This is a genomic window from Paenibacillus chondroitinus NBRC 15376, assembly GCF_004000765.1.
In the GTDB taxonomy this organism is placed as follows: Bacteria; Bacillota; Bacilli; order Paenibacillales; family NBRC-103111; genus Paenibacillus_E; species Paenibacillus_E chondroitinus.
In genome coordinates, this window is record NZ_BILW01000020.1 from 1 (window position 1) to 57,671 (window position 57,671).

Below are 57,671 nucleotides of genomic sequence, written 5' to 3' on the forward strand. Positions count from 1 at the left end.
TATTTCATCGAAATAGGCTCCTCCTCACGTGGAGAAGAACTGACGTCCTCTATTTGTCCGTTTCTTGAAAAAATCGGGATTAAGTCGTCAAATAGGGCCCTGGAGTTCCGCTTGAACGCGGAAACGGGCTTAATTTGTTAGAATAGCGCCCTGTAGCTCCTCTAGGTGGCCAACCATCTTACCTCTCTTATGAGAATGCCCCTTCCGCCAAATGTCCCAGTAACGCTGAATTTTTAGCGGCGTTGGGTGGTTTTCCACCGCCAAAATTCGCTCCCAATGTGCTCTTAACAAGCTAAACTACGGAGGGGAAGTAACTCCTCCAATGATTCCTTTCGTATCTGCCTTGACAAACGCGCTCGTCCTAAAAGGACGACGAAGTCGTTTATCCTTGTTTTATGGGGCGGGGATGCTGGAGGCGGGCGGAGTATAGGTAACTCCAGGTTAAAAAAGAGAGGCGCTGAACGCGTCCTCTCTCTGCAGTCATGTATCTTTATTTATTGTTCGGCAGCGCTTTGACAGCTGCAACAGCATTGTTTGCGATTTCCGTTGCATCAACACGGGTAATGTCAGCTTTTGGATTAAAGGTGCCATCTGGATTTAATTTAACGATTTTAAGAGCGATCGCTGTTTGAATGGAACCTGAGTGTAAAATGTCGATCTGGTCATTGTCTTTAATATCAACAGGAACGACCTTGATCATAGGCAGTTTGCCGCTTGATTGAAGCGTCTGAACGAGCAGATTTGTGAATGACTCACGAGTCATTTTGGAATTCGGGTCAATCTTGATGTTAATGTCTGCATCCACGAGTCCAAGTGTTTCCGTGATCAGTCTTACGCCTTCCGTTGCAGTAATGGCTGCACCTGGATCTGAATGCACTTGGTGAGATTTCAAATAGTCAACAACCTTAGTTGTAATTTCAGTTGCATCAGCACGAGTAATCTCAGCTTTAGGATCGAACTTGCCATCCGAATTCAACTGCACGGCACCAATGGCAATCGCTGTTTGGATAGCGCCTGAATTTAAGATGTCGATCTGGTCGTTATCTTTGATATCAACTGGAACGATCTTGATCATAGGTAGTTTGCCGCTTGATTGAAGCGTCGTAACGAGCAGATTCGTGAATGACTCACGAGTCATTTTGGAGTTCGGGTCAATCTTAATTTTAATGTCTGTATCAACAAGTCCCAATGTCTCAGTAATCAGCTTCACACCTTCTGTGGCTGTAAGGGCTTCAGTTGGAGCCGCGGGCGCTTGGTGAGCTTTCAAATATTCGATGGCGTTGAAAATTTCTTCTGCTGCATCCGCGCGAGTGATTTCGGCTTTTGGATTCATTGTTCCATCTGCACTCAATTTGATTACCCCATAGTTAATTGCGCGTTGGATGGATCCGGAATATTCAACGGTAATTTGATCGTTATCTTTAATATCTACAACAACCGGATTAATCAGCGGCAGCTTACCGTATGTTTCCATAGCGCGAATGAGCTGATGCGTGAACTGTTCGCGGGTTAAAGTTGCATTAGGATCTAAATCTTTTGGTAGCTCAACATTGTTGACGGCAGCCGTGATAAGCGCATTGGCATACCAAGAATCATTAGTAGCTTTAACAAAATAATCAGTTGCTTTTGGCTCTTTTACGAATTTCACCAAATCCAGATTGAGTTTGAATGCATTAACAAGCAATTGAACGCCTTGTGCTTCTGACATCGCGGCTTGTGGAGCAAACAACTCAGGCGTGATGCCGGATACGATACCGCTTTGTTGTAGGGACATGATTTTGTCCTTGGCTGCAACCTTATCCAAATCCGTAAAGCTTGGCGCTGCTGCGAAGCTTTGTCCTACAAGCGTTAAAGAGAAAACAGCAGTGGCTGCTGATAGAGTCATCGTTTTGAATATTTTTTTCATGAAATTCACCTCATAATAGTTTGTCTATTTCTTTCACAATCTCATAAACGGGGGGCTGAAAGAAAAGGTTGCAAACTTTTTAAAAAAAATTTACTAACTCTCAAATGATAGTATTATCACAATTTGTGTTAGTATTTTTGCACAAATGCTCCAAAAATTATAAGAAATTAAACCTATTGACTCTTCAGATTAAGCAAATATATAATAATCTCAGAATTTGGAAGGGTTGTGTCAGGTTTAATGACATATTTTCTGATTCGCTTCTCCAGTCGTTCGTGAACTGCAAGCAAGGTCGTCGGCCGCTTAGCAGACCGTTGGTGCTGTGGAAGAACACACTTAGAGGATGGGGGTGTATCAGGACCAATATCCGAATTGTTTTTTTAGGCTGCACGAGAGAAATGCGAAGTTAAGGATAGGATACTTACTTACTAGTAGATTGGTGTTATTTTAAAGCGCTTTCATTTTGGAATTTAACCAAATATGTGAAGGAAGTGACAAGACTTGACCAGGAAAAGTAAGAACATGGCATCCGCTCTTCTTTCATCGATGCTGCTATTTGGAGTTGTGACGCCATCTTTAGCTGTGCAACCCGAAAAAAACGATCCGATTAGAAAAAGTCAATGGTCGGAAGGACAAGCTTCCCTTGACTCAACGATTTCCGTTGAATCACACACGAATAGTTCGCTGCAGGAAACCGGCCAACAGCCCTCATTCGTCAACTCACTGCCTGAAAAGCAGAAGTACGCCGCCGATCATGTCATCGTCAAGTACCGCTCAGAACCTAATTCGGTATATGCAGACGCGCTGTCCAAGCAAGTAATTGGCGCAAGCCCGTTGGCCGTTCCCAATGCGAAGCTGCTGAAACTAGCGGCAGGAGCCGACGTTCCTGGCGTAATTCAAGAACTTCTCAAGGATCCGAACGTTGTCTATGCGGAACCCGATTATCAAGTGTCAAGCGCAGTAAATCCGCAAACGTTCCGTCCGGTCAATGTCCCGAGCCAATCAGCTGTCTCGGCTGCGGACTCGGGTGACGACTCACCGCCATTGCCGAATGATCCGCTGTTTCATGAGCAGTGGGCATTGAACAACACCGGTCAAGATCTCAATGGAGGCGTGGTGCCGGGAGGCACGTCCGATATAGACATGGATTTGCCGGAAGCTTGGCAGATCACCAAGGGCAGCAAAGATGTAACCGTTGCTGTCATCGGCACGGGAGTGAAACTCGATGTCCCCGATTTGGTCGGCCAAATATGGACGAACGAGAAGGAAATCCCGGACAACAACATCGATGATGATGGCAATGGACTGATCGATGATGTGAACGGATGGGACTTTGCGCACGGCGACAACACATTGTTCGATACGATTGACGGGCTCAATGATGTCTATGGCACCACGGTTGCCGGTCAAATCGCAGCTAAGATGAACAATGGAGAGGGGATTGCCGGAGTTGCGCCTAATGTGAAGGTGATGCCTATCAAGGTGACTTCTGAAGCGGGAGGTTACTTTACAGATGTAGTGAATGCCATTCAATATGCCGAAGAGAACGGTGTCAAGATCGCCACGCTTGGGATCGTGTACACCTACAGAAGCAAGTTGATTGAAGACGCGATCAATGCTTCTCCTATGTTATTCGTGGCTCCAGCCGGCGAAAGTGGCGGTGCAATTATGAATGCGGATGTCAGTCCTGTATACCCGGCCGCATATCCGAGTTCGAACGTACTGTCGGTCACAGGTGTTAACATTATTGGTACCATGTCCTTAGGCGCGGCGCGCGGACAAGCCTCCGTCGATGTGGCTGCGCCGTCCGAGCTTATAATTTCGACGTCGCCTGACGTAAATGCCGGTTACGCCGCCCAGATAGATAACGGCGTCTACAAAGCTTATTACAACGGCATCGGATTTGAAGAAATTCCGATCGATACACCTGAAACAGCGGGGCAGCGGCAAGATATGTTTAATCGCGCCATGACCTACCTCAAGCCGGTTGACGGAGTCGAACCGAAAATCTTACTCGTGAACGACAGCCGCCGCAGCGGTGGAGAAATCGGTCCGATGTACGAGAGCGATCCATTTGCCGTTTATAAAGGGTTGCTTGAGAACGCCGGCTATACCTACGAAACCTTTGAAACACCGGATGAGTCCTTCGATGGTCCGCCGCTTGAGCAGTTAAAGCAATATAACGTTGTTGTTTGGTTCTCGGGTACGGCAGCAACTGCCAACAATTCGAAGTTGATAACGGATGTCGATCAAGACAATTTGACTCGTTATCTCACGGGTGGCGGTCATTTAATGCTAACAGGCCAAGATTTAATTGACCAAAGTTTAAATTCTAAGTTTGTACTTGATGTTTTAGGAATCAAGCTCGTCAAAGAAGGCGGGTACATTTTTAAAACGTGGGGAGTTCCCGGCACCATTTATGATAATCAAACCTATAGGCTGATGGATGTCTCGCTTTTTTACGACACGGTTATCAGCAATAAGCCCGAGATGACTACCATCAATCTCAAGAACAGCAATGGTAATTACTCTTATTCCCAAGGAACATTGTACGCTGCCGCCTACGCTGCAGGGGTAGCTGCGCTGGTAGAAAGCCAGAACCCGGCGATGGACGTTTTGGATATTAAGCAGCGCGTCGTGAATAGCGGCAAAACGCTAAGTGATTTAAAAGCGAATACCGTGAGCGGCAAATTAATAAGCGCTTATCGCGCGCTATGGAATAAGGACATCCCTGGCATGTCGTTGCTGGATTCCTCTGTCAACGCTCGACTCGATCAGGCGAACGACCCGAATCATGTTTATTCGGTTGAGCTGAATGCCGGTGAAGAAGCAACCTTCTCCCTTGCTGGCGCTGCGGAAACGGATTTTGATCTCATTTTATACGATTCTTCCGCTAAAACCGTGCAAAGCAAGGAAGGGGCGGTCGCATTTTCCGAAACCGCAGGCAAGTCATCTGAATCGATTACGTACCGGGCTGACAAGACGGGAACCTATTACATCAATGTTTACGCCGTAGCCGGAGCAGGCAACTACACGTTGAACGTTCGATACAGCAATGAGTCTGAATCCATTGAAGATGAAGACCCTACGCTCCATTACGATGGAAACTGGGCTGCGCTTTCGGGTCCTTCTTATTCCCAAGGAACGATCAAACAGCTTACCGGAGATGGTTACGTCCAATTCGGATTTAAAGGCAATATGTTTGAATGGATCGGTACGAAGAACGACGCACAAGGCATCGGCGAAATATGGATTGACGGCATTATTTCAGGCTATGCCGATCTATACAGCAAGACGCCGCAGTCGAAGCAGTCGCTTTTCAAAACGGTGCTGCCTAACGGACATCACGATGTAGTCATTCGATCCTCAGGCGGCGGAGGTCAAAAGAAGAGTATTAATGTGGATGCCTTCCATTTATCAGGATTAATTTCACCTACTCATGCTGCGGCTAACTATATAGGCCCTTGGGCAACCCGGTATGGTGCCAACTATCCCGACGGGGTGCAGACCTACACAACGACGCCTGTTAGTTCCGCCGAATTCACGTTTACGGGCACAAAGGTCACCCTGTGGTCGACGACGGGCAGCAACCGTGGCAAAGTAAATATTTATATCGACGGAATCTCCGTAACACCGGTTCCGATCGATCTATACAGCGAGAGTCTACGTTATCGGGTGCCTGTCTTTATGTCGGGTGAGTTGTCAAATAGCATGCACAAAATCAAGATCGTGCATGCGGGAGAAGCCAATTCCAAGTCGAGCAACAGCATTGTTACCATCGACGGTTTGGACGTCGAGAACTTACGCTAGCCTGCGAGGAAGCTTTTAATCTGATCCGAAATGGGGTACCTGAACGTGAAACGATCACTATTCAAAAAAACGCTGTCGCTCGCGATGATCTCTGTGCTAGCCGGGAGTCTCGTCACGACAAGTTTACCTACCGCCTATGCTGCTCCCCGAGAAAAGACCACCTTCGTGACTACGGAAGGCTTGAAATCAATTACCCGTCTGCTGAAGGATTCTGAAGCGGGCCCCAAAGTGAATTCGGTTCCGAGCCAAGCGCGCGTTGCCGAAGACATTAATACGACTTCCTCGGAAGAGATTAAAGTCATCGTTCAATTGAGCGGCCAGCCTGCTGCCGTCGGGCAGTATGCCGCCAAACTCGGTTACAAGCTACTAGCTGCAGAAGCCAGCGAGATGACTGTGCAATCGGAACAAGATGCGTTCGTAAGCAACGCACGGACAAGCAGCATTCCATTTACGATTGAACGCAGCTTCAACACCGTCCTAAATGGGCTGGAAGTCACGATTCGCGCTAATCTGATCCCGCAGTTGGCCAAGCTTCCTGGCGTGAAGTCAATTTATAAAAACGTCATCTATTATCCGATCGAGGAGAGGGACAGCTTTCTAGCTGCCGTTGGCTCGCCTAATTTCGATACGGTTCCGCTTGAACAAATCGGGGTCTTGAAGGCGTGGGAGCGCGGGTTAACAGGCGAAGGCTTGAAAGTTGGCGTCATTGATACCGGCGTCGATTACCTTCATCCCGATCTGGCCGGTGCTTATGAAGACGGCGGTTACGATGCGATCAATCAAGATGACGACCCTTATGAGGACTTGCCGATTAATGACTATGAAGGCTCCCACCATGGTACGCATGTCTCAGGTACTATCGTTGGCACGGCTTCGAATCCGACATCTGATCGCGTGCAGAAGGGGATTGCTTATAAAGCCAAGCTTTATGCTTACAAAGTGCTCGGGCCGGACGGCGGTACTTCTGCTCAAGTCATCGACGGGATTGAACATGCTGTCGAAGACAAGATGGATGTCATCAACCTTTCTCTGGGAAGCGATTTGGAAAAGGACCCTGACTCCCCAGATGCGGTTGCAGTGAATAATGCTGTTTTGGCAGGCGTTGTGGCTGTTGTGGCCAATGGCAATGCCGGTACTGGAGCCCACTACTATTACTCCATGGGCTCGCCGGCATCTTCACAATTGGCGATCTCCGTGGGTGCAGCGACCAGCGACGGCAATCGCGTCACGGGATCTGTGTATAGCGCAGTTAGCTCGGATGTATATGGCGAAGCCCCATTGCTGGGTTCTGATGTCAATATGAGCTTGATGAGCTGGACAACAGGGCAAGAAAAGTTCAACGAGATGTTCGGAGCCGATCCGATTCAAGGTGTATACGTCGGTCTTGGCGCTGATTCCAATTATGATGACCTTAGCCCTGACTTCCTGGCTGATAAAATCGTCTTTATCTCCCGTGGGCTCTTAACTTTCGATGAGAAAGTGAAGCTAGCCGCCAAGCACGGCGCGAAGGCTGCCGTCATTTTCAATGGCAACAGCAGGGATACAATGGATGGTACGGTACCCGATTTGTCTGAGGTTATACCTTCGCGCGACGGTCCGATCGGACCTGTTGGTTTCCTGGGCGACGGCTATGACTATATTCCGACATTCGACATGCCGGGTAAAATGGGACGTGCAATAGCCCGTGAGCTGACAGCCCATCCGAATCACACGCTGAAATTCACAATTAAGAACGACTTTCGTACTTATTTCGTAGCTGGAGACCGCATGGCGGATTTCAGTTCCAGAGGACCTAATTCCGATGGTAATTATGGCATTAAGCCGGACCTGAGCGCTCCTGGGGTTCAAATCTTCTCATCGGTGCCGGCTTATGGCAAAGTGAATCCAGACGCCAGTTATGACAAAGCCTATGCGAGACTAAGCGGTACGAGCATGGCAGCGCCTCATGTGGCGGGACTCGCCCTTCTGCTCAAACAAGCGCATCCAGAGTGGACGCCGTTCGACATTCGTGCGGCATTGGCAAATACGGCGGATGAGATCCGTAATGAAGACGGAACGTTGTATGACGTTTATTCGCAAGGCGCAGGACGGGTTGACGTCATGAACGCGATCGATACACACGCCATCCTTGAATCTCTTGACGAGATTACGACCTACGACAACAAAATGAATCCGACCGTAATCCCGAGTCAAGCGACAAGTGTAAGCTTTGGGAAGTTGTCTCCGGGCGCTGAAGCCGTGAAGAAGCCGCTTCGCGTGAAGAATGTGTCGAGTACCCCGGTTACATACAAAACGCAAGTTGTGATGCATCCGTCAGTAACCTCCGAGCCCAATAATCCCATTCCTACGCCGGATTCCAGCGCAATCCTAATGGGATTGGAGGGACTTGAGGCTAACAAGATTACGTTGGAAGCAGGTGCTCAATTCGATTTTAACCTCTCTGGGAAGGCCATCCCGAACGCGCCGGCAGGTGTGTATGAGGGCGAGGTTTTACTGGAGAGTGAAGGAATTCCATCTCTTCATTTGCCGTTCGTCATTCACGTTGGAGATCAGTCTGACGGCAATGAATTTATGATTCAAAACATGAAGCTCAGCAGCGCAACGGTGTCCAAAGACGCACCTATCGATATTACCGCAATGCTTCCAACCAAAGAAATCAATCATCTGTATGCCGCACTCTACGATATGAATAATGAAATGGTGGGCACTGTTGCGGAGATTTTTGATCTGGACGAAGAGAAGGACGTCTTGAAGCCGCTCCCTACGAATATCATTATTCCGGAGTTTGATGGTTCCTATGCCATTGGCATCGATGAATTCACCAGCAACAAGGTGACAGCTTATCTCCCGGAAGGCCGTTATAAAATGGTACTCATAGGTTCAGTGTATAACGAGAATTATGAGCTTGTGGACCAAACAGCAACATTCAAAACATTCTACATGAACAGTGAAGTTATCGGAGATGCGCCTAACCCGCCGACGCCGAATGAGCCAGATGACCCGTATCATCCACCGGTTTCCGGACCAGGTCCTGTCATGCCGAGCGGAGCGGCGTACAATAAGGAGGTCGCTGCATCGGTGCTTACAGCTGGGCAAACCAGTGTTTCAATCGCGTCGCTCACGAGTCTGGTAGGCACGCAATTATCTGTTTCGATGACAGATGCGGAACTGCAAAAAGCACTGGAGCAAACAAAGCAAACTTCCATTGCGTTAACAATTGGAGCGGCATCCGATAATGCCAACGCTGCTCAGTTGAAAGTAACGGCTGCACAAGCGAAGATGTTGAAGGAAGCTGGGGTGAAGGGGTCCATTGTCTTTAATTGGAACGATGCCTCTATCGCTTTACCGCTATCCGTCTTAGAGGAATTGCCTGCAGGAGCAGACTTAGTAATCACGATTAAGAAGGACGAAAGCAGCAAGACGGAATTTACTAAGCAAATGAAAGATGCATCTATTCTTGGTACGCCTTATCTCTTCGAAGCAAGCAGCTTGAAGCTCGGTGCAGCCGAACCTCTTACGCTGAAAGCCGATCAGGTGGTCACTAGATCTTTTCTCATCGAGAAAGGCATGGATGCAAAATCGGCCGGCGCGTTGTATTTGGAGAATGGCCATGTCTATCCCGTACCGGCAAAAGTCACACCTGCAAGTGATGGGGCATCTATAGTAACAGTACGTCGTCCGGGCTTCTCCACGTATGCGGCTGCCGTAAGAAAGGTAACATTTACGGATATTGATACGTCTTGGGCACGCGATAAAATTGAGTCACTTGCGGACAAATTCCTGCTGAACGGCACGTCTGACCATATCTATTCACCAAAGGTCAACGTGACGCGTGCTCAATTCGCGTCGATGCTCGTCCGGGCACTTGGCTTGCAAGTTCAAACGGAAGCCAGCCCTTTCCGTGACGTGATGAGCAGCGACTGGTTCGCTAACGATGTGACAACAGCCTTCAAGGCGGGTCTTGTCACAGGCGTGGAAGCGGACCAGTTCCAACCGAATGAGACCATTACCCGTCAAGATTTGACTGTGATGCTGGCTAGAGCGATTAAGCTTATTGGCCTGCAGACACCAAAACAATCCGGCAATTCCGCTTATGCCGATGCTCCGCAGTTCAGCACCTATGCGCAAGAGAGCATTCAAGCTGTGACGGATCTTGGATTGATGGAGGGCTTTGAAGCTGACGGTAAGCTCTATTTCGGCCCGGCCGATGCTACAACGCGTGAAGCAGCTGCTAAGGTTCTGCAGATTCTGCTGCAAGCATCTGGACGGATGTAGGTTTACCCGTCCCATTAACTTCAGAGGAACTGCCGAGCATCGTTCGGCAGTTCCTTTTTCAAGTTTCACATTTGAATGGGAGCTGGGCATACGAAAAAACTGGAAAGCCGCATGGGCTCGCCAGTTCGTTCAATTACTTCATACCTGAAGTGGTGTAATTTTCAATAATGTGTCTTTGGAAAATGATGAAGATGACAATGATCGGAGCGACCATCAGGGTAGCGCCGGCCATCTGTAAAGCAAAGTTTTGGTTGGATTGGCTTTTCAACAAGGAGAGGCCAACGGATAAAGTGTATAGCTTTTCATCGTTCGCGATGATCAAAGGCCAGAGGAAGCTGTTCCAGCCCGCGATGAAGGTCAGAATGCCCTGGACGGACAGAATCGGTTTCGAAATCGGCAGCACGATTTGCAAGAAGGTACGGAATTCACCTGCTCCTTCCATACGGCCGGCTTCGAGCAATTCATCCGGAATGGTGACCATGAATTGTCGGAACAAGAAGATGCCGAACGCGCCGACAAGGCCTGGCAAAACAATACCAATCATCGTGTTTGTCAAATGCATCGCATTAAGGATGAGATAAACCGGAATCATGGTTACCTGTCCGGGAATCATCATGGTCGCAAGCACGATGTAGAAGAGCGCTTTGCTTCCTTTGAAATGATATTTAGCAAATCCGAAGCCTGCCATAGCGTTCAGAAACATCCCGAAGAAGGAGAATACAACAATACTGAGCGTATTCCCCAGATAGACACCGAAGTTCATGCTGACGAACAGCTTTTTCACATTAGCGAGCGTAAAAGCATTAGGCCACAGTGTAGGCGGGATACTGAGCACTTCGCTTTCCGATTTGAAGGTTGACAAGACCATCCAAATAAATGGCAGCAGCATCGCGAGCCCGAATACAGTCAGAACAATGCCGGCTAACCATTGGAGCAGCCGATCGTTCGATCCCGAACCTGCTGACGGGGTTGATGCAGATTTTGCGGACATGATTTATGCCCCCTTTCTCATTAAAGATCCGTGTCTTTGTTCTGGAAGCGGAATTGAATCAGTGTCACGATGATGATGGAGAAGAACAGAATGAATGATCCAGCTGCCGCATAACCGAAGTGGCTTAATTGGAAACCATTGCGATAAATGAACAGGGCGACGGAAGTCGTGCTGTCTAAAGGACCGCCTTGCGTCATAATGAAAGGCTCCTCGAAAAATTGCAGCCAACCAATCATCGTCGTGATCGAGACGAAAAAGATGGCAAAACGCAGCATCGGGATCGTAATGTACCACATTTGCTGCAAACGGGTCGCCCCGTCTAGCTCCGCTGCTTCGTAGTTGGATTTCGGGATCCCTTGCAGACCGGCGATGAAAATAATCATATTGAGGCCAATGGCTCTCCACAACGCTAGTAATATCAGCGATATTTTCGCAACGATAGGGTGGGTCAACCAAGGAACAGGTCCAAGGTGAACCAATTTGAGCAAGTAATTTAATAATCCGAATGTCGGATTGTACAGGTAGAACCATACGACAGCGACGGCAACGACGTTGGTCACGGAAGGTAGGTAGTAGACGACTCGGAACGCTTTGAAGATCCGGGAAGTTCCGAAATTAATAAGGATAGCGACGCCAAGTGAACAGAGGATAACCAGAGGAACCCCGATCACAACGTAAAACAACGTATTGTAGATCGCTTTTATAAAAATCGAGTCAGAAAGTACATCCTTGTAGTTTTGCAGGCCAATGAATTTGATGTTTGAATAATCGGCTAATCCGGCCAAATCCATATTCGTGAAGCTGATCACCAAGGCAATCAGGATCGGTATTACAGAGAATAAGGTTAATAAAATAAGTGTTGGAGCAATAAAGAAATAGGGCGCTCTTTTGGCGGCAGATCCCTTCATGACAAATCCTCTCCTTTCCGAGGGATGAAGTGCTTGCAGCATTGAACAGCTAACCGACAAAAGCCGGCTAGCTGTGTAGTAGATAGTTTGTTATTTGGAAAGGATGGATTCGGCTTTTTTATTGAAAGCATCCAATTCGGTTTGAACGTTAGCGCCGCCGCGATAAATATTTTCAAAAGTTTTCAAAAAGTTTTGAGCGATTTCTTCCCAAGATTTGATCAGAGGCATCGGCTCGGAAGCGTTCATTTGTTCCCCAATCACTTTGTAATTCGCATCGTTTGTTAGAGCAGGATCTTCCCAAGCTTTTTTCGTTGCCGGCAATGTGTTAGTTAGTTTCAGCCACTCCAACTGTGTTTCAGGCTTGCTCATATAAGCCAAGAACTTGAGAGCTTCGTCTTTATGCTCTGTGTATTGGAAGACGGACAGATCCGAACCGCCTAAGGCAGAGATGTTGTTTTGTTTCTTAGGCAGAACCGCCGTTGCCCATTTATCCTTAATGTCAGGAGCTTGATCATTGATCAGTTTGATCATCCATGGTCCGCTGATGAACATTGGCGTAATCCCTTTTTGGAATGCCGGAACGATATCCATGCCAAGGTCTTTCGGTGCAGAACCATTTTTGAAGAAGCTGTTCAAGTAATCAACTGCGCCAACGAATTCAGGTTGGTTGAAAAGAGGTTTGTTACCGTCCAGCAGCTTGGAACCGTTTTGACGTGCGAACATGAATTCTAAGGACTGTTCTTTTGGATCGATGCTAATTCCGTAGTTGCCGTTGCCGCGTGCAGCCAGTTTCGTAGCGGCGTCGGACAGCTCGTCCCAAGTTTTCGGTGCTTCGTTATAACCAACGGATTTTAAGAGATCAGTGCGATAGTAAAGGACACGAGTATCGATATACCAAGGAACACCAACGACCGCGTCGCCTTGTTTGGTTGTGTTGACGGCTCCAGGATAGAAGTTCGCTTCAGCGAATTCGGGATATTTGCTCAGTTCCGGCTTCAAATCCATCAATGCTTTGGCGGATGCGAACTCCGGAATCCAGGTAGTCCCCATTTGAAGGACGTCCGGTCCTTTCTTGGAGGCAACGGCTGTCAGCAATTTGTCATGCGCCGTGTCCCAAGGCAGAGCTTGTACATTAACTTTAATAGTTGGATTTTCTTGCATGAATTTTTCTGCGATTTTCGGAAGCGATTTGGCTTCTTCCCCCATACCCCAAACATTCAATGTGACTTGCGAGCCGCCTGCTGCTGGACTTCCAGAGCTTTGCGGCGTGCTTTTCGAAGCACATCCTGTAAGAACTCCCGCTACCAACAAAGTGCCGGCCATTACTGTGGTGATTGATTTACGCATTTCCTTTTCCTCCCAGTTGTTCTTCGTTTGTTTAATAGGGTGCACGCTTATTCATGAAAATATTAGTTATATATATACATTTTTTAACCGGATACTTTCAGGAATAAAATCAGATTCCCTACTAAATAATAGAAATACAATACGTTATACCATCCATCTGTGAAACGTTTCGATTTACTATAAAAAATAACTTATAATCTCTCATTTGGTCAATAGAAACGTTTCGATGTCATTATAAAACAACTTGATATCGTTTTCAACTAGTTATTTTTAAACAATAGAAACGTTTGTATTACTAAAAATAGTCTTTGTTAACAGGTTGACGTCAATTTTTATAGTGTTTATAATATAAATCGAAACGTTTCGATCTACTTGTATACTAGATTGAAATCAAATGTATGAGGCCAAAGGAGGCATCTTGATGACGGATCAACAATTAAATGCCCTGCTTAAGGAGCTCACTTTGGAAGAAAAAATATCCCAACTGCTGCAGTTGGCCGCTCCTTTCTTCGAGGGATCGGGGTCCGAGGGACAGATAACCGGCCCTATGGCTTCAATGGGTATTAACGATGACATTGTAAAAAATACAGGTTCCGTGCTCGGGTTGTCAGGCGCAATAGAAACGATCGGCGTACAAGAAGCTCATATGAAAAAGAACCGTTTGGGAATTCCGCTTCTTGTCATGGCGGATATTATCCACGGTTATAAAACGATATTCCCTGTTCCGCTGGCAATCGCATGTTCGTGGGATTTGGAAGCGGCTGAACAAAGCGCGGCAATCGCTGCGGCGGAAGCGTCCGCTGCCGGCGTTCATGTTACGTTCTCCCCTATGGTTGATTTGGTACGAGATCCCCGCTGGGGACGTGTTATGGAAACGACGGGAGAAGATCCTTACCTGAACGGTGAGTTTGCAAGGGCTTTTGTTCGCGGCTATCAAGGAAAAGACTTGAAGAATGATCTGACTCGTCTTGCTGCCTGCGTGAAACATTTTGCCGCTTATGGAGCAGGGGAAGGCGGCCGCGACTACAATACGGTCGACATGTCGGAACGCCAACTGCGGGAGTATTACCTGCCTGCTTACAAAGCGGCACTGGATGAAGGTGCAGAGCTTGTCATGACGGCGTTCAACACGGTAGATGGCATCCCTGCCGCAGGTAACAAGCGTTTAATGCGCGATTTGCTGCGCAAGGAATGGGGCTTTGACGGTGTCGTTATCTCCGATTGGGGCGCAGTGAAGGAAATGATCCCGCATGGCGTGGCTGCCGATGAAGCGGAAGCAGCCTGCAAAAGCCTGCTGGCGGGTGTCGATATTGAAATGATGACCACTTGTTATGAGGATCATTTGAAGCAGCTTGTGGAGCGCGGGGAAGTAGATGAAGCTTTGATCGACGAAGCTGTTCTTCGTATTCTAGAGCTGAAACAGAAGCTGGGATTGTTTGAGAATCCGTATCGAGGTGCTAATGTGGACCGCGAACGTGAAATTGTGATGAGCGCAGAGCACCGCCAGGCCGCGCGTGATTTGGCTGTAAAGTCCTGCGTGCTTTTGAAAAACGAGTCCGTACTTCCGCTTAAAAAGGAACAAAACATCGCGTTAATCGGTCCGTTTGCTCAAAACGGAGATATCCTTGGCCCATGGTCGTGGCTCGGTTCAAAAGCCGATGCCGTTCAGTTGTTTGACGGCTTGAAATCAAAAACGTCCCGCATCGTTACGACTCAAGGCAGCGACATTGAAAGCATGACGGAAGAGCAATTAGAGGAAGCAGTAAAAGCAGCGCGTGAAGCTGATGTGATCGTGCTGGCCCTCGGCGAGCACTCTGATATGAGCGGAGAAGCAGGCAGCCGGTCTAATATTCGCTTGCCGGATGCTCAACTGGAGCTGACGGCCAAGTTGAAAAGCCTCGGCAAGCCGATGGTGGCCGTGTTATTCAATGGCCGCCCGTTAGATCTTCACGGTGTGTACGATGTGGCAGATGCCGTGCTGGAAGCTTGGTACCCGGGAACGGAAGGCGGCGCGGCAATTGCGGACCTGCTGTACGGGGATAGCCAACCATCGGGAAGGCTCACGATGTCGTTTCCTTTTTCCGTTGGCCAAGTTCCCGTCTATTACAACAACTTCAACACCGGACGCCCGCAGGGAGCTCCTGATGCTCAGGTGCGTTATGTTTCTCAGTACCTGGACATTCCAAACGTGCCGCTTTATCCATTCGGCTACGGCTTGAGTTATACGACATTTGCTTATAGCGACGCTTCGATTTCATCAGATAAAATGGCTTTCGATCAGACGCTTAAGGTGACAGTGAAAGTTGAAAATACGGGAGATATCGCCGGAGAAGAAGTCGTTCAGCTCTATGTGCGCGATCTGGCTGGCGAAGTGGTTCGACCGTTAAAAGAGTTAAAAGGATTCCGCAAAATTAAGCTGCAGCCGGGCGAAGCTCAGGAAGTTGCGTTCATATTGACGGAGGAGCAGCTTCGCTACCATCATTCCGACTTGTCCTATACAAGCGATGCCGGGGAGTTCGCTGTTTTCGTTGGTCCCAATAGCCGGGATGTTTTACAGGCACTTTCATTTCGATTAACAAAGTAAAAAGTAAGCAAGTGGAAAGCGAGTGAACAACATGGCAGCTGCCGAACTGGCGGATTTTCAACTGAAGTCGGGCAATTTGCAATTTTCCTTCCTTAGCAGCGGGGATATTCGCGAAGTGATGTATAAGAACATAATGATTAACCAATGGGTTGCCAATCCCGTTGATGGATCTCTAAATAACCTGTATTTACGCGTACATTCGGCGAATGGTATCAAAATTGTACCGCTAATGGGGGCTCGCTCGGTTAGCAAGGTACAGTACTCGGCATCCAAAGTTTCTTGGCAAGGTTTCGCTGAAGGACTCCATTACGAATTAACTTTTCATCTGACACCTTATGACATGTGGTTCTGGGAAGTCCAGGTGAAGGGGGAAGACGCGGAAGTTGATGTCATATACGGTCAAGATGTTGGCCTCGCTGACAAAGGTGCCGTACGCAGCAACGAAGCTTATTTATCCCAATATATCGACCACGCGGTTTTTGAAAATGGTACAAACGGATATGCCGTCTGCTCCCGTCAAAATATGCCGCAACATGGGGCATTCCCCTACTTGCAGCAAGGCGGTTTAACCAAGGTAGCAGGCTACTCGACCGATGGTTTCCAATTCTACGGTTTATCATATAAGGAAACTAACGTACCTGAAGCGTTGATCCAAAGCAGTCTGGCGAACGAAGTGTACCAGTATGAATTTGCGTTTACAGCGCTGCAATCCGAAGGTGTGAAGGTGAACGGTACGGCGCGTTTTGTATTCTACGGCTTGTTCAAACCTGATCATCCGGAGACACTTCAAGGACTGGAATATCAGTCTGAAATCACGCGTGCATGGGAAGAAGCTGGTGCTCAAAGCCGCATATTCAACCAGCAGCTCGATAAGGTGGCTTTATTCGGTCATATAGGTGAACCGCTGACCACTTTGTCAATGAACCAAGCTGAGATCGAACGTTATTTCCCGAACAGACGCCAGGAAGAGTTTGAGGGGGAGAGGCTGCTAGCCTTTTTTACAGAAACCCATGAACACGTCATTCTGAAGGAAAAAGAGCTGCTCGTAGAGCGCCCGCACGGCCATATCCTCATGTCTGGCGATAATGCTCGCCTGAAGGAAGACGTCATGACGACCACTTCGTACATGTACGGCATCTTCAATTCGCAGGTGGTAGTAGGCAACACGTCGTTCAACAAAATGCTCACAAATGCACGGAATGCCTTGAATGTGATGAAAACTTCAGGACAACGCATGTATGTGGAGATTCAAGGCCAATACCGTCTTCTCACGATGCCGTCCATGTTTGAACTTGGTTTCAACTATGCGCGCTGGTATTACAAAATGGCGGACGATACGCTTGTTATCACGAATCTGACCACCGTTGATACGCCGGAAATCCATCTGCAAGTTCGTTCCGAAAGCGGAAACAAGTATCGTTTCCTCGTAACGAATCAGATTACGATGAACAACAATGAATATGAATCGCCGTTCAGCTGCAAGCAAGAAGGGCAAACGTTGTCTTTCTACGCGTCTCCGGGGTCCGACAGCGCGAAGGTTTGGCCGCATCTATGTTACCGGGTGCGCGTTGCCGGAGCGGATATGCAAGTTGGAAATGAAACGCTGATTGCGCAAAATGTTCAACCCCTTGCCGCTTCTACGGTCGTCATGGAGCTTGGTGCCAGCAGCGAATGGAGCCTAACCATTCAGGGGCTTCTGCGGGATGAAGATCTGCCATTCACAGAAGTCAATGCCACTACTGAGATTGCGCGTTATCGGGACTTTTTTGCCAGCGTGATGAACGGGTTCCATCTGTCGCAAAACGGAGGAGCCGCTGATAGCTTGGAGAAAGTCAATACGCTTGCCTGGTGGTATACGCACAATATGCTGGTCCACTACTCCGTCCCTCATGGTTTGGAACAGTATGGGGGCGCTGCTTGGGGAACACGCGATGTGTGCCAAGGACCGGCCGAATACTTCCTGGCTACGCAAAAATATGGTGAAGTGCGCGATATTCTCAAAACCGTCTATGCCCATCAGTACGAAGACGACGGCAACTGGCCGCAGTGGTTTATGTTCGACCGCTATGCGGCGATTCAGCAGGAAGAAAGCCACGGCGATATCATCGTGTGGCCGCTGAAAGTATTAAGTGATTATTTGGCGGCTACCAAAGATTTCAGTATTTTACAGGAGAAAGTTCCATATACGAAGCGGCATGTGTTCGAGTTTACGGAAGAACCAGCAACGTTATTAGATCATGCGAAAAAAGAAATTGATTATATCAAGCATCACTTCCTTCATGGCACTCATCTTTCTTCTTATGGCGATGGCGATTGGGATGACACGCTCCAGCCTGCCAATGCCCAGCTAAAGAAATATATGGTCAGCAGCTGGACGGTTGCTTTGACCTATCAGGTGTTCAATCAATTGTCCGCGGCGCTTCTCGATGCCGATGAACAGATGGCGGCTGAGCTAAGGGATTTGGCAGCTGGCGTTCAGGCTGATTTCAATAAATATATGCTGGGAACGGACGTCATCCCGGGCTTCTTGTATATGGAGGAGCCAGGCAAAGCGGAACTGATGCTGCATCCAACGGATAACAAGACGGGGATTCAATATCGTTTGCTCCCGATGACGCGCAGTATGATCGGTGAGCTTTTAACCGAAGAACAGGCTAATTCGCATTACAATCTTATTAAAAAAGAGCTGTACTATCCGGACGGTGTCCGCTTGATGAACCGCCCTGCCAACTATGTCGGCGGTATCAGCACGAACTTCAAACGGGCTGAGCAGGCGGCCAACTTCGGCCGGGAGATCGGTCTGCAGTACGTGCACGCTCACATCCGTTTCGTCGAAGCCATGGCCAAATTGGGCAAAGCCGATGAAGCCTGGAAGGGACTCGAAATGATTAATCCGGTCGGCATCCGAGGTGTTGTGCCGAATGCGGAACTGCGTCAAAGCAATACCTACTTCAGCAGCTCGGACGGGAAGTTCAACACGCGTTACGATGCTCAAGAGCGTTTCGGGGAATTGAAGGAAGGCTCCGTTCCAGTCAAAGGCGGATGGAGAATTTATTCCAGCGGTCCGGGAATTTATATGAACCAGCTCATCTCTAACGTCCTCGGTATTCGTATGGAAGGCAGCGATCTTGTCCTGGATCCTGTGCTTCCGCAAGAATTAGACGGGCTGCAGTTTGATTTTCAAGCAGCAGGACGTCCGGTGACGTTCATCTATCACTTGGAAAATCGTTCCGCTAGTTATGTGACGGTTAACCAGAAAGCAGTGACTGCCGAAGCAACCGCCAACCGTTATCGCCAAGGTGGCCTCCGCATCAGCGCGCAGGATCTTCACACGCTTTTAAATGAAGAAACAAATGTGATTGATGTGTATTTGTAAGAAAAATCGGCGATCTTAAGGATCGCCTTTTTCCTTTTAAAAAGTGCTTTATGATATAGTAAGAAGAAAACGAAAGTGTAGATGTTAGGAGCGGTTTTTGTGATCAGCATTAAAGATGTTGCCAAAAAAGCGGGCGTTTCAATCTCGACCGTATCCTATGCGCTCAACGGAAACCCCAAAGTGACGGAGGAAACGAGTGCAAGGATTTTGAAGATAGCCAGCGAGCTGAACTATGTTCCGAATGCCGCGGCAAGAACGTTGAAGAAACGGGTCTCCAAAATCATCGGCGTTTATTTGACGGATTTTAGCGGAGCATTTTACGGGGAAATCTTGCAGGGGATGAAAGAGGTATTGAATAAACGAGGTTATGATCTGATTGTCTGCAGCGGCTCCTACTCTCACCGTTTGCTGCCGCAGCGTATGATTGACGGGGCCGTTGTCTTGGACCACTCGTTCGCAAGCGAAGAATTGCTGCAATTAGCGGACCGCGGACATAAATTGGTTGTGCTGGACCGTGAATTGAACCATCCGAACATCAATCATGTTCTTCTGGACAATAAAGCGGGAGCTACCTTGGCTGTTGAGTATTTGATCGAAAGAGGCCACCGGAAACTGTATGTCGTAACGGGACCGAAGGATTCCTACGACTCCAGACAGCGGCTGCAGGCAACGAAACAATCCATTGAGCGGAATTCCGATCTGATTTATGTGGAAATCGAGGGGAATTTCAATAAGGATTCCGGGGAACGAGCCGCCGAGCAAATTATGCGGGAATACCAAGAACCGGTTGCCGTTTTTTGCCTGAACGATGAAATGGCGATTGGTATGTACAATACGTTGATGAAAACGGATTTCCGGATTGGCGAACACATCCACATCATCGGTTTCGACAACATCGAGCTGACACAATACACGCAGCCGCGCCTCGCGACGATTGATTACTCCAAACGCAAGTGGGGTGCTTTGGCATCCGAGCAGCTGATTAAGCTGATTGGGGAAGAAAAAGTGGAGCATGAGCGGGTATATGTGAGTCTAGTTAAGGGCGAGTCGGTTGGAAAAGGATGAGTCGAGCTTGTTTTCCATATGCAATGAAACAACAGCGGCTTTCTAGGACTTTTTCGAGTCTTGGTCTGCCGCTGTTTGGTTTTTATGGTGAGGAATAGTATTACAAATTTATAAATAAATACATTTTATATGCATCTATCGGTAAGATTGATTGGAGCCTATACGGGCGCTGGCCGTCCAAGGGTCTCTAGCACCATGCATGCTGTTAAAAGCATTTACAGCAGCAGTCGCTACTTCAATATCTTGAGCGCTTGTGCCTCCGCTTACACCGATGCCGCCGATGACTTTGTCGTTATGGATGAGAGGTATGCCTCCACCCAGAATGGTCACTCTACCATGATTGGTCGTGTTGATCCCGAACGAAGGCGAGCCTGGGAGTGCTGATTGCGCAAGGTTGGCTGTCGGCATTTGCATGGCAACGCTAGTCCAAGCTTTCCCTTGCGAGATTTCGATCCCGGCAATTCGCGCGCCGTCCATACGATGGAAAGCGATCAGGTTCGCGCCTTCATCCACAATCGCGATATCGCTGTTCAGCCCCATTTGCCGGGCCTTCTGTTCGGCGACTTCCAATAAATATTTAGCCGTTTCTAACGTAAGTTTGTGCATCACATTCACTCCTCGGAATTTGGATACTCCGATATTGTATGGTCATTCCCCCAGAGGGGTGAATTCGATCATAGGAGGTCCCAATTCGTGATATGATGAGAAGTAGCGTGAGTCTCATAAAATATGCAATTGCTTGAGACATTCGAGGGTAATCGTCTTAGCGGTCGAACCACTGCTATCCACGTTGGTGGCGAATACCCATGAGGTTTTATCCGTCTCCACATAGCCGATATACCATCCGAGGCCCATATCGGAAAGCCTTGTCCCTGTTTTGCCATGAACGGTGTATGCGTCCTGTTCGTTATCGATCATAATGCGTTTGACCGTTTTCATCGTTTGCTCATGGAACGGCAGCGTTTCTTCCACGAGATTCTCTATGAATTGAACTTGCTCTTGTGCGGAGATCGTTAAGCTGCTATTCAACCAGAACTTATCGATGCCGCCACTAATATCTTGATTACCATACCCAATTCGATTGAGATTGCTTTGCATCCGTTCAGCGCCAATGTCCCGAGCCATCGCTTGGTAATACCAGATAGCGGAATTTCGCAAAGCGGAAGCTAACGTATGATCGCGATTCCAGACATCGAATTCCCGAACGATCCCGTCCCAGCGTTTGACTTCGTACTCATCCTCTACGGCATGTTCTTCCAAACCGATGAGTGCATTAGGAACTTTGAATGAGGATTCCGGTGTGAAACGCTGGGTGCTCCTCGGGAGATTATAGGTATACATGTTATCCGTTTTCAAATTTTTGATCACGATTGTACCTGTTATTCCATGGAATAGCTCTTCTACATGAAGATCCTTGTTGCCGGGCTTGGCGCTAGCCGAACTCGCGTTATTGGCGAAAGAGCCTGTACTTGTAAAAAGCAGGGCAATAAGCAGTAGAACGAAAACCTTCATTTTATTCATTTTTTTCATCACGCTTCACTCCTCTTTGGTTTGAAATGGAAAAAATTCACTTTCTTCACGTTGAGTATACGAGGAATGGCATGAATTTTACATGGTAGTATTCTTGAATTGTACCCTTACAGTTGGGAAGAAGAGGGGATGAACCCTATGCTATATGAAGAGATTGTGGATCAGATGATGAAGCTCATCGAAGAAGGGACTTTGAAGCCGGGAAACAGGCTGCCTTCTATTCGTGCTTTAACGCAGGAATTCGCATGCAGTAAAAATACGGTTATGAAAGCTTATGGCGAGTTAGAGAAGAGGCATATCATCTATTCGGTGCCCCAGAGCGGCTATTACGTCGTGGAGGGTTATCGAAGACGGGAAACGTTGGAGGGAGTTCACGGAACAATTGACTTTCTTTCGGCTGGACCTGATCGGCATGCGATGCCTTATCGGGATTTTCAACACTGTATCAATCAGGCTATTGAACGCTACAAAGAAGAGATGTTCACGTACTCGGACATTCAAGGGCTTGGATCGCTTCGCGTCCAGCTGGCCAAGCATTTACAAGAGCTTCAGGTGTTCACAGTGCCTGATAAGATTTATGTCGTTTCCGGTTCGCAGCAAGCTCTGCATCTGCTTCTATCCCTGCCTTTTCCGAATGGCAAACGCCATATCTGTCTCGAGCAGCCCACGCACGCCGGGTTTATTGAATCTATACGTCAGCATGGAAGCGAGACTTATGGCATAGAAGTAGGAAACGAGGGAATCGATCTAACGCGGTTGGAGCAGCTTTTCAAACGTAACGATATCAAGTTGTTCTACACAGTGTCCAGATTTCACAATCCGACCGGCTACAGCCATACGAATGAAACAAAGCGAAAAATCGTCGAATTAGCGCAGCGATATGATGTGTATATCATTGAGGATGACTATATGGGCGACCTGGACTCAAATGCCAAGGCTGATCCGATGTTTGCCTACGATCCTTCCGGCAGAGTGATTTATGTCAAAAGCTTCTCGAAAGTGATGCTGCCCGGCCTCCGACTTGGCTTAGCCGTACTCCCTGATGCCTTGCGGGAAGATTATCTGCGAGCTAAGTTCGCCGCAGACGTACATACGCCTATGCTGACGCAAGGCGCGCTTGAGATTTACCTTCAAAGCGGAATGTTCAGTGCCCACATTGAACGTATGAGGAAACTGTATAGCAAAAAGGCTGCGCTTTTGCAGCAAGCTTTCCAAAAGTGGCTGCCTGCTGTCACCACCTACTCGGGTTCCTTATCCGGCTTCTATTCCACTATTGAGTTGCCGGTGCCGATGAAAGCGAAGCAGCTTCAGGAATACCTGAAGCATCAGCATGTTTTAGTGGATCATGCAGAGCGCATGTATCTTCCTGATTTCGTCAAAGATAATGTGATTCGCCTCAGTATTTCTCAAGTGGATGAGGACTTGATTGAGCGAGGCGTTCAGATGATTGCAAAAGGGATAACTGAGCTGCTCAGCAGGCGGACGGAAGTGAAATTTGTGAGTGGAGATAAAAAAAGATGACCCCTATGCCCTATAGGAATCATCTATGCTTGGTTGTTAATTATCCTTGTTCATGCTGGTGAACGGCTCGAGCTACCCGCTCTCCCAGTTCGGTAGAGGCATTGTAGAGATAGTTCAGAACAATATTTTGCGTATTCTGGGATATGCCGGACAGATCGCCAGAGAGATTAGCAACCAAGTGATCTTGCTGCACTGGAGAGAGAGAGTAATAATATTGGCCCGCTTGCGTAAAATCATCCTGCTTCGGGATGTCCGATCGCACGAGATGGCCTTCTACGTATCTCCCATTCCCACTGGTTACCAAAGAATCAGGGGACCAGTTGGCCTGGTGGTTAATAGGAACCTTACGGAAATCCGGCCCCATTCGCCGGCGCTGAGAATCCCAGTAAATATTGTTGCGTCCTTGCAGCAGCTTGTCGTCTGACATTTCGGCACCTTCCAATAAATTGGCGGGTGAAAAAGCTATTTTCTCCACTTGCTCCATGTAGTTATCCGGATTACGGTTCAGCACAAGCCGGCCAACTGGCTGCAGCGGATATTGCCGTTCATCCCAAACTTTGGTATCATCCAATGGATCAAATGGAAGAGCCGTTTCATCCGAAGGGTTCATCAGCTGTACGTAAAGTCCGTATTCAACCGTCTTTCCCGCTGCTAAATGATCGTATAAATCTTTGCCTGCGAAATCCGGGTTCTCCGCTGCAAGCTGAGTGGCTTCGCGACTGTCTATGTACTGCACGCCGGCAAAAGGAACCCAATGATATTTGACATACGTACGGGCCCCTGCTGCATTCTTCCAAACATAAGTGTTAACACTGTGTCCAGGGGCGTGACGGAAACTTTTAAGCGTACCGGCGTCGGAATAGAGCCAGAGAAGAAAATGCGTGGACTCCGGCGTTCTCGCTATGAAGCTCCATAACCGCTCGGGATCGACGAGATTATTGACCGGTGATGGTAAAAAGGCTTTAATAAACTCTGGAAACCGCATGGCGTCCCGAACCGCAAAAACGGGGATGTGATTGCAGAGGAGATCAAAAACACCTTTTTCCGTATAAAACTTGGTGGAGAAGCCACGCACATTGCGGGAAGTGTCCGGGGTACCCTTGTTGCTGACAGCAAACGAGAACCTTACCGTGACCGGGACCTGCTGACCTGATCTTTGAAGAAAACAAAGCTGAGTGTATGCCGCCATGGAATGGATGGTCTGAAAGTATCCGAAAGCGCCGTATCCTTTGACGTGCACAGGCCTTTCAAGAATCTTTTCATGGATAAAAGTTTCCAATGTTTCATGCAGAACGCTGTCTTGTTCCAGTACGGGACCTCGGTCACCAACAGTTTGCGAATGATGGGCGGCCGGTTTGACAGTTGACCATTGTGTAGGGGAATGACCATGAAGCTGCTGATCATTTATCATAGGCTGCGATGGCAGGACGGAAGGTCTTCGGGGAAATTCTTTATTATCTTTCATCATTGTACCTCCTGTATCAAACCGTCAATTCTCCCTGATCTCTTATTATTTATGTTAAGCATCCCTACACTTATGACAATACTTTATGGACGAAATCGCTTACGTAGACGGAGAATGATCTTTGACAATTGTAATTAAAAAGTTACAATGTGTATGTTTTGCTCTGGCTAAAAGGTTTACAAAAATCACATATTCGGCAGTAGGCTTAATGGGGGAACCGGATTTGTACAAACCATCCTGACCTGGATCAGGGGGGATAGAAGGTCTTTGACAGCACAAAATCGACATATTTACTAAAACGTCTGCAAAGTTTAATCTTCAATTTGTAAGCGCTAGCAGCTTTCACAGATGACCATAAGGGAGGACATGCAATGTTGAAGAGAAAGAAGCAAGTCGTGGCGTCCGCACTCGTGTTAGCGGTATCACTGTCCGTATTGAGCGGCTGCGCAACTAAAAAAGAGAATGAAAGCGCCGCAAACGGAAGTGCAGGCTCGAAGGCAAGCTCAGTGAATAAAGAAGGGTATCCGATCGTGAAGAATCCGCTGACTTTATCGATCATGGCTCCGGATATGGGGATTCAGAACTGGAAGGATATGCCGGTTATGCAAGAGATGGAGAAGCTTACGGGCATCAAAATCGATTACCGGAATGCTCCTCGTGACAGTTTTGACACGAAGAAAAACCTTGTTTTTGCAAGTGGCGATTACCCGGACATTTTCTTCGCGTCGAAGCTGACACAAGCGGAAGAGTTGAACTACGGAAGCCAGGGCATCTTGATTCCGTTGGAGAAGCTGATCGATGAGTACGCTCCGAACATTAAGAAAGTGCTGGCTGATAAACCGGATATTCGGAAGTCCATCACAGCACCGGACGGACATATTTATTCGCTTCCACGCATCGAACCGTTCCAGCCATGGTACCGAAATCCGATGTGGTACAACGGCAAGATGCTGAAGGAGCTCAATGTGACGAAGCTGCCGGAGACGACGGATGAGCTGTATGATTTGCTGAAGCGCGCCAGAGATGAAGATCCGAACAAAAACGGCAAAAAGGATGAGATTCCGTTGTCCTCTTCCTCGGGCATTAAGCTGAGAGATATCCGTACGTGGCTTCTTGGCGCATTTGGAGCCTATGAGGAAGAATTGTACGTGGATGATAAAGGAAAAGTTCACTATACACCGGCTGAAGACGCTTATAAAGGCTACGTAACGTACCTCAACAAGCTCTGGGCCGACAATCTGCTGGATCACGAATCCTTCTCACAGACGGATGACCAGAAGAAAGCGAAGATTAAAAACGATCAGGTGCTGCTGTTCTCCGACTGGCATGCTTACATGTCCCATGGCGGGAAGCCTAACACCGAGGACGTTATGTTCAGCCCGGTTCGCAGTGACAAGGTAAGCGCTCCGGCCATCGCGAGCAACAAAGGTTTCTCGACTGGCACGTTTGCGATCTCCAAATCCAATAAATCTCCGGAAGCGTCAATTCGTTGGGTAGACTATATGTACTCACCGGAAGGCCAAATGTTGTTCAACAAAGGGCCAGAGGGCATTTTGTGGAAATATACAGACAGCACTAAGAGCAAAATTGAGTACCTGCCAGTACCGAATGGTGAAGATAGAGAGACTTATCGTTCCAAGATTACACCTAACTTCGGTATCGCTTCACCAATGGTTGTACCCGATGAGCCTGTGAAGGACGACTTCGCGAAATGGGTGGAAAATGAGTCCAAAACCAAACTGCTGGACCGTGGCGCACGCGTACCGTTCCCGGCATTATACTTGACGGAAGCGGAATCTGGCGAAGTTGCGGCACTGCGCTCCGATCTTACAACTTATGTTGCGCAGATGGAAGCGAAGTTTACCACTGGACAAGAATCGCTGGACGGTTGGGACAAGTATGTACAAACCCTGAAGAAAATGGGGTCGGACCGATTCCAAGAGATTTATCAAAAAGCGTATGATCGCTGGAAAAACAGCTAGTGAATGACTGAACGAATAGAAGCGGGCGTTGAGGTGAAATTGACCTTTACGCCTTTTTTGCGTGAACCTTTAAATTCTGATGGGCGAGTTCTCCTGTTTGAATGAAAGAAAGAAACTATGAGCCGTTATTTTCCTGAAAAAACAGTATTTCCATCTGGGATGGGAACTACGGGGCGCTATTTTGGCGATTTCACTTGATAAAATGGCGTAGAGGCGAATAGGAGGCGGTAGAGAGCCCGGAGGCGGCCGATGTATGTAGTAGTAGGGGCTTAGAAGCATCAGGGGCAACACGAGGCTATAGGGAGGCTTGTGAACACATTCAGCGCAACCAAAAAGCTCCCCGCAGCCGGTAAAGGCTAACGGGGAGCTTTTTGCGCAGCTAGACGAGTCCTTCGTCCATAGCTTTGCAAATCAGGGAAGCGAACAGACTGTTGGACCAAGCGAACCATGGTCTTGAGAAATTGGAAGGATCATCCGGATGGAATCCTTCGTGCATGTAGCCTGTGTCTGCATCCGTATTAATCAGCGTCTGGATAAGTTCCTTGATCTCGTCGACATTGTTGGAAGTCAATGCTTGCACAGACAAGGCCATATGCCAGACGTAGCCGCCCGGCGTATGCGGGCTGCCGATGCCTTTGGCGTATTTGCCTTCGAAATAATACGGATTATCGAAGCTTAGCGCGAACTTGCGCGTATTCTGGTAGATCGGATCGTCGATGCCGGTGTAACCGATGTAAGGGATGGTGATCAAGCCGGGTGTCCCTGCATCGTCCATCAGGCAGTAGTTGCCGTAACCGTCTGTTTCGTAGGCGTAAATTTTGCCGTATTTCGGATGGTCGACGATGCCGTAGGTTTGGATGCCGAAGTCGATCTCCTTCCGCAGTTTCTCTGCGCGTGCAGCTAAGCGCGTATCGTTGTAAATATCTGCAGCGATTTCGATGATGTGGCCGAGAATCACGACGGCAAACATGTTGCCCGGAATATTGTAGCCGTACAGGTTGGCATCGTCGCTCGGACGGAAAGCGGACCAGGTCATGCCGGTGTAGTTGGACGGAAGACCGCGCCCGTTATTTTGGAGCGTTTCTGTATGCTGCTTTGTTTGGCGCGTAAAATGATACAGTGACTTTTGATCATGATGCTGTTCGGTAATCATCAAGTTCACGATGGACGTCAACGCCTGGTAAACCGAATGTGTGAAAACTTCAGTAATCCCCGTTTCTTTCCAGTAAGAATACAAAAGCTGTACAGGGAAGCAGAGAGAGTCGATCTCATACTTCCGCTCCCACATCCACGGGTTCAGGTCGCAATCGTCCGTGTCACGATAGTGCTTGTCACTTGCAGTTTCATTAAAAGCATTGGTGTAAGGATCAATGTTAATGTAGAACATTTGTCGCGCAATGAGACCGCCGATGATGCGTTGCAGATCTTTATCCTGCTTGGCGAAAGGAATGTAATGGCGAACCTGCTCCGTGGAGTCGCGCAGCCACATGGCGGGAATATCGCCGGTAAAAACGAAGGTGGTGCCATCGTCAAGAAGTTTGGTCGTTGTTTCCAGCGTGTTCGGGAAGCAGTTTCTGAACAGCTTTTGCAGCTTCGGATTGTGTGCCAGCTTAAGATCGGCTTCGTTCAGAAATTCGGTAATGGAAGCGGGTAAATTCATGATGAATATTCCTCCTGTGGAATTAAGTTTAAGATTGTTTGTGCTGAAACGCATAGGTAATAATTTCACACTTGCCTGCTGTAGTGCGGATGAACCCGTCGACGAGCTCGGCCGAATAGTGACGGCGCTCGAGAATGTCACTCTGGTAGGCCGAAGTGACCGGGAAGGAAGGCTTCAGCGTCAGCTGATCGGCCTCGTGGGCGAGATTGTACAGTCGGACGATGACATCGTCATGGTCCAGTGACATCTTGAATGCCGACAAAGCGAGGGAGGAGCCACTCCATTCCAACGCTTGATAACTAGTCGGCAGTGTGCCTTGCTGTTGTCCCATCGCAGTCGTGTGGAACCACGGCGATTGGAACTGGTACGCCGAGGCGAATGCGCCGGATTGGATCGCGTTGCCCTTATGCGGATAAATCGCAATTTCGACCGTATGATCGCCAAGACATTGGGCTTCCGGCGTCGGGAAAACGCCCCAATCGCCCAACTCGGACACACTGCGGAGCAAGGTGACGGCAATGGTGTTCTTGCCGTCACGCAAGACCTCGTATTCGTTCAGCCCTTTATTCGCGATCGTCAGGCCTTGTGTGCCATCCGATACGCTGATGAAAGCCTGTTGATGCTGGGCGTTGCTCGGATTGATCCACTCCTTGGCCGGCACTGTATCGCGTTCAGCAGCTTCATAAATCGAATCGGCCAAATGCGTCGACGCTGTCAGTCCGGTAGGGAACAGCACTCGGAGGCGGTGGTCCTTGGCTTGGTTATTGTAGGAAGCCGATACCTGAACGCCTTTCCCGGACAGCTCGAGGCTGATACGAGTGATCAGCTCGAAGGGCACTAGCTCGCTTGAGCGCGAAGCCGTACGCTTGCGGAAAGGAACCATTTTCCGCTTTTCTTCTTCGAACAGCTCCGAAGCGGAAGCCGGGATGAGCCAAGTATGCTTGATCTCATAGGTCACTCGATAAGGCTCATTTTCTACCAGCTTCACTTGAGCCGGCAAACCTTTGGTAGTCAAAGCAATATCTCCGTCGGGTTGACGGAAAACGTACTCGTTCCCGAGATCGCCGCAGTTTTCATATACGCCTATGCCTTCGTAGGTGAAACCTGTCTCTTTGTCGGTAATATCGTAAGAGCCGTCTGCGTGAATGCTAACCGATATATGCGCATTAGTCATGCCTGAATCCGTCGCGATTAGCGGACTGCTTGCTGCCTCTGCTTGCACGATAGGATCGCTAACCCACGCCCACGTTTTGAAGCCCAACGCCGGAACCTGCTGCGCTTCGAAAGTCAGCGCGATTCTGCGCGCCATATAAGGCTGACGGAATTTATCCTTCGGCAATTCGTAGCCGAAGTGCACGCCCAGATCCTCCGCCTTGACTGAAATAGCTTGGCCTTGGTCGTCCAGAAGCACGCCATTGTCCAAGTTCAATGGCAGTTGGGCCAGTCTCTCCGCAATGGCCGGCGGGTTCGGGCCTTCCTTGAAGTAGGATTTGGCGACGATCAGTTCAATACGAACAGTGCCTGTACGTTCCCAGCCAGTCATGTTGTAGATCGTGACAGGCAGGCTGTCTTTCGGCCAGGAAGCTACACTGGCTGTATCGATTTGTACTGCCAACACCTGCAAGCTTTCGTCGATGATGGTCTCGGTCAAGTACCTGCTCTTGTCGAAGCGCGTGATCATCTCCCGATGAACCTCGTCCACGCTGCATCCACAGATGCTGTCATGCGGATGGTTCTGCATCAGCGTCTTCCATGCATGGGTGAGCAGCTGGTGCGGGTAAGCTTTGCCAGCCGCCAGATGAGCTAGCGTCGCCAGAGGCTCAGCGCCCTTCTCAAGCAGCGTCTGTCCAAGCTGGTTCAGCTGCTTGAGATAGACACGGGCGGATGCGGTATTGACCAGCGTGCCCCAGCCGTCGGTATGCTGGCTGCGCAGCTCGCCTTGGATGGTCACCATGTCATCGGGCAGCTGCTTTTTGAGCGCATCGATATACTGCTCGAAGCTAGAGTGAATGAAATCCACATCAGGGTAGAGTGCTTTGGCCGTGTCGATAGCTTCGCTAAGATCGCGTTGGATGGGCTGATGGTCACAGCCGTTCATGAACAGCAGCTCCGATGTAGACGCGTACTTCTGTGCATCGCCCAGTCGCTTGTCCCAGAACGCCTTGGCTGCTTCGGCTTCGACCGGAACCTCATTGCCATTGCTGTACCAGTTGGCGAACAGGACTCCGATAACTTTGGAGCCGTCCGGAGCCGACCAATACATCTCCGAATAGGGAGATTCATAACCGGAGCCGTGCGCGTCGATGACAACATTGTCGAAGCCGGTTGGTTTTACACCGCGTCCGAACACAGCTGTATCAATGTCCGCTTGTTTGAGCAATTGTGGCGCTTGGCCCATGTTGCCAAAGGAATCAGGAAAGTAGCCCAGCTTGGAGATGACGCCGTATTTGGCTGCATCCTGATGTCCGATCAGCAAATTCCGCACATTCGCTTCCGAACTGGTCAGGAATTCATCCTGCAGGACATACCAAGGACCAATAATGATGCGGCCGGCTTTGATGTAGGCTTCCAATTGCTCTCTTTTTTCAGGATGTACCTGCAGATAGTCTTCGATAATAATCGTTTGTCCGTCCAGATGGAAATAACGGTACTCAGGGTCACGCTCCAGCGTGTCCAGCAGATCGTTCATCAGTTCGGTCAATAGATAGTGATGGCGCTCGTACGGCATATACCACTCTCGATCCCAGTGACTGTGTGAGATCAGATGAGCTGATTTTTTAGTCATAGAATGAAAACCCTCCTTTTATAAAGTAAAAATGGTGACCAAAATTCAGTGATTTTTATTTTACTTCGTAGACAGATTCACACAGATCTTCGGGAATGACAATATGTATGATTTGCTCATGATAATTCCTTGCCTATCAAGGCATAGAGGCGCTGAAGAATGACAATGCAGATTTCACATATTTACGAAAACCCGCGGTTTTTCTACACTTTAGAAGACGGATGTAAGCGTTAGCAGCAATCAACATACGAAGAAAGGAGAGGATAGAGGTAATGAGTACAATGAGTCAACAGACAGCAAGAAACACGAAGGTATCAAGCAGCAGTTCACTGTTTTTGAGAATGAAGAAAAACTGGGAACTGTACTTATTTATCGCCCCGGCCTTTTTGTATTTCCTGATCTTCCAATACGGACCGATGTACGGGATTCAAATTGCCTTTAAAAATTTCACGCCATCCATGGGGATCTTTGGGAGTGACTGGGTAGGATTCGCACATTTTGAGCGGTTTTTTCATTCCTATTACTTCTGGGATTTATTGTGGAATACGTTTAGCCTCAGTCTTTATGAGCTGGCGATCGGATTTCCGCTTCCCATTATATTGGCTCTTGCTTTTAATGAAGTAAAAAATGGTTTTTTCAAGAAAGGTGTCCAAACGATTACGTATGCACCGCATTTTATTTCTGTCGTGGTCATGGCGGGGATGGTGATTACCTTCCTGTCTCCATCAAGCGGAATCATCGTGAAGTTGATAGAGCTGTTCGGTATTCATGCTCCGGCTTTCTTGACGGACCCGGGCTGGTTCAAGACGGTGTATGTCTTCTCGGGGGTTTGGCAGAACACAGGTTGGGGGACGATTATCTACCTGGCGGCGCTGTCCGGCGTAGATCCGCAGCTGCATGAAGCGGCCATTGTGGATGGAGCAAGCCGATTCAAACGCGTTCTTCATATTAATCTTCCGACAATTATACCGACAATTACCATTTTATTGATTTTGAATGTGGGCAATATTCTGGGCGTGGGTTACGAAAAAGTATTACTGCTGCAAAACCCGCTGAACATAAATTCGTCCGACGTGATTTCTACATTTGTCTATCGTACGGGGCTTGTCAGCGCGCAATACAGCTTCTCCACAGCCGTAGGCCTGTTCAACTCGCTGGTCAATGCAATTCTGCTGATTACTGTTAACAAAATTGCCAAGCGCACAAGCCAAACGAGCTTGTGGTAGACAAGAAGAAGGGAGGAGTCATCTATGGCTGTTGCCACTGCAGTTAAGGAGACGAAGGGTGACCGGATTTTTCTCATCATGAACTATGTGTTTTTAAGCTTGGCTTTGATCGTGGTGTTATACCCTGTGTTGTATATTATTAGCGCTTCGATGAGCGATCCCAAGTACGTAAGCACCGGTGAGATGTGGCTGTTTCCAAAGGGGCTTAATTTCAAAGGATATGGGCTTGTGTTCGATAATATAAAAATATGGAACGGCTATGGCAACACACTTTTGTATACCTTTATCGGTACCTTGCTGAACCTGGTTGTAACGCTGCCTGCTGCCTATGCGCTTAGCCGGACGGACTTTGTTGGCCGTAAGTTTTTCATGGGGATGTTTCTGGTCACGATGTTCTTCAATGGCGGTCTTATTCCAACTTATCTATTGGTGAAAAACCTGGGATTAATGAATTCCATCGGAGCACTCATCTTACCGGTAGCTGCTTCAGTGTGGAATATCATTGTTGCTCGCACGTTTTTCGAGTCCAGCATTCCCAAGGAGCTTCATGAGGCTGCTTATATGGATGGCTGCACGAACTTTAAGCTGTTCGGGCTTATTATCATTCCGTTATCTGCGCCAATTATTGCGGTGATGGCCCTGTTTTATGGCGTAAGCCATTGGAACAGTTATTTCCCTGCGTTAATTTACCTGAATGACGAGACGAAATATCCGCTGCAAATGGTGCTGCGCCAAATTCTCGTCCTGCAAGAAATGACGGCGGAGACCACTGGCGCTGCGATTAGCGGCGATATGGCTATCGCGATGAATAACAAAGCAGAGATTGCTGCACTTGTAAAATATGTAGTGATCATCGTATCCACCTTGCCGATTGTTGTGGTGTATCCTTTCTTGCAGCGTTATTTCGTACAAGGTGTCATGATCGGTTCCGTCAAAGGCTAGTTGCAATTTACCCCATATACCTAGGAGGCAATAAGTATGAAAATTACAAGACATCCTAATAACCCGATTGTCGTTCCGGGAGGCTACGAATGGCGCAAAGTGACGGTGTTCAATCCGGCTGTTATCATTGACAATGACAAATTCTACATGGTTGAGCGTACGGCGGGCTCCCTGACCCCGTGCAAAAACTTCCTGGGACTTCTGGAAAGCGAAGACGGCGTGAATTTCACCCATGTGAAGGATGAACCTGTTCTGACGCCTGATGAGCTCGGATTCCCTTATGGCAGCGTTCAGGACCCGCGTGTTGTCAAAATTGACGGTACGTTCTATATGAACTACGCGCTGCGTCCGTGCGCCATGAATTACTACCCGACGAATCGCGGTGTGCCAGAGAGATCGTTCCCGTCGTATCCAGACGGTTGGGGAGAGCAGGAAGTCCACTGGCGGACGCGCTCTTCCATCGCCAAGTCGACCAATCTGATCGACTGGGAATTTGTGGCCGACACGACTCCGCTGGAGATCAATGATCGCGACAACATTTTGTTCCCGGAGAAAATTAATGGCAAGTTCGTTATGCTGCGCCGTCCCGAGGAATATGTAGGGGAAGAATACGGCACGGAAAAGGCTGCCATGTGGATTACATATTCGGAAGACTTGATTCACTGGGAAGAGCCGAAGCTGCTGGCCAAAGGCGAGAATCCAGCATGGGAGTCTCGGAAAATCGGAGGCTCTACGCCGCCGGTAAAAACGGATAAGGGCTGGCTGGTGCTCTACCACGGTGTCGATGACGAGATTGTCTATCGCATGGGGGCGCTGCTGCTGGATCTGGAAAACCCGGAGAAAGTGATTGCCCGCACGAAAAACTTCATCATGGAGCCGGAGACGTATTATGAGAAATTCGGTTACCAAATTCCGAATGTGATCTTCCCTACGGGGAATGTCGTGAAGGATGGACTGCTTTATATTTATTACGGGGTGACGGACACGGCTATTGCTTTGGCCACCGTGCCTCTGGATGATTTGGTGGAGTACGTGCTTAACGAGCCTAAATAAAAAAAACCAAGGAGCTAAGCGGCTTGTTCCCGCTTAGCTCCTTGGTTTTTCTATCTACTTTCCAAAAAAAGATAAGCTGCCCTCGGTCATTTCATGACTTTAGGGCAGCCTTGTGTTGGGAGCAGGTTATTCCTGCTCTTTTTTGGCATATAGTTTCCGATATTGTCCCGGTGTATAGCCCGTTTCTTTCTTGAATTTACGGATAAAATTCGGTGCGTCCAAGTAGCCCACCTGCTCAATGATATCCTTTAGTGGTGCAGTTGTATGGACCAGCAGCCGAATGACTTCTTCCATTCTTCTTTGCCAAATATATTGCGTGAAGTTATGGCCTATTTTCTCTTTGAAGGTGCGGCTCAAGTAGGAGATCGAGATGGAATATTTGAGAGCCACATGCTCGAGACTGAGCGTATAGTCAGCGAATTTCTGATCCACATATGCGACGATATCTTCAATTAAAGAAGGCTGCTCCGTTTCCGTATTCCGTTCGACCTGCTGGCAGATGCTGACGGCCAGGGAGGTTAATCGGTCTTCAAGCTCCTCCAGTGTTTCGAAAACGGAGAAGTTGTGAATGCCGGCGAACACTTCGCTGACCCCCAATTCATGGGCTGTTTTCAGCAAGGAGTTCAACAGATCAAAGCAGATGCAGCGTAGCAATGCTGCAGGGACGGCAGCCTCCTTAATCTCGGCGATCAAATCAATAATTACCTGATTGGCTACCGTTTCGTTGCCCTGCTTCAAGCTTTGCTCCAGCTTGAGCATCGACTTCTTCGGCAGCCAGTAGGCTTCGGACGAAGTCGATGCGATCATATCCTGCAGCTGCTCAAAGTAAGTCACTCGTCCGTTAGAGCCCAGAATTCGATTATCGATCGCCGTAGCTGCTTCGATGAATGATTGGTTGATCGAGGCGAGGTCCGGATACGGCATTCCTACGCCGATGTACGGCATAATTTGAATGTTGTTGTTCATCAAGATTTTAATCGCCTCGACAACATCCTCGATCCGCTTCTGGGCGGGCTCTTGAGCTTCCGCAGGGACGGAGACGAGCAAGGCCAGTTGGTCTTTTGCCGAGAATTCTACGCCGTAGACACGGGCTTGAAGACTCGGAAATTCCAATTCATTAAACATCTCCTGCAGATGCTGCCGAATGTTCGAGGAATCCCCGCCCTCAAGATTGTCATCCCATGCGAGGATAAGGGAGACATACAATCCTTGCCCGTGCGGGTATTCCAGTCCGGCGCTCGCCACCATGCGTTCAATTTCCGGATCATCCGGCTTGCCGTGCTTGAACAACATCAGCAGGCACTGGTTGCGGACGAATGGCTCCTGGGTGTCGATGCGGGCACTGTAATCATGAAGCGTTTGCTTAATCCAGTCCCATTCGTTCCGGGTCATGTCGTAATTGGAGGTCTTCATCTTGGTGAATTCGATCAAATCCCTAATCGGGTGGTACTGCCGCTTCGCTAAGATCACGGCTACGATAATGCCGAATAAAACAGTGATACAGAACACCAGAAGGAATAAGGTCTGGATATGGACTACTTTGCTGAAAAATTGATGGCTTGGAATCGCAGTTACATAATTCCAATTGTTCTCCTTGGACCTTACCGAAACTACGGAATGTTCTACGCCGTCGAGCTTCATGTTATGTATGCCGGGTTCTAGAGAGGCCAAGGACCCGACGGCCTGTTCCGGAAGCGCGTTTCCATGATTATTGGAAGTAAGAAGCTGGCCGTTCTGATTAAAAATGTAGCTGCTGCCAGAAAAATTGTTAAGTATCATGTCCATAACGCCGGTCAGCTTCTCTTCACTGACCATATAAACGACTGTGGCCGTGGGATAGAGATCGTTCGGCTTGATTGGGAAAAGCATCGTCAGCATGGAGTCATTCCGCGAGTTAACGGTTACATTCTCGGCAGGGCGAATCATCGGCTGCTTGATTTTATTCAAGTCGCTATAGATTTGATCGCTGGTCCAATTGCTATAGTGGTACCAGTCTCCAAATGCTACATGCACATTTGTTAAACCGCGATAGGAGTAAATATTTTCATCGTTATGGAAGTACAGAAACAAATCTTCCAGAATGCTGCTGTTCACTTTGTAATTTCCCAAGGTGTCGATAGCTTCCATCTCATAGTACGGATGATGCACCATGTAGGAGCTGAGCTGCTTGTCATAAGCAATGCGGCTTGTAATTTGCTGCAGTTCACTCATTCGTTCATCAATCGACAATTTGACTTGAATGAGTTGGTTGACGTTCGTCTGTTCAATTTCTTTACGCAAATCATTGATTGCGTTTTCATAGATAAAAATCGTAACGCCGGTCAAGGGAATGAGGAACATCAGTATGTAAGATAAGGCATATTTAAGTAGCAATTTTGATTTAAAGCTGTTCCAAGACATTCGGAAGCTGGACACAACGGATGACTTTAAGGATGATTTCGACATGAATGCGCTTCCTCTCCATACTAGACTAACATAGATCAACTAGAGGGTTTTAATTGTTTGCATCTCCTCATTATGGCTGAAAAATAAGCCGGTGTAAAGGAAAGAGAGACGACCTTTCTAGTAGAAAATAAGTTTTTGTCGCATCCGACTGACCGCAAAAAAACAAACAGCAGCGACCATGGACGAAAATTAAGTCCTAGAATGCTGCTGTTTTTCTGATGGCAGTGAGAGAACAAGGTTGCGGTATCGCCTATTAAAGTAATTGGGCCGCAAAATCCGGGTCTTCTATGAGCGGTCGACCGATTGCAATCATATCAGCCAATTGATCTTGAATGATATGGTCTGCAAGACTGCGATTATCAATTAATCCAACAGCAATAACCGGTACTCTCAAATGTTGTTTAATTATGGCTGCTTGGGGAACCTGATAAGCAGGATATATATGATTTGGTTGCACTGGAACTAGTCCTCCCGTTGAAACGTGGACAGCATCAAGCTCTGATTCCAGTGGTTGTAACATTCGGGCTATGTCCTTAGGAAACAATCCACCTTTTACATAGTCCGTGGCGGATACTCGAACCGTAATCGGATATTTCTTGCCGACTTCTCCTCTGATCACCGTAAGTACATCCTTCAAGAACCGCGACCTGTTTTCAGGACTGCCCCCTTAAGCGTCTATACGATGGTTCGATAACGGCGATAGAAATTGATGGATCAAGAAACCGTGAGCAGCGTGGATTTCAATCCCATCAAATCCGGCAATAACGCTACGTTTTGCAGCTATACGATATTGTTCAGCAACTTGTTGGATATCAGCCAGTGACATAGCTTCTGGTGACCCGTAATGTTCATCATAAGCGATTGGACTTGGGGCAATTAGCTTCTGTGTAACCAACGGCGAGGATTTTCTTCCCCCATGCGACAACTGTATAAATATGGGTGTTTGCTTAGCGTGAACAGCCTCTGTTATCTTTTTTAGTGATTCAATGTGATGATCGGTGAAAATACCGATGTCGTTATTGAAAAGGCGCCCGCTGTCCGATACCGCTGTCGATTCCACGATGACTAATGAAACATGATTAGCTCTACGGCTATAAAATTCAGTGTGATGTTTTGTAGCAAAGCCATCCGGGGTTCCCGCATATTGCTGCAAAGGTGCCATAATGAGTCTATTTTTTAAGCTTATTCCGCCAATTTGGATGGGTGTATTAATGGTCATTTCTTCATCTCCCCTCGTTTTGTTAATGACATTTTACTTCAGAAAAATTATAATTTACATGTGATAATTAAGGTGTATTCATCATCTTAACTTAAATATTTATTTGTTTAATCATATACTCTTTATAAAATGAGGTGTTTCTTTTCATGGACCATATCGATTCCAAGATTTTGTCATTATTGCATGAAAACGCGAGGACTCCCATATCTGAAATAAGCCGAATGATTACCATGTCACAGCCTGCTGTCACAGAACGACTCCGGAAGCTTGAGGATCAGGGCATCATAACAGGCTACCGCACAGAGCTTTCTCCGCAGAAACTCGGCAAGCTTACAACATCTTTCGTTTTGTTCCGAACCAATAAGTGTAAGGATTTTCTTGCATTCAGCGAGACTTCTCCGGAAATTATTGATCTTTACAGAATCAGTGGCGAGTATAACTATTTGATGAAGGTATTAACGGAATCTACTTCATCTCTTGCCCAATTCCTGGATACCTGCAATGCTTTCGGGTTTAGTATGCCTTTAATTGTTCTCTCTACGGAATTTGAGGACAGAAGTCTAATTGCAGCGATAGAAACAGTGGAGTGAACATGCCGTACCGAAGACTCTATTCCTAAATTTACAAAGGGAATAGAGTCTTTTTTTGTAAATTAACGCTGAATATGCCCGTTCTTATCAATATAATGCCCGTTCTGACAACAGTGAATAACGAATTTTGTAAACATCGGTAACATCGGCAACAATTTCTTAAAGCATCTATAACTATCAGCAAACAATTGCTGGGTACAATAAGTGAAGTAAGGTGAACAAAAAGGCAGATAAGAGAGGAGATTCCAAGTGATAACGAAAGAAGCCGCTGCTTATGACAACAAGCCTATTCCAAAATCGCGGGAGCGTATCATCGTCAAGTCGCGTTCTCGGAGAAAAACCATAGAAGCGTGGACGGGATTGTGTTATGCCCTTCCCGCGCTGGCTCTTTTATTGTTGTTTCGATATTGGCCGCTGCTGTTCGGCATGTGGATGAGTTTGTGGAAGTGGGGTTATGTACCGGAGCGATTCGTAGGATTCGATAATTATATTCGTATTTTTACAGAAGACCTCGTTGTGCAAGACCCAACCGTCGGTTTACAGCTGGGCCCTGTCGGACAAGGCTTCATAGTCACCCTGTTTTACGCCATAGGCACGATTCCCTTGTCATTGCTGCTTTCATTTTTTGTTGCCTATGTCTTGTTTCATATAACGAAAGGCAGAACCTTGTTGCGCGTTCTTTTCTTCCTTCCGTACATTACTTCACAAGTTGCGGCGGCAATTGTATTTAAATGGATTTTCCATCCAAGCGTGGGCCTCGCGAATTGGGCTGTAAACAAGGTGGGAGGAACGCAGCAGCAATGGCTGACGGACCCGGATCCCATTTTAATGAAGCTGATTCAGTCGCTTGGCGGGCACTGGCCATCTTCGATCCCAACGGCATTCGCAGGTCCGACTTGGGCGCTTGGTGTCATCATGTTGTTCACGATATGGGGTAGTCTGGGCTTTCAAATCGTTGTGTTCTTATCAGGGTTGACGCAAATTCCACATGATCTGACAGAGTCGGCCCGAATTGATGGGGCCAGGACGTGGCATACGATCCGTCATATTACGCTGCCACTGCTGTCGCCGACTTGGTTTTTACTCATCATTGTTTCTGTGATTGGCGCTTTCGAATCGTTTAACGCGTTTTATGTGTTCTCTGGTGGAGAAGGCGGGCCATTAGGTTCCACGATGTCACTGCCCTTGTATATTTTCAGAAGCTTCTATGTGTATGGTCAAGTTGGTTACGCATCGGCCGTCTCGATGGTATTATTCGTACTTTTGCTTGGATTAACTTGGCTGCAGCTGCGTTACGGCGAGAAAAAAGTTCATTATATGCATTAATGCAGGATGGAGGATGAAAAGAATGTTAGGCTCAGTAGGATCAAGCCGCTCTTCCCGAATAACATGGAGAATCGTGTGGATTTGCACGGTATTGTTAGCCTGCTGTGTGGTGTTCCCATTCGTATGGATGATTCTGACTTCGCTAAAAAGTGCGGAGGAAATTAATCGCATGCCGCCAACATGGCTGCCGGATTTATGGCACCTCAAGAACTATGCGGAAGCATGGTTAAAACCGGAATCCACCTTTCAGCGCTATTTTGTCAATACGGTGATCATCGCTGGTGTTGGCACGGCACTTCAATTACTCGTGTGTGTGCCGATTGCCTTTGCCATTACCCATTTTACATTTCGCGGTCGCAATCTCATCTTTATGCTCGTGGTGATCACCATGCTCATTCCCTTTGATGTGACCTTAGTTCCTAACTTCGTAACGATGCGGCATATACCTTTTGCCGGCGGTAACGATTGGGCGGGGAACGGGGGGCAAGGTTTCTATGACAGTTATATGGGCATGATGCTGCCGTTTTTGGCGGAGGCTTTTACCATATTTTTGTTAAGACAAGCTTTTCTATCTGTGCAAAAAGAGTACTGGGAAGCTGCTCAAGTGGACGGCATGTCGAGCGCTCGATACCTGTGGTCCGTACTGCTGCCACTCGTGCTGCCCTCCTTAATTACGACGGCATTACTTGCCTTTATTGGAAAATGGAACGGTGTCCTATGGCCGTTGTTGATTACATCTAGTGAAGCGCTCAGGCCACTGCAAGTAGGTTTATTGTATTTCGTTAGTGAAGAAGGGCCAAATTATCATCATTTAATGGCGGCGGCTACTTTTACAATCGCTCCTATTGTCGTCCTGTACTTGGTCGCGCAGCATTGGTTTCATCAAGGGATTACTTCAGCCGGGCTCAAAGGATAAGCCCAACCTGGATACTTTAGAATGATTAGAAAACAACAAAGAAACACACTGGAGGAACATTAGATGGATTGGCTGCATGAGATTGAAGTCGTCTTATTCGACTTGGATGGCACGCTTTATCAAGATGGCACGTTTTACAAACGGTATTTGGAATTGCTCTTTCAAGAGGGAGATCATGCGGCAAGTTTGGATGAGATTCTGGAAGAAATGGAGCATTTGCTTGCAGGCCGGGATACAAGCCGTATAGGGGATTGGTATCATCCGAGCACGGATACTTGGACACGGGTAACGCCTGGGGATGTATTGGAATTATCGCAGCAAAATTGGAACACGCCAGCTATTTATGCCGGCGACGCATGGAGTTTGGTCAGCATGTTTACCGTCAAGCACGGGATCGGCGAAGCCAAACGTCAGGAAGCTTTTCAGCAGGTGCGCAAGGAAATGCTTCAGGGCTCGTCGAGTTTCGAACGCCATGCAGGATTATATGAAGCTATTCGTCAGTTGAGCGGAGTCCGCTCGAAGCTGCTGCTCACGAATTCGCCGGAAAATACAGGTCGTGAATTTATTGCTGCACTCGGTGCCGGCGAATTGTTTACGGATATTAAGTACGGAGCGGGAAAACCGGCTGGATTGGAGCATTTCATGAGTGAGCTGATGGAACGAGAGGGGCTGCCTCCTGAACAAATTCTCTCGATCGGCGATCACGCTTGGAACGATCTGTATCCGGTGCGTAAGTTAGGCGGACGCACGGCATGGATATCCGCGTACCCATCGTCCGACCCGTCACCATGGGATGTACGACTGACAACGCTGGATGAACTGGCATCCCTTTTAATGGATATTCAAGATAGCAAACTTAAACACGATTAAAGGAGGTAATGTGTATGAATGAGCAGCATCAGCTGGAGGAACGCATAACGTTTTATGGCGGGTTGACTACGATCGGCGGAGTTCACATCTTATACAGCTGCGGAGACACGGGAATTGTGTTTGATCTTGGTATGGCTCGCGCCTTCTTCAAAGGCGAAGTCAGCGTCCGTTCTGACTTTGGGATTCGAAGCAGTCTGCTGACACGGATGGCGCCGCCTGTATGGGGATTATACGATCCTGCTTTCCTGGGCGATGTTGGGGAAGCTGAACTTGCGCAAGTGTGGGGCCGAGATCACTTTCCTGAGGTGAACAACTTGCATGGTTTTGTTAGCCATATTCATCAAGATCATATGGCATTGCTTCCTTCTTTGCGCGAAGGGCTTCCTGTCTGGATGCATCGTGATGCTTATGCGGTGTATGAAGGTGTTGTAGCTGCAGGCGAGTATGAAGGCACGAAAGCAGATATTCGTCTCATTGAGGACGGACAGATCGTGGACTTCGGCACTTTCCGCCTAGAGTTTATTGAAGTGGATCATGATAGTCCAGGGGTTACGGGCTTCATTATTCACGGACCGCAGCACAAAATCGCATTCACAGCCGATTGGCGTCGCCATGGCCGGAATTCGCATCGCTTGGATCGGTTCATTGAACGCTGCCAAAGCGCTGAAGTTGATCTGCTCATTACCGAAGGCACTAGAATGCGCCCGGACACGTTGTTCCGCAAGCCGAAGGACCGGCTTGAAGTTGAAGTGGCTGTCGAGTGCCGCCGTGCGATGGAAGACACGGAGGGCTTGGTGTATGTTAACATTCTCGCTCGCAACGTGGAGCGTGTCGCTGATTTGATTATCCGCACCAAAGAAGCGGGCCGTCAGCTTGTGATGGACGAAAGTACAGCCGTTCTGTGGAAGGAGGCCTCCACGAGACTATCGGTGCTAGCCGGGCATCCAGCGCTTGATGTCGATCGGGATGTCATTCGACTTATGAGCACGCCGCAATGGTCCAAGGGACCGCACCCATCCAAGGAAGTTGATCTTCCTTATGCGCCTATAACGTTGAACGAAATTACGGCCAATAAATCGTCTTATGCCGTCTATCTTACTTATCCGAACACACCTCTTATAGCGGAAATGGAAACCTTCGGCTCACGCGCTTCAGCATCGATTTACGTTCATGCTGACGGTAATCCGCTGACCCCATCGGACGAAACGCTGCTGAAGTGGCTCACGGAATTTGGTGTTCAGTATCGCTATTGTGCAACAGGAGGCCATGCCTCCCCGCAGGAGATATCCGAATTAACTACGCGGATTTCCCCGAAATTAGTTGTTCCTTTGCACAGCTTACACCCGACATTGTTTAACAGCGGTGGCATAAGGAAGTATTGTCCGGCTCCTGGAGAAAGCTTTGAACTTTCGGAACTCGTTGGTAAATAGATGCTTCATGCAACATACAAATCGAGGGAGTGATAACCATGGATTTGATGAAACGTTTTCCCGCCTGGAAAGCTTCGATTGCGAGCCTTTTGCTTCTAGCAACCATCGGTTGTGGAACACCGCAGCAAGCAGCGCCGGCCAGCACGCAAACGGATAAAAAAGAGGAATCTAAAGTAGCGCAAGGGATTGAGCTTGGGAAGAACGGGCCGATTACGATCGATTTCTGGCATATTCAAGCAACGATCTATGGCGATGCAATTAAAGAGATGGTCGCAGCTTTTAATAAAGAGTATGAAGGTAAAATTATTGTCAAAGAAGTGTTCCAAGGTTCATATGACGATTTGAATAAAAAAGTGCGCGCTGCCCTGCAAGGCGGGGGCCTTCCGGCCGTAGCCATGTCCTATGAGAGCGATACGCTGGAATATATGAAAGCAGACAAAATTGTAGCGCTCGACGACTACATCAACGATCCGGTTAACGGGTTGAAAAAGGCAGAGCTTGATGACATTATGCCAGGCGTATTGGCTCGTCAGCGGATCCCGGAATACAATGGGAAAACGATGAGCTGGCCGCACGGCAACTCCTCCATGGGCGTGTATTACAACATAGATCTGCTTAAGAAAGCAGGTTATGAGAAGCCGGCAGCAACCTGGCAGGAATTTGAAAAGATGGCGTTAGACATTACGGAGAAAACAGGTGTTCCTGCTCTGGTGATGGGGAATGCCAATAATGGCGGAACGTTCCGCACATGGCTGCGTACTTACGGCATTGATCCGATTAATCTCGATCAAAGCGGTGTGAACTACGATAATCCACAGGCATTGGAATTGGCTGGAATCATCAAAAATTTGGTGGATAAGAAAGCCATTTTGTTCGCACAAGACACGGAGCAGGAGTTTACGAACGGCAGAGCTGTGATGGAAATCGGTACGACAGCTCGTACAAGCTCCAAACTTGATCTGGTGAAAGATAAGTTCAAATGGGGCATTACGCTAATCCCGCAGGGGAAAAGCGGAAGCAAAGTGACGGAATTATACGGCGGCAATCAAGTCCTGTTCAAAACAACGCCAGAGAAACAGCTCGCAGGTTGGTTGTTTATGAAGTATTTCGCTGAATCCAAGGCGCAATCGATTTATGCTGCCAAAACAGGTTATTTCCCAGCAACGCTATCCGCACAGAATACGGATTTATTGAAGAAAAATTATACGGATAACCCGCAGAAGAAGCAGGCTTTTGATGAAGTGTTTCCTTTTGCACGAATCGATGTATCCAGTGCTGCGCGTAACAAGATGGATACAGCGGTTGGAGAAGCTTTGCAAGCGATGACTGCCGGTAAATTATCTCCGGCCGATGCGCTGAAGAAGGCGCAAGCTGATTCCACGAAAGCGCTCAAAGAATTCAAATAAGCTCAAAAACAATAGGTAATAGGCTTCCTGCGTAAGCGCCATTAGGGCTTATGAGGAAGCCTTGTTTTACTAACGTCAGGGGAGGTTACAGGTGTGAACTCAGTCCGTCGAAGAAATGAAATTATTATGGATGTGCGGCGTACCGGCAGCGTTTCTGTCGATGAATTAATGTTGGCCTATGGAGTCTCGGTGGAAACAATTCGCCGGGATTTACGTATTTTGGACGAAAAGGGCATTGTTCGCAGAACATATGGCGGTGCGGTGAAAAGGGAGCAGACGACGTGGGACATGCCGTATTATGATCGCATGCAGCTGAATCTGGAACGTAAAGAGGCTATTGCCCGCGAGGCGGTGCTCTTATTGGAGGATGGCGATAGTGTTTTCGTAGATGGCAATACGACCGGGCTTGTGCTATCGCGATTGATTCCCGCCGATAAAAACCTGACGATCGTGACGAACTCGGCGATGGTTGCCTTGAATCTTGTTCAGAAGAAAGGAAAGCTGAGTGTCTATCTGGTCGGTGGCGAGGTGGGCGAAGATGGGATGACATTTGGTTATAAGCTGCACTGCGAGCTTCGTCAATATCGCTTCGACAAAGCGCTGTTTTCCTGCATGGGATTTGGTACACAAGGCATTTATTATTCCAAATGGGAGCCTCTGCAAATTGCGCAGATGATGGTTGAGCAGAGTAATCACCTCATTCTCATGGCGGATTCGTCCAAAGCCAACCGCAGCGGATTTCTGTTTGGGATGGAGCTTAATCGGATTCAGACGTTAGTGACAGATGAAGGGACACCGCACGATATGCGTGAGAGTCTGCGGGAAACGGTTCGTAACCTGATTGTGACCAGCAGTGATGATCAGAGTGAAAGGTAAGTTTGGCATTGGAGGCGAAATAAGTGCCTGTAGTTCCGCTCAAAGTGGAAATAACTCATTTTTCTCCGAATAGAGGACTCCAGTTCCCATTGGGTGGGCACGAATACAAAAGATTCGTAAATACGTCCAACCCAAAAAGGACCGCCAGCAATTAAGCCTGACGGTCCTTTCTTATTATTCGTATACTTCTAGCTCAAATAAGGAGTAGCCGTATTGCGTATTGCGTTGTGTGCCAGCAACTTTCACGTAACGTGCGTCAACAGGGGTGAAGAGAATGTTGTCTTTACCGCCGTCTCCGTACGTTGTCGAGGATACTGTTGTCCAGTTCTCGCCGTTCGTGGACACTTCTATGGTGTAGGCCTTCGCTGAAGCATTTTCCCAGTTCAGAAGAACGCGCCCGATCTTGTAGGATTGCCCAAGATCAACGCAGAGCCATTGCGGATCGCGGAATGGCGATTCCCAACGTGTGCTTTTGTTTCCATCCACAGCGAACTGCGCACTTTGAAGCGGCGATTCGGAAGTGGTGACTTGTTTGTTCAACGCAAGATTAGCTGCTGGAATAATAGCTTGCACAACTGTATCGTCGTCATAGCCAGTTGACCGCACCTTCACTTCGTAAGGGCGAGCTTCTGTGAACAAAGCAGCGTTAAGCGTAATTTTGCCTGCTGATACTTTGTATTGGTCAGCGCGAAGGGTAACGCCGCTCAGTTCAACTGCGTTGATTGCGTTTCTCCAAGCGTTATTGTCCTCAAACGAGATGTCGATGGTTTGACCAAGAATGTTATCGGTCGTATCCGCCGTCAATGCAGGTCCTGCAAGTGGAGCTTGATTCCCGGCATACACTTCGAATTCCCATAACGAGAAGCCGTATGGTGTTCCACGTTTGATTCCGTTCATCTTCACATATCTTGCACTCACTGGAGCAAATGTCAGATCGTCAACGTCCCCGTTGCCATTCTCTGTAGCATATACCGTTGTCCATGTTTGTCCATCCAGGGAGACATCGATGGTGTAAGCTTTACCGTAAGCATTTTCCCAAGTTAGGACAACGTGATTAATCGTTTTTGGAGCTCCTAGATCAACGCTCATCCATTGGTTGTCTTCAAAAGCAGACTCCCAGCGGCGATCGAATCGGCCGTCGACGGCATCTGCGCTGGAACGATGGTAGTCCGGCGATGAAGCGGTCGGTCTGTCATAAGCGAGATTTAACGGATTAGGATTCGTTGGATTCGTCGGATTTGTAGGATTTGTTCCATGGCCTTGATCTGGGTCCGGATCTGTATTCGGATTCCCCGGAATGTCTTTCGCTGCGACGGTTTGCTGTACGGATGCTTCCGTGTACCCTTTCGCTTGAACCGAAATTCGATACGTTTTTGCATCTTTGAAAAGCGAAGCATCTAAAGTGATTTTGCCTGCAGACAATGTGAATTGGCCGGAGCCAACCACTGTATCGTCAACTTTGACAGATTCAATCGTGCCTCTCCATGTTGCATCATCGTCGAAGGTGATGTCGATCGGCTGACCGACTTTCGCATCCGTTGTATCCGCCGATAATTCCGGTGCGCTCGGCAAGCTGGAAGCATTGCCGTACACTTCAAATTCCAAAAGCGAGAACCCGTATGCAGTTGTCCGCTCAGTTCCATTCACTTTCACGTATCTTGCCTGGGTTGGCAAGAATCCGATATCGTTGATGCCTGGTTTGCCTGTTGTTGTCGCATAAACCGTTTTCCAGTCTTTACCGTTTGAAGAGACTTCAACGGTATAGCTCTTGCCGGCCGCATTCTCCCAGTTCAGGAGCACACGGGAAATAGTGTTATCTGCGCCAAGATCGACAGTTAGGTACTGCGGATCGCTGAAATCGGACTCCCATCTCGTAGCGGTGTTTCCGTCAACGGCATTTTTGCCGGGTTGTTTCGGATTCGCAGAAGTGAATGTCGGTTTGCGCAAAGCAAGGTTGACGTTCGAGTTCGTCACAATCGTTTGCTGAACCGCTGCATTGGCAAAACCTTTAGCCTCAACGGAAATCTCGTAGCTGCCAGCTTCAGGGAACAAGGCGCCGTTTAGCGTGATTTTACCCGGTGAAACGACGTATTGTGCCGCAGATGCCGCCACGCCATTCACTTTCACGCCAAGGACTGCGTTTCTCCAATCGGCAAAGTCATCAAAGCTGATGTCGATGGGTTGACCTGCACGGTTCATGGTCGTATCGGCCGTCAGCTTTGGAGCGTCAAGATCGCCTGCCGGCGTACCGAACACTTCCATCTCCCATAGAGAATAGCCATAGTTTGTTGTCCGCTCTGTACCTTCTACTTTGACATATCGAGCATTCACGGCTGGGAATTTAATGTCGTCGATGCCTTCATGACCACGTGTGGTCGTGTATACCGTTTGCCAAGTTTGGCCGTCTACAGAAGTTTGAACGGTATAGCTTTTACCGGCTGCATTCTCCCAGTTCAAGCGGACATGACTGATTTTATACTCCGAGTTCAGGTTGACGCCGATAAACTGCGGATCGCTGAAATCGGATTCCCAACGTGTATCTTGCTTGCCGTCAACCGCGTAGGAGCCAGGGTTTTTCGCTTTATCCGACGTAAAGGTCGGTTTGTTCAGCGCCAGATTGACCGTTGAGTTCGTGATGACGACTTGCTGTGCGCTCGTATCCGGGTAGCCAGCAGACTGAACGGTAATCGTGTAGCTGCCTTCCACTGGGAACGTGTCGCTGTTCAAGGTAATCTTGCCGCCTTGCACACTATATTGCTTGGCATCAAGGGCTGCTCCATTGACAAGAACGGAGGAGATGGACTCGCGCCATTTCAGATGGTCGGCAAACGTAATGTCGATCGGTTGTCCAATCGTGTTTTGCGTTGTATCTGCCGCAAGCTGCGGAGGTGTGTTGCCATCCAAATCCGTCACTTTCATCGGATCTACTTTCACAAGTGATTTCGGTCCAACTTTTGCGGAGCCAGTTACGCCGGCTGCATTGTGGAAGGTCACCGTAACCGCTTCGTTCTTCGGATTCCAGATCAGTGCGGAGTAGACCGAATCTTTCTTATAGATGGAAGCTCCAGTCCAGCCGCTTGCCCAAATGTCATTGGTGCGCGTTCCGAGAGCCGCCATGTTGTGAACGAACCAGTACGTGTTGAAAATTTCATTCTTTTGCGTATTTTCGGTCGTAAATTTATTAAGCACCGTTTGCGGCTCGCTTAAGGATTCAATTGGCCAAACGATGTGCTGCCATGCGTTTTCCGGGCCTTTGTTATCCTTGACAAGACCGTTATACAAGTCTGCAGCTTTCGCAGGATCGAATCCGTAGCTTGTCAGGTATTCGCCTGTCGGTAACCAGTGAATGCCGTAAATGTTGACAGGGTCGCCGCTGAAAAACGTTCCGAAGTTGTACGCGCTGCCGTACACTTGGCCAACGGATTTGTGAGCAAATCCAGGCAGCCAGTTGTCGTTGTCATAGTTGAACCAATATTGTTCAACAGCTTTCAATTCTGTCGTAAAGCCATAGATGGAGATGTCACGGAAGTTTTTGTCACCGGACATCAGGCTCCACATGTATTCGCCAACCCAGCCGAACAAGGACTCGCCGGCAGCTTCCTGATTGTTCCCGTTGTTGTTATCCCCGTAACCGCCAGCCCATGAATGGCCTTCGTACGGATCGAAGTTGCGCAAGAATGGATACATTGGATCGCTTTTCGATGGGTTCGCGTAGTCACGGATAAGGTGCTCGACCATCTCGCCGTAATTGTTTTTGAAGACCTGATCGTAAGTGGCAAGTACAGCCGAAGCGAAGACGTAATAACCATAAGTAAAATGATGGTCCGTCAGGCCAGTGTTAGCGCCGAATTCGCTGTTTTTGTAATACATCGTACCCCAAGTCGGGTCGTAGTACATGAAGTAATCCGGCTCTCCCTTGGTGTAGGTGTACCAGTCCGTCAAGATCGTTCTGAGGCGCTCCAAGAACACATTTTTGTATGCTTGGTCTCCGATCTGATCGGCGATCAGGACGCCCATTGCCAGCGGATGAAGCACTTTGCCTTGCCAATAAGCATCACCTGACATGATGTTTTTCGAAGTTGATTCGTCCAGATAGCTTAGCTGTTTAAGCAGCGTTTCCCGCGAGTAAGTTGGATCTCCCGGCTCTGTAAATTGAGGGACGATACCGTTAAAACGGTCAACTGTCGTAAACGAATTGCCCTCATGAAGCTTCAATGTGCCACGAATGGACTCATAAGAAAGCGAAGTCAGCGAAGAGGACGTTTGCTTCCATTGATGCGGGAGCAGGGCCATCAACGTCGTTGGCTCCATGTCCGCACGCTTCTGATCGATTTCGACGTCGAAGCGGGTTGTGACTTCGGAGGTGTTTTCATCGAAGCCCGGAGTTACCGTTGTATTTTTAATGAAGGCATAGCCGTGTTTATAAAAATAGTTCAAGTCACTTGTAGCCGGTATAGAGGCTAGAGACAGGTAGTTCTGTCCGCTACCGAGTCGAACTTTGATCTTGTTGCCGACTTTCATGAAGACGGAGCCTTGCGGTGCGAACAAGCCGTAGTGGCGAGTCACGGGTTTGGATTGCGGTGAGCCATCCACGTTGTTAACGGTAAAACCGATGTGGTCTGCCGTCAACGTAGTGCCTTCACCCAAGAGAACCGGATTGCCGTTGTCGTCATAGAAGCTTGTGGAAACCGGGAAGTTTAATTCCGGTGTCGTTGGATCACTGAACTCCGAATACAGGTACGGCGAGCCTTTGACGAACGTCGTTTTCATTTTCTCTGTGTCGTTGTCGCTTAGCTGAACGGTTGCAGACCAGTCGCCATAGCCGGCTACTTTGTTCTTGATGTGCGATGGCGAGATGTTGCCTGCGTTCAAGTAGAAGTCAGGTGCGCCATCGGCTGCCTGCGAGTTGCCTGTGTCATTCACCCAACCCGCACCCGGGTTCAGGATACCGAGACCCATCGTCGTATATTTGGATTTGAGCGGAAGCGTGATAAGGCTGTCACTCAAGTTTTTAATAAGAACAGACTGCCACCAATCATTCGAAGGAATCGGGCCTTTCACGTCATCTGTTTTATTTACAGGAGGACGGGGCTGCGGCATGTTGATGTCGCTGCTCAAATAGCTGCCTTTGCCTACTTTAACGGTCGATGCGGTAGGAAGGGAAGGAATGGTATAAGCCGGTTTTGGATCGCCTTCCACATAATCATACACGCTGAAATTGAACAGGGAGTAGCCGTAGCTCGTCGTGCGGGAGATCCCTTTCATACGAACGTAACGTCCATTGGCATAAACCTGCGTATCCATCCAGCCGTCTTGACCATTAATTTCACGGTAAATCGTTGTCCAGTTCTGGGCATCGTCGGAAACTTGCAGATCGTAGATACGACCGGCGGCATTTTCCCAGTTCAAGCGGATGCGGCCGATGTCATGTTTGCTGCCAAGGTCAACATAAATCCACTCGTCGCTCGTGCTCGCAGAAGACCATCTTGTTGTCGTATTGCCATCCACCGCATATTCAGGCAATAAAAGGGGCTTATCTTTGTCAGGGGCAGCTGTTGAAGAAGCCGTTACCGGTTTATTCAAAGCGACATCTTCGCCAAGTACGACAGGGAGCGGGTTGCTGCCGCCTGTGCCGTATACTTCAAACTCGTAGAGGGAAACGCCGTAGCCTCCGCTGCGCTCAAGCGACAGCATGCGGACGTAACGTCCTTCACCGGACAGGGCGATGGTGTCAACGCCACCGTCTCCTTTGGTATCTGTGTAGATGTCTTTCCAGTTCGTTTCGTCGTCGGACACTTGGATCTTGTACGACTTCGAGTAGGCATTTTCCCAGCGAAGGACAGCTTTGTCGATCTTGGCTTTGGAGCCAAGGTCTACGTAGATCCATTGCTCGCCGGCGCTGAACGCACTTCCCCAACGGGAGTCGGTATTGCCGTCAAACGCTTTGTCCGCCGTCAAGCCTCCTTCGGTTGACGAGGCGTAGGCTGCACCTTCATAAGTCAGAAGGTGGGACGTTTCGCCTGCATTCGCAGCCGATGCTGGGGCAGGCATACCGCTCCAGGACCCAAGAAGCACAGAAAGAGCGAGCGCTGATGATGCGGTTTGGGTCAATTTCTTGCGTATTCTTTTCTTGGGTGAACTCATTCCTTCATAATCCTCCTTTTTTCGCCCGATAGGGCTTACTAACTTGAATGTTGTGAACTGACAAAAAGAAACAACATTCTTCATTATTTTGGAAATTTAATTTCCAACGCGATTATATATTCTGTCGAATCCTGTTTACAATAAGCGGAAATTCCTAGTCATTTTTTGTAATTAGGCCTGTATGCCTACGTGAAAAAAATGAATCCAGGTCATTTTTTGTCCGCCGGTCGAATAAAAAAGGGTTAGTCCATCATGATGTCAGGTTTAGACTCAATTAGGAAGCACTCCTGTAAGTTTATTCATTTAAATATTTAATTGGTCATAGGGACCTAGGCATATATGACCAACGTAATAGGTCTCAAAATGTTTTCTTAATAAAATATTTACAATTGATTTGGATTTAAAACGAATATTGTTTTATTCACTAGAATTAGTGAGCAGGCGAAGGACATATTTACATTTTATTCAAAGTGAGATAACACTTACTTGATTTTGCCCTGTTACGATGACCGTATAAATAAGTCAAATTATTTTACTAATTACTGACTTTCGCTAATAAATGAGAGGAGGAACCACCACATTGTCACTGAAATCTTGGAAAACGAATGTTGCCGGTTATTTGCTTCTGGCGCCGTCTCTGCTGGTTATTGCTATTTTCGTCCTTATCCCTGTCATCTATAGCGCAGGTTTGAGTTTGTACTCATGGGACATGCTGCGCCCGACGCCAACCTTTGTAGGCGTGGATAATTACCAGAGGTTGTTTACAAACGAAGAGTTTTATCATTCATTGAAGATCACCTTTCTTTTTGCAGCTATGACAGTGCCGTTATCGATGTTGATCGCATTGATTTTTGCTTTGCTGCTTGATCAGGGTTCCAAAAAGCTGATGATCACGTACCGATCGATGTTTTTCGCTCCTATGGTTACTTCCACCGTCGCAATCTCGGTCGTTTGGATGTTCATATTCCATCCGGATTATGGCCTGGCGAACGCGATAATAGAAAGTTTCGGTTTCAAACCGCTCCGTTGGCTCAATGATACGAACACATCGCTGATGTCGCTAGCGATCATGTCGATTTGGAAGACGCTGGGCTACAATGTCATTATTTTGTTAGCTGGTTTGCAGAATACGGATTCCAGTGTGCTGGAAGCAGCGAAAGTAGATGGTGCAAATAAGTGGCAAATAGTTACGAGAATCCGCATACCACTGTTGACTCCATCGCTCTTTCTATTATTAATTCTGCTAACGATCGAGCAATTCCAGACATTTACTCAAGTCAATGTTATGACAAAAGGCGGTCCTGCAAAGAGTACGGAGTTAGTGGTGGTGCAGCTTTATCACTATGCCTTTGAGCTGTTCCAAATGGGATACGCTTCGGCGATTTCGATGGTCATTTTTGCGATTGTTTTGCTGCTTGTTGTCCTGCAAATGATCGTGGTCGGCCGAAAGGTACACTATCAATAAAATCCGTTATTTTAGAAAGGTATGAGGCAAGATGCGTATATCCAAGCCGGTTACAGTCGGACAAAAAGCAATACTGAAACCCGTGGGTGGGAAAATGAGGACTGCAAAGCGCGCTGAAAGATTCCATTCGCTAAGCAAACTGCCGATGGACCTATGGTTGAAACATGTGGTACTGCTGGCAGGTGGGTTATTTATGATGCTGCCCTTCATCTGGATGTTTCTATCTTCTGTCAAATCAACGGAAGAAATTTTCTCAGGAAGCTTATTCGCTTTGCCGAAGATATGGCACTGGGAGCATTATGGGCAAGCCTGGAAAAAGGCTCCGTTCGACCGCTTTTTTATAAACAGTTTGATGATGTCTGTCGGCATTGTAGCGGGTCAACTGATGACGAGCTCGATGGCTGCGTATGTCTTCTCCTGGGTTCCAATCCGTGGAAGAAAACTGTTGTTTCTTCTGGTTGTTTCTTCAACGATCGTCCCGTTCGAATCTACGATGATTCCATCCTACTTGGTCATTAAAGAACTGGGGTGGATCAACAGCTATGCCGGACTTATCGTGCCAAGCACAGCGAGCGTGTTCGGAATATTTTTACTGAGGCAGTTTTTTCTGACCATTCCCAAAGACTTGATGGACGCTTCACGGATCGACGGGTGCGGGCACTTTCGAACCTTGATACAGATCGTTCTTCCGATGTCCAAAACGGTGCTGGCAACACTCAGTCTCTTTGCCTTCCTGCATGCCTGGAACAGTTACCTGTGGCCTTTGCTCATCACGAATACGGCGAATATGCGAACCGTGCAAGTTGGGCTGCGCTATATGATCGATGCAGAACAGGGAACGGATTGGCCAAGTTTGATGGCGGCATCGACGTTTATCATCCTGCCAGTCCTGCTGTTCTTCCTGGTCAGCCAAAAATATTTTGTCAGGGGGGTGATGAACGCCGGTGTGAAATAAGATTTGCAAGAGGATGACGATAAACCAAATTCAAATAAAAAAACAAGATAGGTGGAGGAACCATTTTATGAAAAAAACCATGATTGTCTTGCTCTCGTTATCCGTGTTGGGATTGACGGCGTGTGGAGCAGCTAATCAACCGGCTGGGAATACTGATGCAGGGAAAACGGGGGAAACGCCGAGTCAAACGACTCAAGCTGAACAAAAACCGGTTACACTGAGCGTATGGACAACCAATAAAGACTTGCTCGCCGACCAAGTCAAAGCTTTTGAAGCGAAATATCCTACGATTAAAATTAAAGCTGAATTCATGGGCGGCTATGATGAAATGGCTCAAAAAGTCATGGCTGCTGTTGTATCCAACACGCTGCCCAATGTGGTTCAGCTGGGCCAACGGCATGGCATTCCGCAAATGGCTGACAGCGGGAAGCTGATTCCAATTGAGCAGTTCATGAGCGAGCAGGAGAAAACGGACGTATATCCCGCTTTTTGGGATCGATTCCGATATAAGGACAAGCTTTGGACCATCCCGTACAACAGCAGTACGCCTATGCTCTACTACAACAAAACACTGTTCGACCAAGCCGGTCTGAAGGCGCCAAACACATGGGATGAGCTGGTAAAAGCAGCGCAAACGCTGACCAAAGATACAAACGGCGACGGTAAAGTGGATGTATGGGGCTTTAATACGGCGGCTGATTCTCCTTGGTATGTTCAACCGATGACGTGGAATCGTGGAGGAAGTATCGTGGATAAGGCGGGGAAAGTTACGGTAAACGGCAAGGAAGCGGTAGAGGCGTTGAAATCGTTCCAGGATTTGGTTCATGTGCAAAAAGCAATGGCGCCGAATCAGCATAACACGGCGGAGCAGGATTTCAGTGCCGGTAAATTGGCGATGATTTATAAATCCGGTTCTGCTTTGGCGGGCACTCAAAAAGAAGTGGGTCAAAAGTTTGAAATTGGTGTAGCTTACCTTCCGATGATCAAGGACCGCAACGTGCCGATTGGCGGAAACAGCTTAGGGATTTTTAAGTCCGATCCAGATATCGAAAAAGCGTCCTGGACGTTCGTCTCCTTTTTGACGAATACGGAAAATGCGGCAGCGACCAGCATTTCGACGGGATATGCGCCGATTAAAAAATCAGCAACAGAGACCGATGCATTCAAGAAGAAAATGAAGGAAGATCCGAACTTTAAAATTATCATGGATCAAAATCAATTCCTGCGCGGTCAAGGCATCCATCCGGCGGATTCGCTGATTTGGTCGGGGCTCGTTACAGCGCTTGAAACCGTGGAAGGCGACGCCAAGGCTGATCCGCAAAAAGTACTCGACAAGCTGCAAGCCGACGTAGACAGCTTTATGAAAAGCTACAAATAACAGAGAGTGAGGAGTGTTCACAATGTTCATGAATTTAGCCCACCGAGGTGCTTCGGAATATGCGCCTGAAAATACATTAGCCGCATTCTACAAGGGACTCGAGCAAGGAGCGAATGGGATTGAAACAGACTTGAAACAATCGAAAGACGGCGTCATTATTTTATTTCACGATAATGAGTTAGACCGTACGACGGACGGTCATGGTCTTCCTTCGTCCTATACATGGAAAGAGCTTCAGGAGTTGGATGCCGGCTCCTGGTTCTCCCCCGCTTACGCGGGAGAGAGACTCGTCTCCTTTGAGCAATTTCTCCATTATTTTGGTAGAAAAAAGGCTTTGTTTGCCTTAGAATTAAAGGATCCTAACATCGAGCTGCCTGTTTTGGAGCTGATTAGAAAGTATGATGTACAGCATCAATCGACGATAACTTCTTTTCGATATGAGAATTTACAAGCTGCACGAGCTGTCGACCCCTCGATCCGACTCGGACATTTAATCCGTAAGATTGATGAGGAAGCTATTGCCCGTTTGAAAGAAATTGGCGCTGTGCAAATTTGCCCTTGCGCGGATGGGCTTGATCAAGAGGATGTACGGCTTGCGAAAGCACATGGTTTTGAAGTCAGAGCGTGGGGAGCTTTTACCCCTGAATTGATGAATTATGCTCTACAATGCGGCGTTGACGGCATGACCATCAACTTCCCGGATCGGTTAACAGCAGCAATCCGCAGCGCTTCAGCGAACTATTAGAGCAGCATGGAGGAATCGGCTTGAAAGAAGATTACAACAGTTTTCGTTGGATGAAACTTCAGAATAAGAAGAAGGTGCTTGAGCTCCTCCATCAGGAAAAGCTGATTTCACGCATCGACATTGCGCGAAGGGCTAACCTGCAGAAGATGACCGTTACGAATATTGTGAATGAGCTGCTTGCCGAAGAGCTTGTTATAGAAGAAGATGTTTTAGCTATTTCCGGGGTCGGGCGCAAGCCCGTCCTTCTTCGTTTAAATCGAGAAAACCTGTATGCTGTCGGTATTGAAGTGACGAAAAGTTATATCATTGGTTTGGTGATGAGCTATAACCGGGAGATCATTTATCAAGAGAAGGTGTACCTCGTGGGTACATCGGCTAGTGATGTTACTCCTTGCCAAGGGGATGCCTTAACGAAACGTCTTGAGATGCTGATTGACGGACTGCTGGAGCGGGTTCCAGCTTTCGTTCGCAATCTGGGGATTTGTGTGGGTATCCAGGGCATTATTGATTCACAAAAAGGGGAGGTCGTTCATTCACCGTATCTGGGTTGGTTTCAGTTCGGGATTAAAGAGCATCTCTCGAAGCGGTATGCGATTCCTGTGTATGTTGACAATAATGTGCGCGCTTTTGCCCGGGGAGAAGTTTGGATGAGAACCGAAGAGCAGCTGCGGCATGCCCTGTGCATTTACTTGGATGAAGGCATCGGCTCCGCACTGGTCATGAATGGCGAGATCTATACCGGCGATCGTTATTATGCAGGCGAAATAGGACATATGAAGATTGGCTGGGGCGGCCCCTTATGTTTTTGCGGACAGCGGGGATGTCTAGAAGCCTATGTTTCCGTCCAAAAGATCAGGGAGGAGCTTGGCAGGCCCGTTGGAACTTTCACCGATATCATGCAGCTGCTGGAAAAAGGTCATCCGCAAGCGAACATGTTATTCGAGCAGGTGGGACGACACCTCGGGTTTATGCTTGGCAATACGCTTAATTTGCTTAATCCTACGGTGATCATTCTTGGTGGAGAACTCGTTACGGCAGCTGGTTGGTTTAAAGAATCCATGCTTCAAGCCATTGAAGAAATAACGATCCGTCCAACTCGCGATACGCCGATTATTTATAGTGATTATAATCAAAATAATTGCAGCATGGGAGCTGCTGCACTCGTTTTTCACCATTGGATATTTCATAGTGGGTGAAGTAATTATATAGCAATTGTTTGAATAAGTTTCTACTAGGCTTCTAATTTAAAAGGAGTGATAGAATGGAAACTTTCGACTTTGTTATGATCGGCAGCGGGCACAATGCTTTAATAACGGCTGCCTACTTAACTCGTGCTGGCCGCAGCGTACTAGTTTTAGAGAAAAACGATCGCCCCGGCGGCTTTGTGCGGACGGAGGAACTCACGCTGCCAGGATTCAAACATGATGTGTATGCGGCGGCGCATCCTCTTTTTACAACAGGACCCGCTTATGCTGAACTG

The 57,671-nt window shown here is 48.0% G+C and carries 34 protein-coding genes and 1 pseudogene (1 of these 35 running past the window's edge); 23 read left to right on the forward strand and 12 right to left on the reverse strand.

The genetic code is table 11. The features are described from left to right. Nucleotides 1-490: 490 nt before the first annotated feature. Nucleotides 491-1,906 (reverse strand): S-layer homology domain-containing protein, encoded by a 1,416-nt coding sequence (locus PCH02S_RS20950; RefSeq protein ID WP_127455904.1) that lies wholly within the window; start codon nucleotides 1,904-1,906, stop codon nucleotides 491-493. 501 nt (nucleotides 1,907-2,407) lie between these two features. Between PCH02S_RS20950 and PCH02S_RS20955 the strand changes: the two genes are divergently transcribed. Both PCH02S_RS20955 and PCH02S_RS20960 read left to right on the forward strand, forming a co-directional pair. After that, entirely contained in the window at nucleotides 2,408-5,716 is a 3,309-nt protein-coding gene (locus PCH02S_RS20955) for a S8 family serine peptidase (protein WP_127455905.1), read from the forward strand. Between the two features lie 45 nt (nucleotides 5,717-5,761). Beyond that, nucleotides 5,762-9,991 carry a S8 family serine peptidase gene (locus tag PCH02S_RS20960; protein WP_164819654.1) on the forward strand — a complete coding sequence of 1,410 codons (4,230 nt, stop codon included), beginning with the start codon at nucleotides 5,762-5,764 and terminating at the stop codon, nucleotides 9,989-9,991. Nucleotides 9,992-10,124: 133 nt separating this feature from the next. On the opposite strand, the gene PCH02S_RS20965 is transcribed toward PCH02S_RS20960, so the two are convergent. The 3 genes from PCH02S_RS20965 to PCH02S_RS20975 form a co-directional block, all read right to left on the reverse strand. Then, on the reverse strand, nucleotides 10,125-10,982 hold the full coding sequence (locus PCH02S_RS20965; RefSeq protein WP_127455907.1) for a carbohydrate ABC transporter permease: 858 nt from the start codon (nucleotides 10,980-10,982) through the stop codon (nucleotides 10,125-10,127). Between the two features lie 20 nt (nucleotides 10,983-11,002). Beyond that, complete coding sequence (locus tag PCH02S_RS20970) at nucleotides 11,003-11,890, reverse strand: carbohydrate ABC transporter permease (RefSeq protein ID WP_127455908.1); 888 nt, start codon at nucleotides 11,888-11,890, stop codon at nucleotides 11,003-11,005. Between the two features lie 90 nt (nucleotides 11,891-11,980). Further along, entirely contained in the window at nucleotides 11,981-13,237 is a 1,257-nt protein-coding gene (locus PCH02S_RS20975; RefSeq protein WP_127455909.1) for a sugar ABC transporter substrate-binding protein, read from the reverse strand. 421 nt (nucleotides 13,238-13,658) lie between these two features. Here PCH02S_RS20975 and PCH02S_RS20980 point away from each other — a divergent pair, with 421 nt between their 5' ends. The 3 genes from PCH02S_RS20980 to PCH02S_RS20990 all read left to right on the forward strand — a co-directional run bounded on the left by PCH02S_RS20980 (nucleotide 13,659) and on the right by PCH02S_RS20990 (nucleotide 20,262). Next, nucleotides 13,659-15,821 carry a glycoside hydrolase family 3 N-terminal domain-containing protein gene (locus PCH02S_RS20980; RefSeq protein ID WP_127455910.1) on the forward strand — a complete coding sequence of 721 codons (2,163 nt, stop codon included), beginning with the start codon at nucleotides 13,659-13,661 and terminating at the stop codon, nucleotides 15,819-15,821. Nucleotides 15,822-15,852: 31 nt separating this feature from the next. Next, a complete protein-coding gene (locus tag PCH02S_RS20985; RefSeq protein WP_127455979.1) occupies nucleotides 15,853-19,197 on the forward strand; it encodes a GH36-type glycosyl hydrolase domain-containing protein in 3,345 nt (1,114 codons plus the stop codon). A gap of 99 nt (nucleotides 19,198-19,296) precedes the next feature. Then, the gene (locus PCH02S_RS20990; protein ID WP_127455911.1) at nucleotides 19,297-20,262 is read left to right on the forward strand and encodes a LacI family DNA-binding transcriptional regulator; all 966 of its coding nucleotides are present in this window, start codon (nucleotides 19,297-19,299) and stop codon (nucleotides 20,260-20,262) included. Between the two features lie 135 nt (nucleotides 20,263-20,397). On the opposite strand, the gene PCH02S_RS20995 is transcribed toward PCH02S_RS20990, so the two are convergent. Next, nucleotides 20,398-20,868, reverse strand: coding sequence for a GlcG/HbpS family heme-binding protein (locus PCH02S_RS20995; RefSeq protein WP_127455912.1), 471 nt, complete (start codon nucleotides 20,866-20,868; stop codon nucleotides 20,398-20,400). A 114-nt stretch (nucleotides 20,869-20,982) separates the two neighbouring features. Continuing rightward, on the reverse strand, nucleotides 20,983-21,774 hold the full coding sequence (blaOXA, locus tag PCH02S_RS21000; RefSeq protein ID WP_164819663.1) for a class D beta-lactamase: 792 nt from the start codon (nucleotides 21,772-21,774) through the stop codon (nucleotides 20,983-20,985). A 156-nt stretch (nucleotides 21,775-21,930) separates the two neighbouring features. Here blaOXA and PCH02S_RS21005 point away from each other — a divergent pair, with 156 nt between their 5' ends. Then, the gene (locus tag PCH02S_RS21005; protein ID WP_127455980.1) at nucleotides 21,931-23,313 is read left to right on the forward strand and encodes an aminotransferase-like domain-containing protein; all 1,383 of its coding nucleotides are present in this window, start codon (nucleotides 21,931-21,933) and stop codon (nucleotides 23,311-23,313) included. 40 nt (nucleotides 23,314-23,353) lie between these two features. Here PCH02S_RS21005 and PCH02S_RS21010 read toward each other — a convergent pair whose 3' ends face one another. Continuing rightward, nucleotides 23,354-24,724 (reverse strand): catalase, encoded by a 1,371-nt coding sequence (locus tag PCH02S_RS21010; RefSeq protein ID WP_127455981.1) that lies wholly within the window; start codon nucleotides 24,722-24,724, stop codon nucleotides 23,354-23,356. A 425-nt stretch (nucleotides 24,725-25,149) separates the two neighbouring features. Between PCH02S_RS21010 and PCH02S_RS21015 the strand changes: the two genes are divergently transcribed. Continuing rightward, nucleotides 25,150-26,760, forward strand: a complete 1,611-nt coding sequence (locus PCH02S_RS21015) for an extracellular solute-binding protein (protein WP_127455914.1) — start codon at nucleotides 25,150-25,152, stop codon at nucleotides 26,758-26,760. 379 nt (nucleotides 26,761-27,139) lie between these two features. Here PCH02S_RS21015 and PCH02S_RS21020 read toward each other — a convergent pair whose 3' ends face one another. Both PCH02S_RS21020 and PCH02S_RS21025 read right to left on the reverse strand, forming a co-directional pair. Next, nucleotides 27,140-28,420, reverse strand: a complete 1,281-nt coding sequence (locus PCH02S_RS21020; protein ID WP_127455915.1) for a glycoside hydrolase family 125 protein — start codon at nucleotides 28,418-28,420, stop codon at nucleotides 27,140-27,142. A 28-nt stretch (nucleotides 28,421-28,448) separates the two neighbouring features. Beyond that, a complete protein-coding gene (locus PCH02S_RS21025) occupies nucleotides 28,449-31,205 on the reverse strand; it encodes an alpha-mannosidase (protein ID WP_127455916.1) in 2,757 nt (918 codons plus the stop codon). Between the two features lie 281 nt (nucleotides 31,206-31,486). On the opposite strand from PCH02S_RS21025, the gene PCH02S_RS21030 reads away from it, so the two are divergent. The 3 genes from PCH02S_RS21030 to PCH02S_RS21040 are packed head-to-tail and all read left to right on the forward strand — an operon-like array spanning nucleotide 31,487 to nucleotide 34,426. After that, entirely contained in the window at nucleotides 31,487-32,431 is a 945-nt protein-coding gene (locus PCH02S_RS21030) for an ABC transporter permease (protein ID WP_246069193.1), read from the forward strand. A gap of 24 nt (nucleotides 32,432-32,455) precedes the next feature. Next, nucleotides 32,456-33,373: a carbohydrate ABC transporter permease gene (locus PCH02S_RS21035; protein ID WP_127455918.1), complete on the forward strand. Its 918-nt coding sequence runs from the start codon at nucleotides 32,456-32,458 to the stop codon at nucleotides 33,371-33,373. Nucleotides 33,374-33,409: 36 nt separating this feature from the next. Beyond that, the gene (locus PCH02S_RS21040; RefSeq protein ID WP_127455919.1) at nucleotides 33,410-34,426 is read left to right on the forward strand and encodes a glycoside hydrolase family 130 protein; all 1,017 of its coding nucleotides are present in this window, start codon (nucleotides 33,410-33,412) and stop codon (nucleotides 34,424-34,426) included. 126 nt (nucleotides 34,427-34,552) lie between these two features. Here PCH02S_RS21040 and PCH02S_RS21045 read toward each other — a convergent pair whose 3' ends face one another. Together PCH02S_RS21045 and PCH02S_RS21050 are read right to left on the reverse strand one after the other, a co-directional pair. Continuing rightward, nucleotides 34,553-36,871, reverse strand: a complete 2,319-nt coding sequence (locus PCH02S_RS21045; RefSeq protein WP_127455920.1) for a helix-turn-helix domain-containing protein — start codon at nucleotides 36,869-36,871, stop codon at nucleotides 34,553-34,555. Between the two features lie 253 nt (nucleotides 36,872-37,124). Next, nucleotides 37,125-38,090, reverse strand: a pseudogene (locus PCH02S_RS21050) (oxidoreductase). 146 nt (nucleotides 38,091-38,236) lie between these two features. On the opposite strand from PCH02S_RS21050, the gene PCH02S_RS21055 reads away from it, so the two are divergent. The 7 genes from PCH02S_RS21055 (at nucleotide 38,237) to PCH02S_RS21085 (ending at nucleotide 45,504) form a co-directional block, all read left to right on the forward strand. After that, nucleotides 38,237-38,680 carry an Lrp/AsnC family transcriptional regulator gene (locus tag PCH02S_RS21055; protein ID WP_127455921.1) on the forward strand — a complete coding sequence of 148 codons (444 nt, stop codon included), beginning with the start codon at nucleotides 38,237-38,239 and terminating at the stop codon, nucleotides 38,678-38,680. Nucleotides 38,681-38,929: 249 nt separating this feature from the next. Beyond that, nucleotides 38,930-40,006 carry a carbohydrate ABC transporter permease gene (locus tag PCH02S_RS21060; protein ID WP_127455922.1) on the forward strand — a complete coding sequence of 359 codons (1,077 nt, stop codon included), beginning with the start codon at nucleotides 38,930-38,932 and terminating at the stop codon, nucleotides 40,004-40,006. A gap of 22 nt (nucleotides 40,007-40,028) precedes the next feature. Next, nucleotides 40,029-40,922: a carbohydrate ABC transporter permease gene (locus PCH02S_RS21065; RefSeq protein WP_164819655.1), complete on the forward strand. Its 894-nt coding sequence runs from the start codon at nucleotides 40,029-40,031 to the stop codon at nucleotides 40,920-40,922. A gap of 63 nt (nucleotides 40,923-40,985) precedes the next feature. Beyond that, nucleotides 40,986-41,792: an HAD family hydrolase gene (locus tag PCH02S_RS21070; RefSeq protein ID WP_127455924.1), complete on the forward strand. Its 807-nt coding sequence runs from the start codon at nucleotides 40,986-40,988 to the stop codon at nucleotides 41,790-41,792. A 14-nt stretch (nucleotides 41,793-41,806) separates the two neighbouring features. Then, nucleotides 41,807-43,222 carry an MBL fold metallo-hydrolase gene (locus PCH02S_RS21075; RefSeq protein WP_164819656.1) on the forward strand — a complete coding sequence of 472 codons (1,416 nt, stop codon included), beginning with the start codon at nucleotides 41,807-41,809 and terminating at the stop codon, nucleotides 43,220-43,222. Between the two features lie 38 nt (nucleotides 43,223-43,260). Then, nucleotides 43,261-44,628, forward strand: coding sequence for an ABC transporter substrate-binding protein (locus tag PCH02S_RS21080; RefSeq protein ID WP_127455926.1), 1,368 nt, complete (start codon nucleotides 43,261-43,263; stop codon nucleotides 44,626-44,628). 93 nt (nucleotides 44,629-44,721) lie between these two features. Beyond that, nucleotides 44,722-45,504: a DeoR/GlpR family DNA-binding transcription regulator gene (locus tag PCH02S_RS21085; RefSeq protein ID WP_127455927.1), complete on the forward strand. Its 783-nt coding sequence runs from the start codon at nucleotides 44,722-44,724 to the stop codon at nucleotides 45,502-45,504. Nucleotides 45,505-45,678: 174 nt separating this feature from the next. On the opposite strand, the gene PCH02S_RS36470 is transcribed toward PCH02S_RS21085, so the two are convergent. Next, nucleotides 45,679-51,648 carry a galactose-binding domain-containing protein gene (locus tag PCH02S_RS36470; RefSeq protein WP_127455928.1) on the reverse strand — a complete coding sequence of 1,990 codons (5,970 nt, stop codon included), beginning with the start codon at nucleotides 51,646-51,648 and terminating at the stop codon, nucleotides 45,679-45,681. Between the two features lie 580 nt (nucleotides 51,649-52,228). Between PCH02S_RS36470 and PCH02S_RS21095 the strand changes: the two genes are divergently transcribed. From PCH02S_RS21095 to PCH02S_RS21120, 6 genes are all read left to right on the forward strand, one after another. After that, nucleotides 52,229-53,113 (forward strand): carbohydrate ABC transporter permease, encoded by an 885-nt coding sequence (locus PCH02S_RS21095; RefSeq protein WP_164819657.1) that lies wholly within the window; start codon nucleotides 52,229-52,231, stop codon nucleotides 53,111-53,113. Nucleotides 53,114-53,207: 94 nt separating this feature from the next. Beyond that, the gene (locus PCH02S_RS21100) at nucleotides 53,208-54,068 is read left to right on the forward strand and encodes a carbohydrate ABC transporter permease (protein ID WP_164819658.1); all 861 of its coding nucleotides are present in this window, start codon (nucleotides 53,208-53,210) and stop codon (nucleotides 54,066-54,068) included. Between the two features lie 67 nt (nucleotides 54,069-54,135). Beyond that, on the forward strand, nucleotides 54,136-55,446 hold the full coding sequence (locus PCH02S_RS21105) for an ABC transporter substrate-binding protein (protein ID WP_164819659.1): 1,311 nt from the start codon (nucleotides 54,136-54,138) through the stop codon (nucleotides 55,444-55,446). A gap of 22 nt (nucleotides 55,447-55,468) precedes the next feature. Further along, complete coding sequence (locus PCH02S_RS21110) at nucleotides 55,469-56,191, forward strand: glycerophosphodiester phosphodiesterase (protein WP_127455932.1); 723 nt, start codon at nucleotides 55,469-55,471, stop codon at nucleotides 56,189-56,191. Nucleotides 56,192-56,211: 20 nt separating this feature from the next. Next, nucleotides 56,212-57,387 (forward strand): ROK family transcriptional regulator, encoded by a 1,176-nt coding sequence (locus tag PCH02S_RS21115; protein WP_127455933.1) that lies wholly within the window; start codon nucleotides 56,212-56,214, stop codon nucleotides 57,385-57,387. Between the two features lie 65 nt (nucleotides 57,388-57,452). Continuing rightward, on the forward strand, nucleotides 57,453-57,671 hold the 5' portion of the coding sequence (locus tag PCH02S_RS21120) for a phytoene desaturase family protein (RefSeq protein WP_127455934.1). It continues 1,362 nt past the right edge of the window; the window shows 219 of its 1,581 coding nt (coding positions 1-219); the start codon lies at nucleotides 57,453-57,455; its stop codon lies off the right edge, out of view.

What these genes read in the sequence shown, in the direction of transcription:
- PCH02S_RS20985 (WP_127455979.1), top strand. Translation starts at nt 15,853, where the DNA reads ATGGCAGCTGCCGAACTGGCGGATTTTCAACTGAAGTCGGGCAATTTG.
- PCH02S_RS21105 (WP_164819659.1), top strand. Translation starts at nt 54,136, where the DNA reads ATGAAAAAAACCATGATTGTCTTGCTCTCGTTATCCGTGTTGGGATTG.
- PCH02S_RS20950 (WP_127455904.1), bottom strand. Translation starts at nt 1,906, where the DNA reads ATGAAAAAAATATTCAAAACGATGACTCTATCAGCAGCCACTGCTGTT.
- PCH02S_RS20970 (WP_127455908.1), bottom strand. Translation starts at nt 11,890, where the DNA reads ATGAAGGGATCTGCCGCCAAAAGAGCGCCCTATTTCTTTATTGCTCCA.
- PCH02S_RS21070 (WP_127455924.1), top strand. Translation starts at nt 40,986, where the DNA reads ATGGATTGGCTGCATGAGATTGAAGTCGTCTTATTCGACTTGGATGGC.
- PCH02S_RS20980 (WP_127455910.1), top strand. Translation starts at nt 13,659, where the DNA reads ATGACGGATCAACAATTAAATGCCCTGCTTAAGGAGCTCACTTTGGAA.
- PCH02S_RS21005 (WP_127455980.1), top strand. Translation starts at nt 21,931, where the DNA reads ATGCTATATGAAGAGATTGTGGATCAGATGATGAAGCTCATCGAAGAA.
- PCH02S_RS20995 (WP_127455912.1), bottom strand. Translation starts at nt 20,868, where the DNA reads ATGCACAAACTTACGTTAGAAACGGCTAAATATTTATTGGAAGTCGCC.
- PCH02S_RS21025 (WP_127455916.1), bottom strand. Translation starts at nt 31,205, where the DNA reads ATGACTAAAAAATCAGCTCATCTGATCTCACACAGTCACTGGGATCGA.
- PCH02S_RS20975 (WP_127455909.1), bottom strand. Translation starts at nt 13,237, where the DNA reads ATGCGTAAATCAATCACCACAGTAATGGCCGGCACTTTGTTGGTAGCG.
- PCH02S_RS21040 (WP_127455919.1), top strand. Translation starts at nt 33,410, where the DNA reads ATGAAAATTACAAGACATCCTAATAACCCGATTGTCGTTCCGGGAGGC.
- PCH02S_RS21110 (WP_127455932.1), top strand. Translation starts at nt 55,469, where the DNA reads ATGTTCATGAATTTAGCCCACCGAGGTGCTTCGGAATATGCGCCTGAA.
- PCH02S_RS21065 (WP_164819655.1), top strand. Translation starts at nt 40,029, where the DNA reads ATGTTAGGCTCAGTAGGATCAAGCCGCTCTTCCCGAATAACATGGAGA.
- blaOXA (WP_164819663.1), bottom strand. Translation starts at nt 21,774, where the DNA reads ATGAAGGTTTTCGTTCTACTGCTTATTGCCCTGCTTTTTACAAGTACA.
- PCH02S_RS21055 (WP_127455921.1), top strand. Translation starts at nt 38,237, where the DNA reads ATGGACCATATCGATTCCAAGATTTTGTCATTATTGCATGAAAACGCG.
- PCH02S_RS21020 (WP_127455915.1), bottom strand. Translation starts at nt 28,420, where the DNA reads ATGAATTTACCCGCTTCCATTACCGAATTTCTGAACGAAGCCGATCTT.
- PCH02S_RS21045 (WP_127455920.1), bottom strand. Translation starts at nt 36,871, where the DNA reads ATGTCGAAATCATCCTTAAAGTCATCCGTTGTGTCCAGCTTCCGAATG.
- PCH02S_RS20965 (WP_127455907.1), bottom strand. Translation starts at nt 10,982, where the DNA reads ATGTCCGCAAAATCTGCATCAACCCCGTCAGCAGGTTCGGGATCGAAC.
- PCH02S_RS21010 (WP_127455981.1), bottom strand. Translation starts at nt 24,724, where the DNA reads ATGATAAATGATCAGCAGCTTCATGGTCATTCCCCTACACAATGGTCA.
- PCH02S_RS21030 (WP_246069193.1), top strand. Translation starts at nt 31,487, where the DNA reads ATGAGTCAACAGACAGCAAGAAACACGAAGGTATCAAGCAGCAGTTCA.
- PCH02S_RS21015 (WP_127455914.1), top strand. Translation starts at nt 25,150, where the DNA reads ATGTTGAAGAGAAAGAAGCAAGTCGTGGCGTCCGCACTCGTGTTAGCG.
- PCH02S_RS21080 (WP_127455926.1), top strand. Translation starts at nt 43,261, where the DNA reads ATGGATTTGATGAAACGTTTTCCCGCCTGGAAAGCTTCGATTGCGAGC.
- PCH02S_RS36470 (WP_127455928.1), bottom strand. Translation starts at nt 51,648, where the DNA reads ATGAGTTCACCCAAGAAAAGAATACGCAAGAAATTGACCCAAACCGCA.
- PCH02S_RS21035 (WP_127455918.1), top strand. Translation starts at nt 32,456, where the DNA reads ATGGCTGTTGCCACTGCAGTTAAGGAGACGAAGGGTGACCGGATTTTT.
- PCH02S_RS21100 (WP_164819658.1), top strand. Translation starts at nt 53,208, where the DNA reads ATGAGGACTGCAAAGCGCGCTGAAAGATTCCATTCGCTAAGCAAACTG.
- PCH02S_RS21075 (WP_164819656.1), top strand. Translation starts at nt 41,807, where the DNA reads ATGAATGAGCAGCATCAGCTGGAGGAACGCATAACGTTTTATGGCGGG.